General features: G+C 72.2%; 55 protein-coding genes and 1 pseudogene (2 of these 56 running past the window's edge). 26 read left to right on the top strand and 30 right to left on the bottom strand.

Going from position 1 to position 55,280, the window contains the following annotated elements; genetic code table 11:
- The 4 genes in view from ACIA6A_RS02580 to ACIA6A_RS02565 are tightly spaced (at most 10 nt apart) and all read left to right on the top strand, a layout consistent with a single transcriptional unit that may run on beyond the window.
- On the top strand, positions 1–435 hold the end of the coding sequence (locus tag ACIA6A_RS02580) for an NRAMP family divalent metal transporter (RefSeq protein WP_396095623.1). Its footprint begins 798 nt before the window's first position; only the last 435 of its 1,233 coding nucleotides appear in the window; its start codon lies beyond the left edge, outside the window; it ends in the stop codon at positions 433–435.
- Between the two features lie 10 nt (positions 436–445).
- Positions 446–1,207, top strand: coding sequence for a LamB/YcsF family protein (locus ACIA6A_RS02575; protein WP_396095622.1), 762 nt, complete (start codon positions 446–448; stop codon positions 1,205–1,207).
- A complete protein-coding gene (locus ACIA6A_RS02570) occupies positions 1,204–1,821 on the top strand; it encodes an allophanate hydrolase subunit 1 (RefSeq protein ID WP_396095621.1) in 618 nt (205 codons plus the stop codon). Before ACIA6A_RS02575 ends, ACIA6A_RS02570 begins: the two co-directional genes overlap by 4 nt.
- 2 nt (positions 1,822–1,823) lie before the next feature.
- Positions 1,824–2,684 (top strand): biotin-dependent carboxyltransferase family protein, encoded by an 861-nt coding sequence (locus ACIA6A_RS02565; RefSeq protein ID WP_396096428.1) that lies wholly within the window; start codon positions 1,824–1,826, stop codon positions 2,682–2,684.
- On the opposite strand, the gene ACIA6A_RS02560 is transcribed toward ACIA6A_RS02565, so the two are convergent.
- Entirely contained in the window at positions 2,588–3,256 is a 669-nt protein-coding gene (locus ACIA6A_RS02560) for a hypothetical protein (RefSeq protein WP_396095620.1), read from the bottom strand. The genes ACIA6A_RS02565 and ACIA6A_RS02560 overlap by 97 nt on opposite strands.
- Between ACIA6A_RS02560 and ACIA6A_RS02555 the strand changes: the two genes are divergently transcribed.
- Positions 3,240–3,842, top strand: coding sequence for a GntR family transcriptional regulator (locus tag ACIA6A_RS02555; RefSeq protein WP_396095619.1), 603 nt, complete (start codon positions 3,240–3,242; stop codon positions 3,840–3,842). The two genes, ACIA6A_RS02560 and ACIA6A_RS02555, sit on opposite strands and share 17 nt — an antisense overlap.
- 99 nt (positions 3,843–3,941) lie before the next feature.
- Here the strand turns inward: ACIA6A_RS02555 and ACIA6A_RS02550 are convergent, their stop codons facing one another.
- Positions 3,942–5,021, bottom strand: a complete 1,080-nt coding sequence (locus ACIA6A_RS02550) for an NAD-dependent epimerase/dehydratase family protein (RefSeq protein WP_396095618.1) — start codon at positions 5,019–5,021, stop codon at positions 3,942–3,944.
- Between the two features lie 59 nt (positions 5,022–5,080).
- On the opposite strand from ACIA6A_RS02550, the gene ACIA6A_RS02545 reads away from it, so the two are divergent.
- Genes ACIA6A_RS02545 through ACIA6A_RS02535 form a run of 3 tightly spaced genes read left to right on the top strand, consistent with a single transcriptional unit; the run spans position 5,081 to position 8,573 of the window.
- Complete coding sequence (locus ACIA6A_RS02545) at positions 5,081–5,539, top strand: 2Fe-2S iron-sulfur cluster-binding protein (RefSeq protein ID WP_396095617.1); 459 nt, start codon at positions 5,081–5,083, stop codon at positions 5,537–5,539.
- Positions 5,536–6,510 (top strand): FAD binding domain-containing protein, encoded by a 975-nt coding sequence (locus ACIA6A_RS02540; protein WP_396095616.1) that lies wholly within the window; start codon positions 5,536–5,538, stop codon positions 6,508–6,510. Before ACIA6A_RS02545 ends, ACIA6A_RS02540 begins: the two co-directional genes overlap by 4 nt.
- Entirely contained in the window at positions 6,507–8,573 is a 2,067-nt protein-coding gene (locus ACIA6A_RS02535) for a xanthine dehydrogenase family protein molybdopterin-binding subunit (RefSeq protein WP_396095615.1), read from the top strand. Before ACIA6A_RS02540 ends, ACIA6A_RS02535 begins: the two co-directional genes overlap by 4 nt.
- Positions 8,574–8,628: 55 nt before the next feature.
- On the opposite strand, the gene ACIA6A_RS02530 is transcribed toward ACIA6A_RS02535, so the two are convergent.
- The 3 genes from ACIA6A_RS02530 to ACIA6A_RS02520 form a co-directional block, all read right to left on the bottom strand.
- Positions 8,629–8,979 (bottom strand): Lsr2 family protein, encoded by a 351-nt coding sequence (locus tag ACIA6A_RS02530; protein WP_396095614.1) that lies wholly within the window; start codon positions 8,977–8,979, stop codon positions 8,629–8,631.
- A gap of 284 nt (positions 8,980–9,263) precedes the next feature.
- Complete coding sequence (locus ACIA6A_RS02525; protein ID WP_396095613.1) at positions 9,264–10,904, bottom strand: GMC oxidoreductase; 1,641 nt, start codon at positions 10,902–10,904, stop codon at positions 9,264–9,266.
- Positions 10,901–11,194, bottom strand: a complete 294-nt coding sequence (locus ACIA6A_RS02520; protein WP_396095612.1) for a DUF1905 domain-containing protein — start codon at positions 11,192–11,194, stop codon at positions 10,901–10,903. Before ACIA6A_RS02520 ends, ACIA6A_RS02525 begins: the two co-directional genes overlap by 4 nt.
- 295 nt (positions 11,195–11,489) lie before the next feature.
- Between ACIA6A_RS02520 and ACIA6A_RS02515 the strand changes: the two genes are divergently transcribed.
- Positions 11,490–13,904 carry an ATP-binding protein gene (locus tag ACIA6A_RS02515; RefSeq protein WP_396095611.1) on the top strand — a complete coding sequence of 805 codons (2,415 nt, stop codon included), beginning with the start codon at positions 11,490–11,492 and terminating at the stop codon, positions 13,902–13,904.
- Here ACIA6A_RS02515 and ACIA6A_RS02510 read toward each other — a convergent pair.
- Positions 13,893–14,489 (bottom strand): response regulator transcription factor, encoded by a 597-nt coding sequence (locus ACIA6A_RS02510; RefSeq protein ID WP_396095610.1) that lies wholly within the window; start codon positions 14,487–14,489, stop codon positions 13,893–13,895. The two genes, ACIA6A_RS02515 and ACIA6A_RS02510, sit on opposite strands and share 12 nt — an antisense overlap.
- A 72-nt stretch (positions 14,490–14,561) precedes the next feature.
- The gene (locus tag ACIA6A_RS02505; RefSeq protein ID WP_396095609.1) at positions 14,562–15,044 is read right to left on the bottom strand and encodes a response regulator transcription factor; all 483 of its coding nucleotides are present in this window, start codon (positions 15,042–15,044) and stop codon (positions 14,562–14,564) included.
- A gap of 253 nt (positions 15,045–15,297) precedes the next feature.
- Between ACIA6A_RS02505 and ACIA6A_RS02500 the strand changes: the two genes are divergently transcribed.
- Positions 15,298–16,041 carry a BTAD domain-containing putative transcriptional regulator gene (locus ACIA6A_RS02500; protein ID WP_396095608.1) on the top strand — a complete coding sequence of 248 codons (744 nt, stop codon included), beginning with the start codon at positions 15,298–15,300 and terminating at the stop codon, positions 16,039–16,041.
- A gap of 11 nt (positions 16,042–16,052) precedes the next feature.
- On the opposite strand, the gene ACIA6A_RS02495 is transcribed toward ACIA6A_RS02500, so the two are convergent.
- Positions 16,053–16,571 (bottom strand): NADase-type glycan-binding domain-containing protein, encoded by a 519-nt coding sequence (locus ACIA6A_RS02495; protein ID WP_396096427.1) that lies wholly within the window; start codon positions 16,569–16,571, stop codon positions 16,053–16,055.
- A 102-nt stretch (positions 16,572–16,673) separates the two neighbouring features.
- Positions 16,674–16,781, bottom strand: a pseudogene (locus tag ACIA6A_RS02490) (zinc-ribbon domain-containing protein); the annotation flags it as partial.
- Between the two features lie 262 nt (positions 16,782–17,043).
- Here ACIA6A_RS02490 and ACIA6A_RS02485 point away from each other — a divergent pair.
- Positions 17,044–17,328 carry a hypothetical protein gene (locus ACIA6A_RS02485; RefSeq protein ID WP_396095607.1) on the top strand — a complete coding sequence of 95 codons (285 nt, stop codon included), beginning with the start codon at positions 17,044–17,046 and terminating at the stop codon, positions 17,326–17,328.
- A 580-nt stretch (positions 17,329–17,908) separates the two neighbouring features.
- Here ACIA6A_RS02485 and ACIA6A_RS02480 read toward each other — a convergent pair.
- The 8 genes from ACIA6A_RS02480 to ACIA6A_RS02445 form a co-directional block, all read right to left on the bottom strand.
- Complete coding sequence (locus ACIA6A_RS02480) at positions 17,909–18,460, bottom strand: phage tail protein (protein ID WP_396095606.1); 552 nt, start codon at positions 18,458–18,460, stop codon at positions 17,909–17,911.
- Positions 18,457–20,406 (bottom strand): putative baseplate assembly protein, encoded by a 1,950-nt coding sequence (locus ACIA6A_RS02475; protein ID WP_396095605.1) that lies wholly within the window; start codon positions 20,404–20,406, stop codon positions 18,457–18,459. Before ACIA6A_RS02475 ends, ACIA6A_RS02480 begins: the two co-directional genes overlap by 4 nt.
- The gene (locus tag ACIA6A_RS02470) at positions 20,406–20,828 is read right to left on the bottom strand and encodes a GPW/gp25 family protein (protein WP_396095604.1); all 423 of its coding nucleotides are present in this window, start codon (positions 20,826–20,828) and stop codon (positions 20,406–20,408) included. Before ACIA6A_RS02470 ends, ACIA6A_RS02475 begins: the two co-directional genes overlap by 1 nt.
- A 1-nt stretch (position 20,829) precedes the next feature.
- A complete protein-coding gene (locus ACIA6A_RS02465) occupies positions 20,830–21,174 on the bottom strand; it encodes a PAAR domain-containing protein (protein WP_396095603.1) in 345 nt (114 codons plus the stop codon).
- Positions 21,175–21,196: 22 nt separating this feature from the next.
- Positions 21,197–22,972: a VgrG-related protein gene (locus ACIA6A_RS02460; RefSeq protein WP_396095602.1), complete on the bottom strand. Its 1,776-nt coding sequence runs from the start codon at positions 22,970–22,972 to the stop codon at positions 21,197–21,199.
- A complete protein-coding gene (locus ACIA6A_RS02455; RefSeq protein ID WP_396095601.1) occupies positions 22,972–23,691 on the bottom strand; it encodes a peptidase M23 in 720 nt (239 codons plus the stop codon). Before ACIA6A_RS02455 ends, ACIA6A_RS02460 begins: the two co-directional genes overlap by 1 nt.
- Positions 23,691–24,119, bottom strand: a complete 429-nt coding sequence (locus ACIA6A_RS02450; protein ID WP_396095600.1) for a phage tail protein — start codon at positions 24,117–24,119, stop codon at positions 23,691–23,693. The genes ACIA6A_RS02455 and ACIA6A_RS02450 overlap by 1 nt, the downstream gene beginning before the upstream one ends.
- 67 nt (positions 24,120–24,186) lie before the next feature.
- Positions 24,187–24,474, bottom strand: a complete 288-nt coding sequence (locus ACIA6A_RS02445; RefSeq protein WP_396095599.1) for a hypothetical protein — start codon at positions 24,472–24,474, stop codon at positions 24,187–24,189.
- Between the two features lie 1,104 nt (positions 24,475–25,578).
- On the opposite strand from ACIA6A_RS02445, the gene ACIA6A_RS02440 reads away from it, so the two are divergent.
- The 3 genes from ACIA6A_RS02440 (at position 25,579) to ACIA6A_RS02430 (ending at position 26,761) form a co-directional block, all read left to right on the top strand.
- The gene (locus tag ACIA6A_RS02440; RefSeq protein WP_396095598.1) at positions 25,579–26,058 is read left to right on the top strand and encodes a hypothetical protein; all 480 of its coding nucleotides are present in this window, start codon (positions 25,579–25,581) and stop codon (positions 26,056–26,058) included.
- 8 nt (positions 26,059–26,066) lie between these two features.
- Positions 26,067–26,291, top strand: a complete 225-nt coding sequence (locus ACIA6A_RS02435; protein ID WP_396095597.1) for a hypothetical protein — start codon at positions 26,067–26,069, stop codon at positions 26,289–26,291.
- A gap of 113 nt (positions 26,292–26,404) precedes the next feature.
- The gene (locus tag ACIA6A_RS02430; protein ID WP_396095596.1) at positions 26,405–26,761 is read left to right on the top strand and encodes a hypothetical protein; all 357 of its coding nucleotides are present in this window, start codon (positions 26,405–26,407) and stop codon (positions 26,759–26,761) included.
- A 1,641-nt stretch (positions 26,762–28,402) separates the two neighbouring features.
- Here the strand turns inward: ACIA6A_RS02430 and ACIA6A_RS02425 are convergent.
- From ACIA6A_RS02425 to ACIA6A_RS02410, 4 genes are read right to left on the bottom strand one after another with little or no spacing between them, the layout of a single operon-like run.
- The gene (locus ACIA6A_RS02425) at positions 28,403–28,561 is read right to left on the bottom strand and encodes a DUF6760 family protein (RefSeq protein WP_396095595.1); all 159 of its coding nucleotides are present in this window, start codon (positions 28,559–28,561) and stop codon (positions 28,403–28,405) included.
- On the bottom strand, positions 28,558–29,013 hold the full coding sequence (locus tag ACIA6A_RS02420; RefSeq protein ID WP_396095594.1) for a hypothetical protein: 456 nt from the start codon (positions 29,011–29,013) through the stop codon (positions 28,558–28,560). Before ACIA6A_RS02420 ends, ACIA6A_RS02425 begins: the two co-directional genes overlap by 4 nt.
- Positions 29,010–29,450: a phage tail protein gene (locus tag ACIA6A_RS02415; RefSeq protein ID WP_396095593.1), complete on the bottom strand. Its 441-nt coding sequence runs from the start codon at positions 29,448–29,450 to the stop codon at positions 29,010–29,012. Before ACIA6A_RS02415 ends, ACIA6A_RS02420 begins: the two co-directional genes overlap by 4 nt.
- Positions 29,451–29,483: 33 nt before the next feature.
- A complete protein-coding gene (locus tag ACIA6A_RS02410) occupies positions 29,484–31,037 on the bottom strand; it encodes a phage tail sheath family protein (RefSeq protein ID WP_396095592.1) in 1,554 nt (517 codons plus the stop codon).
- A 337-nt stretch (positions 31,038–31,374) separates the two neighbouring features.
- Here ACIA6A_RS02410 and ACIA6A_RS02405 point away from each other — a divergent pair, with 337 nt between their 5' ends.
- On the top strand, positions 31,375–31,884 hold the full coding sequence (locus tag ACIA6A_RS02405; RefSeq protein WP_396095591.1) for a DUF4157 domain-containing protein: 510 nt from the start codon (positions 31,375–31,377) through the stop codon (positions 31,882–31,884).
- A gap of 55 nt (positions 31,885–31,939) precedes the next feature.
- Here the strand turns inward: ACIA6A_RS02405 and ACIA6A_RS02400 are convergent, their stop codons facing one another.
- From ACIA6A_RS02400 to ACIA6A_RS02385, 4 genes are all read right to left on the bottom strand, one after another.
- Positions 31,940–33,979 (bottom strand): ATP-binding protein, encoded by a 2,040-nt coding sequence (locus ACIA6A_RS02400; RefSeq protein ID WP_396095590.1) that lies wholly within the window; start codon positions 33,977–33,979, stop codon positions 31,940–31,942.
- Positions 33,976–34,695: a DUF4255 domain-containing protein gene (locus tag ACIA6A_RS02395; RefSeq protein ID WP_396095589.1), complete on the bottom strand. Its 720-nt coding sequence runs from the start codon at positions 34,693–34,695 to the stop codon at positions 33,976–33,978. Before ACIA6A_RS02395 ends, ACIA6A_RS02400 begins: the two co-directional genes overlap by 4 nt.
- Entirely contained in the window at positions 34,692–37,817 is a 3,126-nt protein-coding gene (locus ACIA6A_RS02390; RefSeq protein WP_396095587.1) for a CARDB domain-containing protein, read from the bottom strand. The genes ACIA6A_RS02395 and ACIA6A_RS02390 overlap by 4 nt, the downstream gene beginning before the upstream one ends.
- A 102-nt stretch (positions 37,818–37,919) precedes the next feature.
- A complete protein-coding gene (locus ACIA6A_RS02385) occupies positions 37,920–38,486 on the bottom strand; it encodes a response regulator transcription factor (RefSeq protein WP_396095586.1) in 567 nt (188 codons plus the stop codon).
- A 222-nt stretch (positions 38,487–38,708) separates the two neighbouring features.
- Between ACIA6A_RS02385 and ACIA6A_RS02380 the strand changes: the two genes are divergently transcribed.
- From ACIA6A_RS02380 to ACIA6A_RS02365, 4 genes are all read left to right on the top strand, one after another.
- Entirely contained in the window at positions 38,709–40,022 is a 1,314-nt protein-coding gene (locus ACIA6A_RS02380) for a hypothetical protein (RefSeq protein ID WP_396095585.1), read from the top strand.
- Positions 40,023–40,170: 148 nt separating this feature from the next.
- Entirely contained in the window at positions 40,171–40,680 is a 510-nt protein-coding gene (locus ACIA6A_RS02375; RefSeq protein WP_396095584.1) for a hypothetical protein, read from the top strand.
- 32 nt (positions 40,681–40,712) lie between these two features.
- Complete coding sequence (locus tag ACIA6A_RS02370; protein ID WP_396095583.1) at positions 40,713–42,002, top strand: sensor histidine kinase; 1,290 nt, start codon at positions 40,713–40,715, stop codon at positions 42,000–42,002.
- The gene (locus ACIA6A_RS02365) at positions 41,999–42,646 is read left to right on the top strand and encodes a response regulator (RefSeq protein WP_396095582.1); all 648 of its coding nucleotides are present in this window, start codon (positions 41,999–42,001) and stop codon (positions 42,644–42,646) included. Before ACIA6A_RS02370 ends, ACIA6A_RS02365 begins: the two co-directional genes overlap by 4 nt.
- Positions 42,647–42,659: 13 nt before the next feature.
- Here the strand turns inward: ACIA6A_RS02365 and ACIA6A_RS02360 are convergent, their stop codons facing one another.
- Positions 42,660–44,402 (bottom strand): pyruvate dehydrogenase, encoded by a 1,743-nt coding sequence (locus ACIA6A_RS02360; protein WP_396095581.1) that lies wholly within the window; start codon positions 44,400–44,402, stop codon positions 42,660–42,662.
- Positions 44,403–44,502: 100 nt separating this feature from the next.
- Between ACIA6A_RS02360 and ACIA6A_RS02355 the strand changes: the two genes are divergently transcribed.
- From ACIA6A_RS02355 to ACIA6A_RS02335, 5 genes are all read left to right on the top strand, one after another.
- Complete coding sequence (locus tag ACIA6A_RS02355) at positions 44,503–46,125, top strand: GDSL-type esterase/lipase family protein (protein ID WP_396095580.1); 1,623 nt, start codon at positions 44,503–44,505, stop codon at positions 46,123–46,125.
- Positions 46,126–46,207: 82 nt separating this feature from the next.
- Positions 46,208–47,092, top strand: a complete 885-nt coding sequence (locus ACIA6A_RS02350; protein ID WP_396095579.1) for a CDP-alcohol phosphatidyltransferase family protein — start codon at positions 46,208–46,210, stop codon at positions 47,090–47,092.
- A 4-nt stretch (positions 47,093–47,096) separates the two neighbouring features.
- On the top strand, positions 47,097–48,776 hold the full coding sequence (locus tag ACIA6A_RS02345) for an AMP-binding protein (protein WP_396095578.1): 1,680 nt from the start codon (positions 47,097–47,099) through the stop codon (positions 48,774–48,776).
- Positions 48,776–50,062 carry a sensor histidine kinase gene (locus tag ACIA6A_RS02340; RefSeq protein ID WP_396095577.1) on the top strand — a complete coding sequence of 429 codons (1,287 nt, stop codon included), beginning with the start codon at positions 48,776–48,778 and terminating at the stop codon, positions 50,060–50,062. The genes ACIA6A_RS02345 and ACIA6A_RS02340 overlap by 1 nt, the downstream gene beginning before the upstream one ends.
- Entirely contained in the window at positions 50,014–50,649 is a 636-nt protein-coding gene (locus ACIA6A_RS02335) for a LuxR C-terminal-related transcriptional regulator (RefSeq protein ID WP_396095575.1), read from the top strand. The genes ACIA6A_RS02340 and ACIA6A_RS02335 overlap by 49 nt, the downstream gene beginning before the upstream one ends.
- Before the next feature lie 10 nt (positions 50,650–50,659).
- Here the strand turns inward: ACIA6A_RS02335 and ACIA6A_RS02330 are convergent, their stop codons facing one another.
- The gene (locus tag ACIA6A_RS02330; RefSeq protein WP_396095574.1) at positions 50,660–51,391 is read right to left on the bottom strand and encodes an SDR family NAD(P)-dependent oxidoreductase; all 732 of its coding nucleotides are present in this window, start codon (positions 51,389–51,391) and stop codon (positions 50,660–50,662) included.
- A gap of 97 nt (positions 51,392–51,488) precedes the next feature.
- Between ACIA6A_RS02330 and ACIA6A_RS02325 the strand changes: the two genes are divergently transcribed.
- The gene (locus tag ACIA6A_RS02325) at positions 51,489–52,091 is read left to right on the top strand and encodes a TetR/AcrR family transcriptional regulator (protein WP_396095573.1); all 603 of its coding nucleotides are present in this window, start codon (positions 51,489–51,491) and stop codon (positions 52,089–52,091) included.
- 16 nt (positions 52,092–52,107) lie between these two features.
- On the opposite strand, the gene ACIA6A_RS02320 is transcribed toward ACIA6A_RS02325, so the two are convergent.
- On the bottom strand, positions 52,108–52,815 hold the full coding sequence (locus ACIA6A_RS02320) for a hypothetical protein (protein WP_396095572.1): 708 nt from the start codon (positions 52,813–52,815) through the stop codon (positions 52,108–52,110).
- Between the two features lie 13 nt (positions 52,816–52,828).
- Positions 52,829–53,851, bottom strand: a complete 1,023-nt coding sequence (locus ACIA6A_RS02315; protein WP_396095571.1) for a WD40/YVTN/BNR-like repeat-containing protein — start codon at positions 53,849–53,851, stop codon at positions 52,829–52,831.
- A gap of 147 nt (positions 53,852–53,998) precedes the next feature.
- Between ACIA6A_RS02315 and ACIA6A_RS02310 the strand changes: the two genes are divergently transcribed.
- Entirely contained in the window at positions 53,999–54,604 is a 606-nt protein-coding gene (locus ACIA6A_RS02310) for an antibiotic biosynthesis monooxygenase (RefSeq protein ID WP_396095570.1), read from the top strand.
- A gap of 50 nt (positions 54,605–54,654) precedes the next feature.
- On the opposite strand, the gene ACIA6A_RS02305 is transcribed toward ACIA6A_RS02310, so the two are convergent.
- Positions 54,655–55,280: the 3' portion of a MerR family transcriptional regulator gene (locus ACIA6A_RS02305; RefSeq protein ID WP_396095569.1), read on the bottom strand. 247 nt of this gene lie beyond the right edge of the window; the window shows 626 of its 873 coding nt (coding positions 248–873); its start codon lies beyond the right edge, outside the window; it ends in the stop codon at positions 54,655–54,657.

Genomic DNA, 55,280 nt, shown 5'->3' with positions numbered 1-55,280 from the left:
GCCCAGGCGTTCGCGTCAGCGGCCGGGGAGTTCGGTCAGCGCGCGTTCGGCGTGGTGCTGTGGGCGGCGGCGATCACGTCGGTCATCGGTGCCGCGTACACCTCGGTGTCGTTCTTCTCGGCCTTCTCGGCCCGCCTGGCCGAGCCCCGCGCCCGATCCTGGGGCACGGTCGCGTTCATCGCCGTCTCGACGGTGATCTACCTGCTGCTCGGCACCGCGCCGTCGGCGCTGCTGGTCTTCGCCGGCGGCTTCAACGGGCTCATCCTGCCGATCGGATTCACCATCCTGTTGTACGCGGCATGGCTCCGGCGAGAGCTGCTGCGCGGTTACCGATACTCGACGTGGCTGCTCGTGCTCGGAGCGCTGGTCGCGGCGTTGACCTGGTACATGGGGGTCGTTTCGGCGCGCACGATCTTCGACTACCTGGCTGGGTAAGGAGAACCCGATGGACCTCAACAGCGATCTCGGCGAGGGTTTCGGCGCGTGGCGGCTCGGTGACGACGACGCGATGCTCGCCATCGTCAGCAGTACCAACATCGCGTGTGGTTTCCACGCGGGTGACCCACGGACGTTGCTGGCCACGTGTGAACAAGCTGTTGAAAACGGCGTGTCGATCGGGGCACAGGTGGGCTATCGCGACCTGGCCGGGTTCGGGCGCCGGTTCATCGACTACGAGACCGACGACTTGATCGCCGACGTGCTGTACCAGCTCGGGGCGCTCGACGGGCTGGCCCGGGCGGCCGGCGACCGGGTGCTGTACCTCAAACCGCACGGCGCGCTCTACAACACGATCGTGCACCACGAGCAGCAGGCGGCGGCCGTGGTCGAGGCGGTCCGGCGCTACGACCCCGACCTGCCGGTGCTCGGTCTGCCCGGCTCGGCGTTCCTGCGCCTCGCCGAGGAGGCCGGGCTGCGGGCCGTGCGCGAGGCGTTCGCCGACCGGGGCTACACCCCGGAGGGCACGCTGGTGTCCCGCCGCGAACCGGGCGCGCTGCTGCACGACCCGGCCGAGGTCGCCGAACGGATGCTGCGCCTGGTCACCGACCGCACCCTGGTCGCCGTCGACGGCTCGGTGATCAAGATCGAGGCGGACTCGATCTGCGTGCACGGCGACTCACCCGGGGCCGTCGCGATGGCTCGCGCCGTGCACGACACCTTGACCGCCGCGGGCGTACCCATCACCGCTTTCGCCGGGGCCGGCGCGTGACCACGTTCCTGCGCTGCGGGCGGGAGGCGGTGCTCGCCGAGGTCGGCGACCTCGACGGGGCGCTCGCGCTGTACGCGGCCCTGAGCTCCGCCGGGCTGCCGGGTGTCACCGACCTGGTGCCGGCGGCCCGGACCGTTCTCATCCGCTTCGACCCGGCGATCACCTCGGCGGCCCAGGTCCGTGCGGCCACCTCGGCATTGCGCTCGGCGGGGCCCGGGCACGCGTACGAGGGAAGCGTCGAGATCCCGGTCGTCTACGACGGCCCGGACCTGTCCGAGGTCGCGGCGCACCTGGGTGTCAGCACCGACGACGTGGTCACCATGCACACGGGTTCGCGGTGGACGGTCGCGTTCGCCGGGTTCGCGCCCGGCTTCGGCTACCTGACCGGGGGAGACCCGAGACTGGACGTGCCCCGGCGCGGCTCCCCGCGCACCCGGATCCCGGCCGGCTCGGTGGGGCTGGCCGGGCGCTTCTCCGGCGTCTACCCCCACGACAGCCCGGGAGGCTGGCAGTTGATCGGCAGCACCACGTCGACGATGTGGGACCTGGACCGGCCCGAACCGGCACTGCTCGTGCCCGGCGCCCGCGTGACGTTCACGGCGGTGCCGGGGTGAGCATGCGGATCGTACGCACCGGCCCGCTCACCGTGCTCAAGGACGGCGGCCGGCCCGGGCACGCCCACCTGGGGGTGCCGGTGTCCGGGGCGGTGGACCGGACGGCGTACGCCCGGGCCAACGCCCTGGCCGGCAACCCGCCGGGGACCGCCGTGCTGGAATGCACCCTCGGTGGCCTGCGGGTCTCGTTCTCGGAACCGGCGGTGGCCGTGCTGACCGGGACCGACGCGGTCCTCGTGGTGGATGGGGTCCCGGCCGGGGTGGAGGAGGTCGTCGCGATCCCGGCCGGGGTCGCGGTCGCGGTTTCCATGCCGAAGCGGGGGCTGCGCAGCTACCTCGCCGTGCGGGGCGGTTTCGACGTGCCACCGGTGCTCGGGTCCCGCTCCACCGACCGGATCGCGGGCGTCGGCCCGGCCCGGCCCGCGGTCGGCGACGTCTTGCCGGTCGGCGACGTCCTGCCGATCGGCCCGCCGGCCGGTCTGCCCGCTGCCCTGGTCTCCTCGCCGGTGGCCGAGGACGGGCCGTTGGAACTCGATCTCGGGCCGCGCGACGACTGGTTCACCGCGGCGGCGATCGCGGCGCTGCTCAACGCCGAGTTCGTGGTGACACCGGCCAGCGACTCGGTCGGGCTGCGGCTCGACGGGCCGGAACTGACCCGGGCGCGCACCGGGGAACTGCCGAGCGAGGGGGTGGTCCGCGGCTCGGTGCAGGTGCCCCCGGACGGCAAGCCGATCATCTTCCAGGCCGACCATCCGGTGACCGGTGGCTACCCGGTCATCGCCGTGCTGACCCCGGCGTCGGCCGACCGGGCGGCCCAGGCCCGGCCCGGCGCCCGGCTGCGCTTCACGATCGCGCCGGCGTGACCGGGTCCGGATGTCCGGGCTGTCGCGTAGGAAGAACGAACGTTCTTTCTGGGTGGAGATGCCCGGAGGCGCGGGGTGGTGCGGCGCGGGGTGGTGCGGCGCGGGGTGGTGCGGCGCGGGGTGGTGCGGCGCGGCGGGGTGGTGCGGTGCGGCGGGGTGGTGCGGTGCGGCGGGGTGGTGCGGTGCGGCGGGGTGCGGGGTGCGGCGGGGTGATGCGGCGCGGCGTGGCGCGGGGTGCGGCGCGGCGTGGCGCGGGGTGCGGTGCGGCGGGGTGCGGTGCGGCGGGGTGCGGTGCGGCGGGGTGCGGGGTGCGGGGTGCTGTGCGGGGTGCGGGGTGCGGGGTGCGGTGCGGCGGGGTGCGGGGTGCGGCGGGGTGCGGTGCGGCGGGGCGTGGCGCGGGGTGCGGCGAGGCGTGGCGCGGGGTGCGGCGAGGTGCGGGGCGCGGCGCGGCGGGGATGGCACGGCGGGGTGCGGGGTGGCGGGTCGGGCGGGGAGCGGGACTGGTTGACTGGGGGCGTGACGACCGTGGAGAAGCCGGGCTCCGCCGCACGGGCCGTGGAACAGCTGCGCAACTCGATGATCAATGGCGAGCTGGCACCGGGCAGCCGGCTGTCCGAGACCTCGTTGACCGGGCCGCTGGGCGTCTCGCGCAACACGTTGCGGGAAGCGTTCTCCACGCTCGTCGAGGAAGGCCTGCTGGTCCGGCAGCCGCACCGGGGCGTCTTCGTCGCCTCGCTGAGCCCGGCTCAGATCGCCGACATCTACCGGGTCCGGGCGTTGCTCGAGTGCACCGCGCTCGGTCAGGCTCCCACCGATCCGCCCCGGGCGGCGGGCCTGCGGGCGGCCGTCGAGGAGGCGGGCCGGGCGGCCGAGGCCGGGGACTGGCGTGCGGTCGGCACCGCCAACATGCATTTTCACGAGCAGATCGTGGCGCTGGCCGGCAGCCCGCGCCTGGACGGCTGGATGCGCCAGCTCACCGCCGAGCTCCGGCTGGCGTTCGTCGCGGCCCCCGACCCGGAGGCCCTGCACCGCCCGTTCGTCCAGCTCAACGACGACATCACCACGCTGTACGAAGCCGGTGACGCCCACCGGGCCGCCGAGACGCTGCGCGACTACCTGCTGACCTCCGAACGGGTCGTCCTGAGCAACCTGCCTTAGGGCGCATCCGGCGGATCGCGGCGGCGTGCGACGAGGCCCAGCTTCCGCGACGTGAAACCTGGACCACGTCTCGGCTCGCCGTGATCCGCCGGATGCGCCTCAGTACGGATCACCCGTGCCGGGCAGACGGCCGCGGAGGACGCCGCCGAGGCGTCCGGGGCGGGTGGGATCGTCGGTGAGCGGGGGGCTCTCCGTGTGGGCGCGGTAGGCCATGCCCGCGACGAGTTCCTTCAGCGCGTGGACCGCGTCGGTCAGGGGACGCCAGCCGAGCTCGGCGGAGACCCGGTCGCAGGACATCAGCGGGGCCTTCAGACCCAGCTTCACCCAGCCCACGTCGACCGGTTGCAGGCGCAGCGTCCAGCTCGCGTCCGCCGCGCCGCGCAGCAGCGCCCCCGGGACGCGGACCTCGTGGCCGTGGAACGTGCGCGCGGCCACCGACGGGTCCAGCACCGGGCCCGCGGCCACGTTGAAGGCGCCCCGGACGTCGGAGTGCAGCATTCGCGCGTACGCGTCGGCGAGGTCGTCCGCGTGCACCGCCTGGACCCGCAGGCCGGGGTGGGAGGGGATCAGCGGGATCCGGCCGTAGCGCAGCAGCCGGGCCGGGAGCAGCGGGCCCGCGAAGTAGCGGGCGATCTCGGTGCCGACGTCGCGCTGGAAGATCAGGCCGGGGCGGACGCGGACCACGCGCAGCATCGGGTGGTCCGATTCGACGCGGTCGAGGAGGTTCTCGACCAGGACCTTGTGCCGGCTGTACGAGGAACCGGGCACCCCCGCGCGCGGGAAGTCCTCGGTCACGTAGGCGTTCTTGGGGCCGGGGGAGTACACGCCGACCGACGAGGCGAACACCAGCGTGGGCACCCCGGCGCGCAGGGTGCCCTCGATGACCGCCCGGCTGCCGAGCACGTTGGTCTCGAACAGGCGGCGCTGGTCGTGGCTGGGCTGGATCTGCCAGGCGAGGTGGACCACCGCGTCCGCACCGTGGAACAGCTCCGTGAGCCGGGTCGCCGCGCCGGGGGCGGCTATGTCGCAGGAATGCCAGTCCACCGTGTCGTAGGGCTGGGTTGTCGCCGGGGGAACTCGCCGGACGACACCGGCGAGCTCGATCCCGGGTTCGTTGCGTAGCCGGCGCAGCAGGGCCGTGCCGGCGTTTCCGGTTGCTCCGACGATCACCACTCGCATGCTTCCCGCGTACCCGTAGGTCCGGGATTGAACCCTTTGGGCCCGGGTACGAAACGGTCATGAACCTCGTCGTCAACGGGGTCGAGCATGCCCTCGACCTGGATCCGCGGACCACTCTGCTGGACGCCCTGCGCGAGCACCTGCATCTCACCGGCGCGAAGAAGGGCTGCGACCACGGCCAGTGCGGCGCCTGCACGGTGCTGCTGGACGGGCGCCGGGTCAACAGCTGCCTGGTGCTGGCGGTCAGTCAGCAGGACGCCGATGTCACCACGATCGAAGGGCTGGCGGAGCATCCGGTCCAGCGGGCGTTCCTGGAGCACGACGGGTTCCAGTGCGGTTACTGCACGCCGGGGCAGATCTGTTCCGCGGTCGGGATGCTCGACGAGATGAAGCAGGGCTGGCCGAGCGCGGTCCCGGACGACGACGTCGACAGGCAGATCCGGGAGCGGATGAGCGGCAACCTGTGCCGCTGCGGTGCCTACGCGAACATCGTCCCGGCCATCGCGGACGCCCGATGAAGACCTTCGAGTACACCCCCGTCACCGATGTCCGGTCCGCGGTCGGCGCCTGCACCGAGGGCGCGGTGTTCCTGGCCGGGGGCACCAATCTGGTCGACCTGATGAAGCTGGGTGTCGCGACACCGGACGTGCTGGTCGACATCAACCGGCTGCCGTTGCGCGACGTCACCGAACTGCCCGGCGGGGGCCTGCGGATCGGTGCCGGTGTGCGCAACAGTGACCTGGCCGCCCATCCGGTCGTGCGCCGGAACTTCCCGGTGCTGAGCGAGGCGCTGCTCAACGGCGCGTCCGGGCAGCTGCGCAACATGGCCACCACGGGCGGCAACCTGCTGCAACGGACGCGGTGCCGGTACTTCACCGACATGACGAAGGCGTGCAACAAGCGCGATCCCGGGTCGGGCTGCCCGGCGCGCGACGGCGACCATCGCAACCTGGCGATCCTCGGGGCCTCCGAGCACTGTGTCGCGACCCATCCGTCGGACATGGCGGTCGCGCTCGCCGCGCTGGACGCGGTCGTGCTGATCACCGGTCCGGACGGGGACCGCGAGGTGCCGGTGACCGAGCTGCACCGGCTGCCCGGCGACACCCCGCATCTGGACACCGTGCTGCGGCAGGGCGAGTTGATCACCGCCGTGGAGGTGCCGTTCGCGGAGATCGCGCGCGTTTCCACGTACCGGAAAGCTCGTGATCGTGCCTCTTATGCCTTTGCCGTCGGCTCGGTGGCGGCGGCGCTCGAGGTCGGGGACGGCGTCGTGCGCGACGTCCGGCTGGCCTTCGGGGCGGTCGCCCACAAACCCTGGCGGGCGTACGACGCCGAGCGCGCCCTGCGTGGCCGCCCGGCCACCCGCGAGTCCTTCCTGGCGGCGGCCGACGTGGAGCTGGCCGCCGCGGTTCCGTTGCGGGACAACGCGTTCAAGGTGACCCTGATCCGCAACATGGTCGCCTCCACCCTGGAAGGACTGGCGTCATGACCAGCATCGTGGAGCGGTCGGTGGGCCGGCCGCTGGGCCGGGTCGAGGGGCCGGCGAAGGTCACCGGCGAGGCGCGCTACGCGGCGGAGTTCCCGGTCGAGGACGTCACGTACGCCTGGGTGGTGCAGTCGCCGGTGGCCCGCGGCACGCTGCGCTCGGTGGTCGTCGATCCGACCACCGAGGACGACGACATGCTCGCGGTGCTGTGGCACGGCAACGCGCCGGAGATCGCGGCGGCCGCGGATCCCGAGCTGGCGGTGCTGCAGTCCGAGCGGATCAGCTATCGCGGCCAGGTGGTGGCGCTGGTGGTGGCCCGCACCCTGGAAGCGGCCCGGCGTGCCGCTCAAGTGATGCAGCTGGACATAGATGTGGAACCGCACGATGCTCAACTCGCCGTTGACCACCCGGACCTGTACACCCCGGAGACCGTCAACCCGGACTTCCCGGCGGTCAGTGAACGCGGAGACTTCAACACCGCGTTCAACAGCGCACCGGTCACCATCGACGTGCGGTATGCGACACCCGCCCTGCACAACAACCCCATGGAACCGCACGCGACGATCGCGCTCTGGGAGGGCGACGACCTCATCCTGTACGACTCCACCCAGCACTCGTCCGGCGTAGCGGCGACCATGGGCCCGATCTTCGGTCTCACCCCGGATCGGGTGCACGTCATCGCCGAGCACGTCGGCGGCGGCTTCGGGTCGAAAGGCAGCGCCCGTCCCAACGCGGTGCTCGCCGCGATGGCCGCGAAGGTCGTCGGCCGCCCGGTCAAGCTGGTCCTGCCCCGCTCGGCGCTGTTCAGCATGGTCGGCTACCGCACCCCGACGCTGCAGCGACTGCGGCTCGGCGCGGAGCCCGACGGCCGGCTGACCGCCATCGGGCACGAGTCGGTGGAGCAGACGTCGCGGATCTACGAGTACGCCGAACAGACCACGGTCGTCACCCGGCACATGTACGCCGCCGCCAACCGGTTCACCTCGCACCGCCTCGTCCGCCTGGACGTGCCCACCCCGCGGTGGATGCGCGCGCCCGGCGAGGCGCCCGGGATGGTCGGGCTGGAATGCGCGATGGACGAACTGGCCGAGAAGCTCGGCATGGACCCGATCGAGCTGCGGGTCCGCAACGAGCCGGACGCCGAACCCGAGTCGGGCAAGCCGTTCAGCAGCCGGCACTACGTCGAGTGCCTGCGCGAGGGTGCGCGGCGGTTCGGCTGGGAAGGCCGGGAGCAGCGGCCCCGGCTACGGCGCGAGGGTGACTGGTGGATCGGCACCGGTGTCGCCGGGGCCACCTATCCGGCGATGGTGCAGCCGTCGGTCGCCCGGGTGCGGACGCTCACGGACGGCTCCGCCGAGGTGGCCATCGCCGCCGCGGACATCGGCACCGGCGCTCGTACCATCCTCACCCAGATCGCCGCCGACGAGCTGGACCTGCCGGTGGACCGGGTCCGGGTCCTGCTCGGCGACAGCACGCTGCCGAGAGCGTCGGTCGCCGGGGGTTCCTCGGGCAGCGCGTCCTGGGGGTGGGCGGTCACCGGAGCCTGCCGTGAACTGCGGCGCACCGGCGGTTCCGAGGTCACGTTCGACAGCACCGAACTCGTGAAGAAACAGGAGACCGACGGCAAGCACGCCTACGGGGCGCATTTCGCCGAGGTCCGCGTCGACGCGGTGACCGGCGAGGTCCGGGTCACCCGGCTGCTCGGGGTGTACGCGGCCGGCCGCATCCTGAACCCGCGGACCGCCCGGAGCCAATTCATCGGCGGCATGACGATGGGCCTGGGAATGGCGCTGCACGAAGAGGGCGTCATGGACCCGGCCACCGGTGACTGGGTCAACCATGATCTGGCCGAATACCACATCCCGGTGCACGCCGATGTGGAATCCGTCGAGGCGCACTGGCTCGACGAGCAGGACGACGATCTCAATCCGATGGGCAGCAAGGGCGTCGGCGAGATCGGCATCGTCGGTTCCCCGGCCGCGATCGTCAACGCGATCTGGCACGCGACCGGGATCCGTGTCCGCGACCTCCCGGTCCGGCTGGACAAAATCCTGCCCCACCTGTGAAAGACAAACGGCGTCGCCCCACGCGGGGCGACGCCGTTTGTCCGAATCCGGGAATTCAGCGCTTGCTGTGGTAAGCCTCGACGATCGAGCTCGGGATGCGACCGCGCTCGGAGACCTCGTAGCCGTTCTTGCCCGCCCACTCGCGAATGGCCTGGTTCTGGTCGCGGGTCGCGCGGCCGGTGCTGACCGTGCCGCCACGGCGCGCCGAGCGGGCCTCGACACCGCTGCTGCGGCCGACGCGGGTCGCCACCGCCAGGTACGGGTCCAGGGCCTTGCGCAGCTTGCCGGAGTTCTTCTCCGACAGGTCGATCGTGTAGTTCACCCCGTCCAGTCCGAACTCGACCGTACGGTCGGCCTCGCCGCCATCGAGGTCGTCGGTGAGAAGGGTGATTACCTGCTTGGCCATGATGAGGTCACTCCTATGGCGGTGCCCTATGGCGGTGCCATTGTCGTCGGGTATTTCAACCCTTTCATTCTGTACGCCGAACCCGGGGGAAGCAAATTGTCGGCCGCGCATGGCGCGTTGGAGATCCGTGTTATTCGTCGCATGGGTGCCCGGCCGCCGAAATGGGCCGCCCTTTGTCGGCGGGCGGCCGGGTGGCCCTTGAGCTGCGATGACTAACACCAGAAACGCTGTGGCAACACTTCATCGCCACCATCAATGTGTTCTACGGCACGTCGATTTCGCGCTCAACCGGTCGCGTTCCGTAGCGCCCCCGGGGCATGTGCGGGAACGGCCGGCGAGCGTGGCGGCACCGGATTGTGCCGGACGTATGCGCCACCGAGGGGCGGCCGGGGATCGGTGTCGCCCTTGTTCGGCCACAGCGCGATCGCGCGTTCGGCCAGCGCGGTGATCGTGAGCGAGGGGTTCACGCCGAGGTTCGCGGGGATCACCGAACCGTCCACCACGTGCAGCCCGGGGTATCCGAAAACGCGCTGATAGGCGTCGACGACCCCGGTCGCGGGCGAAGCACCGATCGTCGCACCGCCGAGGATGTGCGCGGTCATCGGGATGTCGAACACGTCGCCGACGGCACCACCCGGATGACCCCCGATGTGCCGGGCCATCCGCCGGACGGCGTCGTGCCCGACCGGTATCCACGTCGGATTGGCCGGGCCGTGACCGGGGCCGGTGGTGAGGCGGCCGCGCCGGGTCCGGCGTACCGTCAGGGAATTGTCGGTGGACTGCATGACCAGCGCGATGATGGTCCGGTCGCTCCACCGCCGGTTGGACAGCGAACGGGCCAGCAGACCCGGATGCCGCAACGCCTGTCCCAGGAACCGCAGCGGCCGCGGCACGCGGCCGCCACCGTCCACCAGCAGCGTCGTGAGCAGGCCCATCGCATTGCTGCCGGGCCCGTAACGGACCGGCTCGATGTGGGTGTCGGGGTCCGGATGGAACGAGGACGTGATCGCCACTCCCGCCGAGAACGGATCCTGCGGTACGCGTACGGTCTGGGCGCCGAGCAACGCCTCCGAGTTCGTCCTGGTCAGCGAACCGAGGCGGGCGGAGAGCGCGGGCATCCGCCCGGTGTCGCGCATGGCGTGCAGCAGCCGCTGGGTGCCGAGCGCCCCCGCGGCGAGCACCACCTGACCCGCGGTGAGGACCCGTCGCCGCGTCTGCACCCGCCACCCGCCGTGGATCGGCCGCAGCCCGGTCACCTCGGTGTCCGGGTGGATCACCGCGCCGGCCCGCTCGGCCAGATGCAGATAGTTGAGGTCGAGCCGGTTCTTCGCGCCGGTCCGGCAGCCGATCATGCAGTCACCGCACTCGGTGCACCCGGTCCGGTCCGGCCCGGCACCCCCGAAATACGGATCGGGGACGGTCCGGCCGGGCGCGCCGAAGAAGACCCCCACCGGGGTACGGCGGAAAGTGGCCCCGACGCCCATCTCGTCCGCGACGGCCGCGACCACCCGGTCGGACGGGGTCATCGACGGTTGCACGGTCACGCCGAGCATCCGTGACGCCTGGTCGTAGTGTGGCGCCAGCTCACCGGCCCAGTCGGTGATCCCGGACCAGCGCTCGTCGGCGAAGAACCCGGGCGGTGGGTGGTACAACGTGTTCGCGTACACCAGGGAGCCGCCGCCGACGCCCGCGGCCGAGAGCACGACGATGTCCTTGAGCAGCGTGATCCGCTGGATGCCCCGCAGCCCGAACACGGGCGCCCACAGGAATCCGCGCAGGTCCCATGACGTCCGGGGCAGGCTGCCGGCATCCCAGCGCCGGCCCGCCTCGAGCACGCCGACCCGGTACCCCTTCTCGGTCAGCCGCAGGGCCGTGACACTGCCGCCGAACCCGCTGCCCACGACGATGACGTCATAGTCCGTCATGAACCCATCGTGGCACGGCGGGGCAGATTCAGCTCGATATCGATGTCATGATGCCGGCCGGTGGTGATACGGGCCGCGATCCGGCGCCACGGGGTGACCCGGAGCCAGTGTCCGCGAGGCGTGCGGACGATCGTCGTGCGGAAGCTGTAGCCGTTGACGGTGACCACCACACCCGGACGCCCGACACCGAGCTGCACGATGACGTCCAGGGGCACGGCGAACCCGAACGACCCGCCGGCACCTCGCCGCAGCTCGGCCCGGAATCTGGTACCCGCCGTGATGGGGATCATGATCGGATCATGGCCGCCGGCCGCCGTCGGTGGGACGGCCTCGGCGTGCCGCAGTGCGGACATGGCGCGATGTGGACACGGCCCCTCCCGTCATGGCCTCCCGTCATGGTGCGAAGGTCCCGCCCCCACCCCCAAGTAGAGACGGGACCACTCACCGGTATTCCTGTTCCTTTGTTTCCCCCGCAGAGGACAACGTGCGGAATCGGCCCAGGTTCAGGTGACGTACGAGATGTGTGGGATCCCCGACATCGGCGTGTCCAGGATCAGCACAGCGGAGTGTGTCAGTATCCGGAGGGTGACTGTTGTCGATGGATCGGGAGCCCGGCTGAACCATCCCCGGCCGGACAAATCCCCGTCGGGCGCCGGTAACTCGCGGCTGGCCGGTCTGCTCCGGCGCAACCGGCTCGCGGCCGGCCTCACCCAGGAGGAGCTGGCCGACCTCGCCGGGGTGGCCGTGCGCACCGTCCGCAACCTCGAACTGGGCCGGGTCGCCCGGCCCCGGCGCCGCACCCTGGAACAGATCGCCGACCGGCTCGGGCTCACTGAGGCGGACCGGCACCGGCTCCTCGACACCCGCCCGGCCGCCGACGACCCGGCTGACCCGTCCGGCGTCTCGCTGCCGGGCGCCCTCCCCGACTTCGTGGGCCGCCATGGACCGTTGCGGCGCATCACCGCGCTCGCCGGGCCCGGCGGCCCGCGCACGGTGGTGCTCGCCGGCCCGCCCGGGATCGGCAAGACCAGCCTCGCGGTGCGGGCCGCCGGTGCGCTGGCGCCGATGTTCCCCACCGGGGCGTTCTTCGTGAGCCTGCGCGGCATGGACGACGAACCCACCACCACCGCCGACGCGCTCAGCCAGGTGCTGGCCGCGCTCGGTCTCGAGAGTTTCCCGGAGACGGTGGACGGCCGCACCGCCGCCTGGCGCCGGGTCACCGGAGGCGGCCGCGGCCTGCTGGTCCTCGACAACGCCCGCGACGAGGCCCAGGTCCGCCCGCTGCTTCCGGCCGGCTCCGGCTGGCTGACGCTGGTCTCGAGCCGCAACACGCTCGGCGGCCTCTCCGCCGCCGAGCACATCGTCCTCGGCACACTGACCGACCGGGAGGCGTACGGCCTGCTCACCGAAGCCGTCGGCGCGGACCGCATCGAGATGGAGCCGGCCGCGGCGGCCGAGCTGGCCCGGCTGTGCGGTGGCCTGCCCCTGGCCCTGAGAGTCGCCGCCAACCGTCTGGTCATCCGCCCCGAGTGGAGTGTCCAGGCCCTGACCGAACGCCTCCGCGACGAACAGCACCGCCTGGACCGCCTGCACGTCGGCGACCTCGGTGTGCGGAGCGCGTTCGAGCTGTCCTACCGCCTGCTCGACGAACCGGCCCGGCGTACGCTGCGGTCGCTGTCCGCCGCACCCCTGCCGACCTATTCCCCCGAGCTGGTGGCGGCGCTGCTCGACGTCGACGTACCGACGGCCGAGGAAAACCTGGACGCGCTGGTGGACGCCGGCCTGGTCAACCCGTCCCAGGTGACCGGCCGCTTCACCCTGCACGACCTGCTGGCGCTGTTCGCCCGCGCCCGGGCCGGCACCGAGGACGATCCGGCCGACCGCCTCGCGGCCCAGGACCGGCTGGCCACCCACGTACTGACCCGCTGCACCGCGGCCGGCCTCTGGCTCGAACCCGACCAACCCCGCCCGCCGGCTACCCCCGCCGGGGCTTTCGCGGGGCCTGTCGAGGGGCCTGTCGCGGGGCCTGTCGCGGGGGCTTCCGCCGGGCCTGTCGCGGGGGCTTCCGCCGGGGCTTTCGCCGGGGCTTTCGCCGGGGCTGAGGCGGCTCTGGCCTGGCTCGACGCGGAGCAGGCGGCACTGTGGTGGGCGGTCCGGCATGTCGCCGCGCGGAAGCGGCCCGCCGCGGTGCTGGCCGCTGCCCGGGACCTGTACTGGTATTCCGACCGGCGTCACGCGGCCCTGCCCTGGCCGGAGTTCTTCCAGCTCGCGGTGGACGCGGCCACGGCTCTCGGCGATCCGCGGGCGGAGGCGACCCAGGAGAACAACCTCGGCTGGGCGCTGCGGCTCACCCGGGGCAGCCCGGACGCCGCGTACGGGCATCATGTGAAGGCCCTGCGTCTCGGCCGGGCGGCCGGGGACGCGACCGTTGTCGGCTGGGCGCTGCGGTATCTGGCCGCGGTGCTCATCGCGCGCGGTGACACCGGGACGGCCATGTCCCATCTCGTGGAGGCGGAGACGATCTTCGCCGGGCTCCGTGACCGGCTGGCCGGCATCGTCGTGGCGCGGGCGCAGGCCGAGCTGCTCCGCTCCGGCGGTGACCTGCTCGCGGCGCAGGATGTTCTCGAGGCCGCGCTCGCCCGGTGGCAGTCGGAGGTCGCCGACCACCTCGCGGGGTTCGCCGTCCGCGGCTATCTGCGGTCGCAGCTCGGTATGGTCCTGGCCGAGCTGGGCGAGACCACGCGGGCCAGGACGATCCTGACCGAGGCGCTCGCCGATTTCGCGGCCGGCGACGACCCGGCGGAGTCGGGCGCGGCCCACCTCGCCCTGGCGGAGATCGCCATCACCGAGGGCGACCGGGACAGCGCCGCGGAGCACCTGGACCGGGCCGCGGCCGTCTTCGTCGCGGCCGGCGAACGTCACCGTCTCGCCGATGTCAGTCGCGTGCGCCGCCGCACCACCGAGCTCGGCGACACCCCACGCCCCCGTTCACCGTCGTGACGACGCGGGCTGGGTCAGGCGCAGGCCGATGGCGTGCCGGGTCAGGTCGGCCTTGTTGCCGGCGCGGAGCTTGCTCCGGATCCGGTTGAGGTACGTGTTCACCGTCGCCTCGGAAACGCCCAGGTGGCGAGCGGTCTGGGCGTGGGTGAACCCGTGCGCGATGAACGTCAGCGTCTCGGTCTCACGCCGGTTGAGCGCCGACTCCGGCCCCGCGGCGAGCTCGTCGCGCATCCGGGCGGACAGCGATCGTCCGAAGTAGCCGGCCCCGGCCCGGGCCACGTCGATCGCGACCCGCAGCTCGGCGGCGTCGACGGAGGTCCCCACCACCGAACGCACCCCGGCCCGCAGCGCCGCGAACGCCGCCTCGGTGGTCGCCTCCGTGACCAGTGCCACGGTCGGATATCGGCTGCTCAGCACCCGCATCGCCGCCGGTGGTTGACCCACCGTCAGCACCGCGTCCGGCTTGCCGGTCACCGCACCGGCGCTCCCCACCACCACGCATTCCCGGACATCGCCGAGCTCACCGGCCAGCTGGCGCAACCCCCGTTGCGCCAGCGGCTCCGACACCACCGCATAGATATCCATCAGCCCTCCCCGGGTCTGAGTCAACCGCACCGGGCGGGAGGGGACGAGGCAAGAACACCGGCAATTCCTACCTCACATGGGTGCGTAACCCAACTCGGCCGCCCGCCGGGTCAGGTCGGCCTTGTTGGCGGCACCCAGTTTGCGACGGAGCCTCTTCGCGTACGTGTTGACGGTCTGTTCGGTGACACCGAGCTGGCGCGCGACCTGCCGGTGGGTCATCCCGGCCGCGATCAGGCGCAGGGTCTCGACCTCGCGGGGGCCGAGCCGGGCCACGGGCGGGGCCGGCCGGTCCCGGTCCAGTCTGGCCAGGATCAGGGGGGACAGGTACGAACCCCCGGTGCGCACCGCGTCCCACGCCGCGGCCAGCTCCCGGTCCTCATCGGCGATCACGGCGCGGGCCCCCGCGGCGATCAGCGTCAACGGGTCGGCGGTGGCCCCGTCGGGCACCACGACCACCGCACAGTCCACCTGGGACAACTCGACGGACTCCGGGATCGGCCACCGGACAACGGTGGGCTCGGAAGTCCGGTAGTTTCGGTATGACTCAGATGACATCAACGCTCCCGGCCAAGGGTAAGAAGACCTCACTCAGGGCACGAGCATCGCAGACAGATCATGCCGTGATGTCCCTGAAGTGATGACTTTCATTGTCCCCCGGAAAAGCTCAACACTCGGCAGGCCGCCATAGCGGCCGTTCCTCTCCCCCAGAAGACGGCTCCAAATCGTGTGCCGTCCGGCCGCCTTCCCAGAGCGGCCGAGTCCCGGTACAGGGCAACTGTGCCCGCCGACGAGACAGGGAGAAGAGAGCATGCTGCGCTGGTACTGCTTCGGTGGGTTCCGGGTCGAGGCCGACGGACGGGAACTCGACCTCGCCCTGATCCGCCCCCGCAGCCGTGCTCTGCTGCGCTATCTGGCGGCGGCCGGCGGACGGGCCGTACACCGGGAACAGATCCTCGACGCGCTCTGGCCCGAACTCGGCCGGACCAACGCCGTCAACAGCCTGCACGTCGCGGTGTCCACCCTGCGGACGTTCCTCGAACCGGGCGTGGCCCGCGGTGCCTCCCGCTACATCATCCGCGACGGCCCCAGTTACCGCCTGGCGATCGACGACCCGGCGGACTGCGACGTGACCGCGTTCCTCGAGGCGGACCGCGCCGCCCGGCACGCGGCGGCGACCGGCAGCCCCGCCGAGGCGACCCGGCTGCTGCGCTTCGCCCTGCACAGCTACACCGGTGACCTGCTGCCCGAGGAGGGCCCGTCCGAGTGGGCGGTCGCCGACCGCGAGCGTTACCGTTCCCGGGCCGCGGACGCCGCCGGCCTGCTCGCCGAGCTCGAACTCGACTCCGGCCGGCCGGTGGCCGCCACCAACGCGGCCCGCCGCGCCCTGGAACTCGACGACCACCACGACGCGGGCTGGCGCCTGCTCATCGCCGCGCAGCAGCGGGCCGGCGACCACGCCGCCGCGGCGCGTACCCGCAACCGTTACGAGCGCGTGCTGCTCACCCTCGACGTGGCGGCGGCACACGCCGTGCTCGGCGGCCGGGCCGCCTGACCGGTGACGGGTCACGGCCGCCGGAACACCTCGATCTCCGCGATCGCCGGAACCCGCCCCTGAGCCAGGTCGTACCCCGACTCGATCGTCACCCGGATCCGCGTGACATCCCCGACGGCCATCGAGAAGTTCTGCGGCCCGGCATGATCGGACAGGTGCAGCCGCTGGTCGGTCCGCACGTCCGCGGGAGTCCACATCGACACCACCAGATCGGCCGGGCGCCCCGCGCCGAGATACAGATCCTGCTCCGGGGAAACCCCGCCGGTGACGATCATCTCGAGCACCCGGACCGGCTGATCGAACGTCATCTCCACCCACTGACCGGTACTTTTACCCTTCGCGGGAGCCCAGAACCGGTTGCTCAACCCGTCGGTGACCAGCCGCGCCGGATGCCCGGGAGCGGCGCTGGACGCCTTGAGGTCACCCGGAGTGGTCAGCACCGGCTTGGCCAGCTTGTCCCGCACGGCGTCGACCAACCGGGGCCCGTACTGAACGGCGGCCCAGGCGGCGAGCGCCAGCAGAGCGAGCACCAGAATGACGGCGAGCCACCGACGCCACCGGCCACGCCCCTTCGGCCACCGGAACCGGAACCGCCGCTTCTCCTTCTCAGCGGCCACCGCCGGAGCCAGCGAACTCCCACAATGCCGGCAGAACGCCCGCCCGGCGGGATTGGCCGTCCCGCAGACCGGACAGATGACCTGGCCGGCCGTACTCTCGGTCTCGCTGAAATCCCGCAGCACGGGCCGGGGAGCAACCCGCTTACCCGGCTGCACTGCCGCCGGCTGATCGCCGACGCCGGGCGGGGCCGCGGCGGCGGAGGCCGGGCTGGTGCGGACAGCTGCCCGCTTATGAGCCTCAGGCACAGGTACGACGAGAGCGGCCGCCCGATTCCGGACACCCGGAGCCGAGCCCGGCCCCGACCCCGGCGTGTCAGTCGCCCCGGCAGCTCCACCGTGGACTTTCGCCGGATCGGCGGCGGACTCACCGGTCGCATCCACGCCGGTGGCCGGAATCGCCGAGGCTGGCTGCTCTGATGTGCTGTCGACTGCCGCGTTGCCGACGGATGAGGTCGTGGCGCCCGACCGCGCCGGCTCGGACGGCACCGCGGGCGTGACGGTGGGGGTCGACTCCCCGGTGGCTGCCGACTTGTCGGGTTCGCCCGCGCCCTTCGACTCAGCCGGATCGCCAGTGGTGGAGAGTGCCGGCGGCGTGGTCTCCCCAGAGGCCGACGGTTTGCTCACCGTACGTGACCCGGTGGTCGCCGCATCTTCCGCCGGCCTGCGCTGAGCCGGCATGTCGGAGTCCGGGTCGGGCTTGCTGTCCTTTTTGTGTAGTCGGCCGAGGAAGCCCTTGGCCACAGGCCGGTCTTCCCGCTCCGGCGCGACCTCTTCCGCCGAAGCTCTCACCGCCGGTGCCGCTGCCCTGGCCGGTGCTTCCGTAACCTCTGGGCCCGTGCCCGCCGTGCCCGCCGTGCCCGAGGGGGTCTCCGTGCCCGAGGGGGTCTCCGTGCCCGAGAGGGCCGTGCTTGCCGGCGCCGGGTTCGCCGGGGCTGCAACCGCCGGCGCCGTGGTCGGGACCGGGGCAGGCGCGGTGACCGGATTCGGGTCGGGCGTCGAGGCCGGATCCGGGTCGGGCGTGGGAACCGGGACGGAGGTGGGAGTGGGAGTCGGAGCAGGCGCGGTGACCGGGGTCGGAGCCGGAGCCGCGGCGCGGGTCGGCGCGGGGGCTGAGACCGGAGTGGGGGGAGGGTTGACCGGGGGTGGGGGCGTGGCCGGTTCTGCCGTTCCCCAGTCCAGGAAGGATCCGCAGACGCCGCAGAAAGCGTCACCCGGGGTGACCGGGGAGCCGCAGTTGTCGCACAGGTTCATCAGGTGGCCGCCGGGAGGACTTCGATGGTGCACGGGACGTGGGCCGGACGGTTCGCCGCCACGAATTCGCGGAGGCGTTCGGTGAGCAGCGCGGTGGGATCCGGCACGTGGACGCGTACCAGAAGGTCTGCCTGTTCCCGGCCGGGCAGTGGGCTGCCCGGCGTGGCCGACCACGACGTGCCGCCGCTTTCCAGGATTTCCGCGTCGATGCCGAACGTTTCCTTGATCTCGGCCCGCAGACCGGCCGCCGTGCCCCGGATCCGGTGGGCGGCGACCGCGTGGGTGACCGCGGCCCGGCGCTGGTCGAGCGGCCAGTCGCGGCCCGCGTTGGCACCGACCCAGCCGGCCAGCCAGTCGACGAAGTCGCCGGGGGCGAGGTCCGGTGAGAGGTAGGCCCAGAGGTTGTCCAGGGTGGCGTGCACCGGCGCGAGGACCCGGTCGAAGCCGTCGGTCAGGCGCTGGGTGAGGTCGTCGTCGGCGTAGACCGCGGGCAGGCGTTTGCCGAGCGGGTCGGGGGAGAGCAGGTCGGGGACCGCGGCCCGGTCGCTCATCGTTCCTCCACCCGGATCTGGTGCTGATGGGAGAAGACCAGGGCGTGCCGGTCCAGTTCGATGCGGGTGACCTCGTCGCCGCGCCGGCCGGTGAGCGGGTCGGCGGGGAACATCCGGACCTCTTCGACGACCTCGACGCCGGAGAGGCGTTGCAGGACGCCGAAGACCTCGCCGGAGTGGACCGGGCGGCCGAACGGCCAGCCGCGGCCGTCGGGGCCGCCGCGGACCGGGTCGAGGTAGCGGTACAGGGCGGCCTCGGCCTCGGCCCGCAGGCGCACCGCGGATGCGTCCGGGCGGGGCTGGAGCCGGGCGACCACGGTGACACCCTGGTAGAAGGGCGGTTCGACGAGGAGGCGGGCGCCGATCGGGCGGCGGACCTCGAGGTGGTCGGCGATGGTGGACAGCATGCTGTCGCTGGGCACCAGATCCTCGAACTCGATGCGGCCGGCATCGTCCGGCACGACGGCCGGCACCACCAGCAGGCGCACCCCACCGGCGTCGCTGCCGTCACCGGCGGGCAGGCAACGGACCCGGGCCGCGGCGGGTGCCGCCTGCCGGGCCAGCAGTTCGTAGTCGGCGGCGGTCACCGCCCGGTCCTGGGCGCGCAGCTGCACCGGTCCGCGCAGGCGGCCCTCGGCCACCGTCTCACCGTCGACGCCACCGAGGGCGGGCCCACGATTCTCGACCACACTCACGTACGGGATGGAGCTGCGCAGCACCGAGAGCGCGCGCCGGGCCACATTGCCCTCCCGGCCGCCGCCGGTGCGGTAGCGCCGGATCCGGATCCGGGCGCCGACCGTGGGCACCGCGCCGTACTGCCGCAGCGTGCCGTCGGCGAGCCGCACCGCCGGTCCGAACTGGATCTCGCCGCTGGTGCGTTCCACGATGATGTGCCGGTCGAACAGCTCGGAGCTGCCGAAATTCTCGACCTCGTCCCAGCGGACCCAGCCGTCGCCGTCCGACGTCTCGACGACCAGCGGTTCGGCGTCGGCCACGATCGGGGGACGGGCCACGACGAACCGCTGACCGGGTACGCCCTCCGCCTCACCCAGGAGTTCGTCCAGCACCGCCTCGGCGTGCATGGCGGTGACCGTGCCACCGATGGTCGACACGGTCACGGCCCGCACGGTCGGCGACTGGGCGTAGAAAGGCTGGTCCGGCTGCGGTTCGATGAGCCGGCAGCGGATCCACGCGGCCTGCTGACCGGCCTGGACCGAGACGACGTGGCCGGCCGGGACGTGCAGGATCACGTCGCCCGGCTTGTTGAGGCCACCGGTGTCGTCCCGGTCGACCTCGCACGCGGTCCAGCCGTCGCCGGTCCACGCCTCCCAGACGAGCGGGGGCTGACGCGGGTCGACACCGACACCCTCGACGCGGCTGTCGAGTTCGAGGAGCACCGCGTTGGACGGTACCGCCGCGGACAACCCGATCAGCATGCTGTCACCGATCACCGGGGTCTCCTGGAACACCGGGGTGTCCCGGCCCTCCTCGACGCCGTCGAGCAGGTTGACCGGGGGACCTGCGGCCGGGTGGCGGCGCAACCGGGTGAGGTGGCTCGGCACGATGGGCAGGTCGGCGACCGTGGTGAACGCCACGGCCTCCTCGGTGGTGGTGCGCTCGGTCGCGATCTCGGTGCCGGCGGCGATCACCACCTGCTGTTCCTGGGCGCCGGACAGCCAGAACGTGACGTCGCCGCGGGCCGGGGCGGGCGGGAACAACCGCACCCCGATCAGGTCGAGGAACGCCAGGTAGTTCTTCTCCGGCACCCGGTTCAGCCGGTAGATCAGCTGGTCGGCCATGTGCGCGAACGCCTCGATCAGCGTCACGCCCGGGTCGGAGACGTTGTGGTCGCTCCACTCCGGGGCGCGCTGCTGGATGAACCTCTTGGCCTCGTCGACGAGCTGCTGGAATCGCCGGTCGTCGAGGTTGGGGGAGGGGAGCGGCATCAGACGGCACTCTCTTCGACGGTGTCGTCGTGCGACGGGATGACATAGAACGGGAAGACCAGGTTCCGGGGGTCGTTGGTGCCCCGGATCGTGTATTGCACGTCGATGTAGAGCACACCGGCGTCCTCGTCGTCGAAGCCCACCACGACGTCGGTGACGTCGATGCGCGGCTCCCACCGGTCGAGCGATCGTCGTACCTCAAAAGCGATCTTGCCCGCGGTCTCCTCGTCGGCGGGCGCGAACACGTAGTCGTGCACGCCGCAGCCGAACTCGGGACGCATCGGGCGTTCGCCGGGGGCGGTGGCCAGGATCAGCCGGATCGCCTCGACGATCTCGCGTTCCCGGCTGACCAGGGCGATGCCGCCGGTCGCGTCGACGCGCAGCGGGAAGGCCCACCCACTGCCGATGAACTGTTCTGCCATCTCAACCCCCGATCAGGACGTTCGGCGCGCCGGCGATGATGCGGGCGTTGCAGACCACCTGGTCGAACTGGCGGGCGGCGGGGAGCCCGCCGATCAGCACCTGGCCACCGATCCGCGGCGGCACCGGCGGTTTCACGAGGTTCGTCACGAGCAGCTGGTAGTGCGGGGTGCAGACCGCCATCGTGCCGACCACCGCGGCCGGCTTGCCACCGATGAGCACGGTCGGGACGCCGGCCAGCGGGGGCACGCCGGGGCCACCGACGACACCGGTGGGCGGGCCGGGGGTGATCGGGGTGGCCAGATCGCTGATCGGGTCGCCGATGCGGGCGGCGGGAAAATGCGGCATGGTTACGGCTCCTCGTCCCCGGTCAGTTCAGTCTCACGATGGGCGCGCGGACGCTCGCCGTGGCGGTGCCGGTGATGTTGACCGCGCTGCCGCGCATGTTCAGCATCCCGGGACCGGCATCGATGTCGATCCCGTTCCCCTTGATCTTGACCCGGTTCGTGGCCTCGATCGTCACGTTGCCGTCGCTGTGCACGACGATCGTGGTCTTCGCCCGGTCCAGGTGCACGTACAGCTTGTCCTTGGCGGTCGCCAGCCGGACACCCTTCAGCGCGGTGCGGTCGTCGAGCAGCTCGACCCGGTCGTCGGCCCGGTTGCCGAACGACCGCCGGTTCACCTTGCCGGTGGTCGGGTCGATCAAGTTGCCCTTGTGGTCCTTCGAGGGGTCGTCCTTGCCGTTGTAGAGACCGCCGATCACGTACGGCCGGTCGAGCAGCCCCTGCTCGAAACCGACCAGCACCTCGTCGTTGATCTCCGGCGAGAAGACCCCGCCGCCACCGACCCCGCCCAGCTGCACCGTGCGCACCCAGTCGGTCTGATAGTCGGCGTCGTCGGTCAGCCACGGGAACCGCAACCGCACCATGCCCTGGTTCTTACGGGCGGTCGCCTTCCCGCCCCGGCCGGCACCGGCCTTCGTGTCGGTGACGATCCCGATGGCCATCCCCGGGATCCGCAACGGCCGGACCGCCGCGGAGGCACCACCGGCCAGACCGTAGACCGAGCGGTCCTGCCGGCCGCTGACGGTCACCCAGGTCTCGTACGACGTCCCGGTCGCGAACGAGTGCCGGCTGGCGGTGATGGTGTACTTACCGTCGAACTCGGGTCCGACCTTCTTCAGCAGCATCGCCACCCCGGCCCGCAGCTCGGGCCGGCCCCGCACCCCGACCTCGAGCTCGGCCAGCGCCGCGGTCACGTCGGCGGCCACCGCCCGGGCCACCACCCCGGTCTCGGCCTCGGTCTCGTAGGGCACGTCGGTCACGTTCAGCCCGGTCGCACCCTTCAGGAACGGCTGTACGGCTTTCACCGGTGTCGTCTTGATGTCGAGCTCGGTGCTGGTCATCGTCTTGACCTCGGTCTTCAACGACTTCTTGCGCACCGGGTCCCAGCCGCGGACGGTCACCGAGGGGACCTGCCCGACGGACGTGACGGTGGACCGTACGGCCAGTACGTTGTCGCCGCCCGAGATGACCTTCGGGCTCTGCTCGGGCGTCATCCCGGCGGCCGGCGCCGTCGAGGCCCGCTCCGCCTTGCGGAAGTAGAACTTCCCGTCGATCATCAGCGCCTCGGCGTCGTTGTCGACCGCGAGCATCTTGAGGAACTCCCAGTCACTGACGTTCGGCTGGGTGATCATGTCGTAGGACCGGGTGAACGCGTCGATCTTCCCGATCGGGATGCCGCCCTGCGAAGCCAGCCGCCGGGCGATCACCGACGCCGTCTGCTTCACGAAACTGCGCACCCGCTGCCCGCGCATCAACCGGTGCGACACGTCGAGGGCCCGGATCACCGAGAACGTCCCGGCGCCGTCGTACTGCGACTCCAGCGTCACGACCTCGCCCTTGAACAGCAGGATCGCGGCCTGCTGCCCCCGGCGGATCCGGACCTGCAGCTTGCTGCCGATGGCCACCCCGGTCTCGCCGTAGAACAGCCCGTTCTCGTCGCGGAACCGCAGCTCCGCCACGGCGGCGAGGTTGGTGCTGTCCTCGACCGTCGCCGACACCAGCCGGCGCTCCCACTTCTTCGGCAGCTGCCCCGGCACGCCGACGATGACGTTGTTGACGTGATCGGTGCCCCGGCCGGCCATCAGTCCACGGCCATGACGTCGAGGGTGTCGATCGCGGGCAGCAGGATCTGCCGTCCCGGCTTCAACCGCACCGGGTCGTCGATGTCGTTCGCCTCGGCGATGACCCGCCACTGGGTCGGATCGCCGTACTCACGGTAGGCGAGCATCTCCAGTGAGTCTCCGGACACCAGCTGATGCACCCGCTGGGCGGACAGGGCGCCGGACGTCGGGTTCTGGCCCGGCGTCGACCCGCTGATCTCGGTCAGCGACAGCGAACAGGCGGCCCGTAACGGCGTACCGTCCGGGTCGAAAAGCTTGTAGGTCGCATTGATCTGACTGACGTAGGAATAGAACGAAACGGTCTGGAACTGTCCCCACGAGAATTTCACCCACGGTGGGGACGGCGCTTTCGCCGCGATGCTCGCCTTGGTCGGCACGACACAGGTCAAAAGCTTTTCCACCCGGTCCTGCACGGACTTGTCATGCGAGCTGGTCGCATCCAGGAAAACCTCGAGACTGAGGGTACGCGGACCCGAGCCGCTGAATTCGGCGACGCCCACGTCCTCGGCGGACCGGGCCACGTGCGGGATCCAGTTCGCCGACTTGCTCAACGACAGCTGATTCGGGTTGAACATGAACGTGATCGGCCCGCCCAGCGGCCCGCCCGGCTGATCGCCACCGGCCGGCGGCGGCTGGAACAACTGCAGGCTGGCGGAGACCTTCCCGGTTCGCGCCGCCATCAGTCGTCCACCTCCGAGAAGCCGTGATAGGCCAGCTCGATGGACTCCGACGCGACCTGCGACTGACCCGGGTTGAACGTCGGCCCGGACCAGCGGACCAGCACGACATCGGCGAGTCCCCACTGGACCAGCAGATCCCGGTTCGGCTTGAGCGCGGCGATCTCGGCGGTGCCGCGGCTGACCTTGCGGGGCAGCTTCGACAGATACTTGAACACCTTCTCGGTGTCGTCGGTCAGCGGCCGGGTCAACGTCACGTTCGAATACACCAGCCGGGACGGCAGCTGCCAAACGAAATCATTGTTGCCGCCCTCCTGGTGCGCTTCCAGTTCAACCTGGATGCCGAGCCCGTCACAGGTGTTCCACTCGCCGAGATCGATACCATCGATGTTCAGCCGGAAGTGGACGCTGGTCCCCGGGTCGTCGCTCATGTCGTCCTCCGCCGCTTCTTCATTGCCCGCTGCCGCTTCTGATCGCCGTCATACCCGCTGCCGGCTGTCATCGCCAGCCGTCCCGAAGCCGGCCGGCCCGCTCCCGGTTGGTACGCATCTCGGCCCGGATCATCCGCTGCAACGGCTCGGTCAACCGATGCGCCAGCACATCGATGTGCTCCCGCTGGAACAGCTTGATCAGCTTAAGCAGCAGCCGGTCGTCCATCTTCTGCACCAGCCCGTCGACGTGCTGGTCCGTCATCTTCCGGATCAGGGTGTCCACATGCAGGTCGGTCAGCTTCCCCACCAGCTGGGCAAGATGCTTGTCCTGCAGTGCGTTGACCACCGCGTCCACATCGGAGGCCTTGATCGCAGGCCGCCCGGAACTCTCCACCCGTGGCGCTGCCTCAACCGGTGCGGGCGGCGGAACAACCGGTGCCGCCTGCCGCTGCACCACAGCGGCCCGCGCCGACTCGGCCCCGGCCCCGGCCTGCCACGCCGCGGCAACCGCGGCGGCCACCCCGGTGCCGGACCCACCGGCCGCCCGAGTCAGCGGGGTGGCCCCACCGGCGGAACCCCGGCCCGGCGCCCCCGGCGGGTCACTGACGGAAGCAGCCCGCTGCACCACCGACGGCGAACCCGGCGTGCTCCGATGCCCTGCGGGACGCGGCCGGACGACATCCCGCGCGACGACAGCACCGGACCCGGCCCGGTACGTCGGTGCCACCACCGGCACGGCCTCGGCAGACTGGCGCATGACCATCGCCGCCGGCCCGCCCACGGCACTACCGCCAGGGCCTCCGGCATCTTGAACCATTGCCGGACCGCTACCGTCCGCAGGCTGCCCACCCGAGCGCGCCGGCCTTCGCAGCGGCTGTGCGCCGAACCGTGACGCTCTGCTGATGACAGACGGGCCTTGCTGTGCAGTCGCGCCCGGCGCCCGGTTGCCGGCCTGCAGCGCATTCCCGCCATCCGATGAAGCCGGGACGCCGGCACCCTGAGCCGACTGCCCCCCGGCCCGCGGTGACTGTCCAAAAGGCTGCGACGGGTGACCCTCGGCCGGCGGCACCTGGTACACGGCCCGCGCCAGCGGTGCATCGAGCCGGGCCTGCTGCCCGTCTTGAGCTTGTTGCCCGCTCTGAGCTTGTTGGCTGCTCCGGGCTCGTCCGCCGTTTTTTGCTTGTTCGCTGTTTTCCGTATGTGCGCCACCCTGCGCCGGTCCGGTCCCAGCTTGGTGGCCACCCTGAGCCGGCCGGCCCAGCGCCGGCCGGCCCAGTGCCGGCGGAGTGATACCCGCCCGCTGTACCTGCCCGCCCGATCGAGGCGTCTGCCCACTTGATCGCGGGTCCTGTCCACCCGGTCGAGGGGCAGGAACGCTGCCCGATGGCCGCTGAGGACCCAGCTGCACGACCCGGTTGACGGCCGGAGTGCCCGGCGCGATGCTGCCACCCTGCGCGGATTGACCACCAGGCGCGGCTGCCCGGTTGACGACGAGGGGCGACGGACCACCCACCTGCGCCGCCTGCCCCGCGCCCAGCCCGCCGTCCTGCCCTACGCTCCGCCCGCGGCCCGCGCTCTGTCCACGGCCGGCGCTCTGCCCACTGCCGGCACCCTGCCCAGGGCCTGTGCTCTGCGCGCTGCCCGGACCTGCGCTCTGCGTGCCGCCGGGGCCGGCGCTCTGCGTGCCGCTGGGGCCGGCGCCCTGTGTGCCGCCCGGGCCAGTGTTACGCCCGGACTGCCCGGACTGCCCGGACTGCCCGGACTGCCCGGACTGCCCGGGCTGCCCGGGCTGCCCGCCTGTGAGCAGTGGCCGCCCTTCTGCCGCCGACCGCCCTCCCTGGGGTGCCGGTCCACCGATCCGCGGCGCTCGCTGAGCCGGCTGCACCACCCGGCCGACGACCTGAGCCGACTGCCCGCCCACCGGCACGGTCGGGGCTGACTGCCCGCTTGCCTGATCTGACGGCCTGTTTGCCGGGGCTGACTGACGGCCCGATCGGCCTGCCTGACCATCCGCGCGCGCTGTTTGACCATCAGCTCGCGCTGCCGGACCACCTGCTCGCGCTGTTTGACTGCCTGCCGCGGTCAGCTGACCGCCTGCCTGAGCACTGCCTTGCGCTGACCGAGCGCCCGGACCCGTTGCCTGGCCGGCGGCCCGGGGTGCCCCATCGCTAACCCGCGGTGACTGTCCCCCTGCGAAAGGCAACTGTCCGTCCGTACGAGGTATCCCGGCGTCCCGACCTCCCGCCCGTGACGGCTGAACCGCGGCAGAACCGGACCGTGCGCGCATGACCGGATTCGTCATGGGCGCCGGCGTCGCTGATGCCGGCAGGGCGGACAACGGTGCACCCAGACCCAGCCGACCCGAACCTCCGGCTGATACCGACTTCCCGGACGTCGCCGAGCCTTTGGCCGATGCTGAAGATCCGGACGATGCTGAAGATCCGGACGAGGAGGAAGGTCCGGACGAGGAGGAACTCCCGGCCTGGGCGGGAACTGCCGGCGACGCGGTGTTCCCGGATGACGGTGCGGTCCCGGTCGGGGCTGATGATGCCAGCCTCTGCACCGGTAGTGCAGCGGCCGGTCGACCATCGGGTGCCGATCCCGGTCCGCCATTGCGACCCGATCCGGCGGTAGCCGCCTGACCATCCAGCCCGGCCATGCGGGAGGAACCCGGCCCACCCGAGGCGGACGGACCCGAGGCGGACGGACCCGAGGCGGACGGACCCGAGGCGGACGGACCCGGGGCGGACGGACCCGGGGCGCCGGAACCTGGACCGCCCGCACCGGAGAGGTTCGTTCGCCCCGGCCCCGGCCCGCGGGGACCAGCCGATCGGGGCTCGCCGGACCGACCCGCCCCCGAGCCGGCCGCGCCGCCCTGGTTGGCCGGGTTGCCCTGGTTGGCCGCGCCGCCCTGGTTGGCCGCGCCGCCCTGGTTGGCCGCGCCGCCCTGGTTGGCCGCGCCGCCCTGGCTGGCCGCGCCGCCCTGGTTGGCCGGGCTACCTGGACCGGCCGGTCCTGACGGCCGCGGTACGACCGGCCTGGCTGAGCTGGGGCCGGTGGGCTTCGCTGATCCTGGTGTGGTCGTGGCAGGGCTGTTGCCGGTCAGCGGATCCGGGCTGCGCTGAACGGTGCCGGGTCCCGGAGGGCCCGTCTGGCTGTTGGCCGCGGCGTTCATCCGCAGGGGAGCGCTGCCCGCCTGGGTGCGGCTCTCCTGCGCGCGGTCGGGGGGCGTGGGGCGGACGGCGTCGGGACCGGCCTGCTCGGGACGGCCCGGGGTGGCGCCTGGTTCACCGGTCGTGGGGCGCGGTGTCACCGGGGGGCTGCTGCGTTGGATCACCGGAGGCGAGGTGCCGGGCCCGGGTGCGGGTGCGGGCCGGCGGGTGGGGCGGTGCGGGTCGGCCGGGCCGAAGCGTGCGGTCCGCGGTGGGCCGTCCATGGGTTCGCCGAGGCCGGGGGAGCGGGGTCGGCGCACCGTGGGAGGGGTCGTGGACGAGCGCTGGGCGGGGGGTCGCGGGCGTTGCGCTGTCTCCGAGTCGTCGGCGGCTTGGCGCTGCACCGTTTCGGGGGCCGGCGGCGAGCTCTCGCCGGCCGGAGCTGTGGTACCGGAGCTGTCCGCGGGGCTTTTGGCCAGGGGGGTCGGGGCAGTGCTGCGCGCGACCGGGGGCCGGGGGTGGGCGGACAGCCGGCGGGTGGGCTCGGCCGGGCTCGACGTGACCATGGCTCGGGAGCGGCCGGAGGGCCGGGGGGTCACCGTCGGTCGCCCGGCACGTCCCTCCGCCGCCGTGGTGGATCCACCGGAAGCCGCCGCCGGGCCGGAAGCCGCCGCTGGGCCGGAAGCCGCCGCTGGGCCGGAAGCCGCCGCTGGGCCGGAAGCCGCCGCTGGGCCGGAAGCCGCCGCGTCGGCTGTCGGGTGCGGAAGGGCCGGACGCCTGGCTGCGGGGCGGGGTGGGCCGGCGGGGCGGAGGAAGTCGCGCATCACCCCGGAAGGGGCGTCCGGGGTGGGGGCGCGGTCGACCGTGGTACGGAACGACGGGTTCTGGCGGGTGCTGAGCCGGGCCGTGAAGCGGTCGCCGTCGCTTACCAGGTGCGTCGGGCGCTCCATGATGGTGGGTCGCAACGGCGGTAGCGACGACCAGCCCGGATCCGGGGCCTCGCGGGCGGCGTTCCCAGCCGGGGCGGGGGTGCCGGATGAAGGCATGCCGGATGAGGAGCCCTCCGACGATGGTGACGGGGGCTCTGTGGGGGGCCTGCGCCCTCGCAGCCTGTCCCATACCGCCATGGTGCTATCGGTCCTCGTTCATCCGGGTGTTGATACGCGCGATCTCCTCGACGTACTGGAGTCGCTCGGTGTGGGTGAGTCCGAGGATCTCCTCGCGCGGCCAGTGGAAGTGGTAGGCGACGTACGCGACCTCCTCGTGGAGCCGGCCGGCCCCGTACGTCACGATTCCCCCAGGCGACCACCGGCCAGGTCGACGTCGAAGGTCGTCTCGCAGGCCGGGCAGGTCACCTCGGCGAGGGTGTGGCCTTCGGCGTTGATCCGGCGGTAGAGATCCTGCAGGAACGCCAGGTCGGAGGCGAACAGCCGCTCGATCGTCTCCGTGCGGATCGTGGTGATGGTGCCGAGCCGGGTCACGACCAGGCTGAGCAGCACCACCGACAGGTATGCCGGGTTCTGCTTGACCCGCACGTCGATCAGCGGCGCGAGCTCGTCACGGGCGGTGGCGAGGCGCATGCTGCCGTCGTGGTGGACCTGGCCGTTCTCGTCGACGTAGCCGCGCGGGAGCTGGAACGTGAACTCGGTCTGCAGTGGCGGTGGTGCCGGGACGACCGGCACCACCGTCTGCTCCGCCGAGAGCATGTCGAGATCTCCGCCGGCGACACTGCGTCGTCTCATCCCGTCGTGATGTCCTCGTAGACGACGGTGACCTTCTCCGTCGCGGCCGTGGCGTCACCGGCCTTCAGGGAGGGGCCTTCCCACTTGTTGGCCCAGGCGTTGATCAGGTTGAAACGCCGTGTCTCCTGGCGCTCGGAGTTGTTGATGATGATGCTGATGTTCTTACGCGCCGAGTCGACCGCACCGTCGAGGAACGTGGTGTTGATCCACTTGGTGAACTCGCCGCTCTGGTCCATGCCGCGGGTGATCGTGCACTCGCCGGCCTTGCGGGCACCGGGGATCTTGCGGATGACCAGCTCGCCGGTCGGGGTCACCTGCTGCACCTCGATGGCGTCCAGCTCGACGGTCAGACCGCTGACTTCCTGGACGTACTCGACCTGGAGACCGCCCAGTTCGATGGAGAAGCTATGGACGATAAGGGGATCGCCACTGGCCATGTCGGCCACCTTTCCGAGTTAGAAGTGCCGCTGTTACTCGTTGACGAGGCTGGTGCTGTCGGAGAACTGCGAGAGCCGGAAGATCACGAACTCGGCGGGCTTGACCGGGCAGATGCCGATCTCGCACACCACCTGGCCGCGATCGATGACCTCGGGCGGGTTCGTCTCGGCGTCGCACTTGACGTAGAAGGACTCGGCGGCGGTCGCGCCGAACAGCGCACCGCGACGCCACTCCTCGGTCAGGAAGGCCGAGATGTTGCGCCGGATCGTGCCCCAGAGGCGCAGGTCGTTCGGCTCGAAGACGATCCACTGCGTGCCGAGCAGCACCGATTCCTCGATGTAGTTGAACAGCCGGCGCACGTTGACGTAACGCCACTCCGGGTCGGAGGACAGGGTGCGGGCGCCCCACACCCGGACCCCACGGCCCGGGAACGACCGGATGCAGTTGACCCCGATCGGGTTGAGCAGGTCCTGCTCACCCTTGGTGATCTTGATCTGCAGGTCGACGACGCCGCGCAGCACCTCGTTGGCCGGAGCCTTGTGCACACCGCGCTCGTTGTCGGTGCGGGCCCAGAGGCCGGCGACGTGGCCGCTCGGCGGCATGTGGACGGCGCGACCGCCGGCCGGGTCGAAGACCTTGATCCAGGGGTAGTAGAGCGTGGCGAACTTGGAGTCGTAGCCCGCCGTCTCCTGGCGCCACTTGCGCACCTGCTGGGCGGTGAGGTCCGGCGGCGGGTCGAGGATCGCCATCCGGTCACCCATCTGCTCGCAGTGCGAGATGATGGCGAGCTGGGCGGCCTTGACGTCCTCGAGGCTGAGCACACCCTGCTGGTAGGCGCCCATCAGGTCGGGGGCCACCACCATGGTGATCTCGTCGAACGCCTCGAGACCGCCCAGACCCGAGCGGTCGTCGACGTCGCCGGCGAACTCGTCGACCGAGAGGCGCGACGGGACGATGTCGGCCGCGGGTGCCGGCGCGGGCAGCGTGACCGACTGGTTGGCGGGCCGGGCGAGGGCATTGGCCGGGGTGGCCTCCTCGAGCGCGATCAGCTTGGACTTCTCACGGACCTGGGCGACCACGTTGGTGTCGGCGCGCCGGCGGAACGAGCCCTCGTAGGTCTCGACCGGGTTGCCGCCCTGGTGGACGACGAGCTTGAACCGGTCGTCACCGGCGCCCTCGGCGTCCGAGTCGACGACCTCGACGGTGATGTCACCGTTGGCGGCGGCCGCGGCGAGCGCGACGGCCCGGAACGTGCCGATCTGCGCGGGCTCGCCGTTCGGCAGGGCCTTCTGGCCGTTGCCGGACGGGGCGCGACCGGTGTTCGAGGCACCGATGCGCACGATGTAGGCGATGCCACCGCCGTTGGCGAAGTATCCGTAGACGGAGCTGGCCAGGTAGGTGCCCTCGACCATGCCACCGAAGAGCGAGACGTACTGGCTCCAGTTGGTGACGAGCGTCGCCTCGTGGAAGGGGCCTTTTTCGGCGAACCCGACGAACGCCGTCACGGCGGTGCCGACACCCTCGATGGGGCGCGAACCGCTCGGCGCCTCCTCCACGTAAACGCCGGGGGACAGGTAAGTCGGCATGCAGAACCCCTTCAGACCTGAAATGGCGAACCCTTGCAGCCTTGCTCCGGTTTTGCCCGCCGCCAAGGTCTCTGTGGACGTCCGTGGGGGCACAATCGTTGCCCCGCAAGGGCAGCCGCCCTCATCGGAACGCGCTGAGCTGGGAAAACGCTGCATCTCAGGAAAAGCGGGGTGTTGCCCCGCAGCGCGGCGGGCTCTAGCGTCGACGTGTCGAGAGGCGGGCGTGATGCGAACCCATCAGCGGGGATCCTCTGCCGGAGGAGACCGGGAACACAAGTCCGCGCCGAAAAGAGAAGCTACCGGTGCCGGCGCGGATCTGCTTGCCCTGCAACGGCAGGTGGGAAACCAGGCGGTCGAGGCGATGCTGACCGCCCAGCGTTCCGACCATCAGCATGGCGCGGGTTGCGGGCACGGCGGTGGCGAGGAGTTCGCGGACCCCGTCGGGGCTCAGCGCGCGGTCAGCAGTGTGCTCAGCTCGGCCGGCCAGCCCTTGGCGGACAACCACCGGTCCAAGTTGGAGAATTCCTTCCAGACCGACCTCTCCGGGGTCCGGGAGCACCGTGGTGCGCAGGCCCAGCGGGCGGCTGCCATGGTGAACGCGCACGCGTTCACGGTCGGTCAGCACATCGTCTACGGCAAGGAATCCCCGGAGATCCAGGCGCACGAGGTCACCCACACGGTCGCCCCGGTCACCTCAGTCGGCACCGACCTGGGCGGCGGCCTCGGCGTCACCAGCCCCAGCCACGCCGGTGAGCGCCTCGCCGCGGAGAACGGCCGCCGCGTCGCCGCCGGCGGCCCCAGCGCCGTCACCGGCCCAGCCCAGCGCCGTGAGGACGACGCCCACTGAACCGGGCCAGGCAGGTGGCAGGAGCCGGGCCAGGCAGGTGGCAGCAGGAGCCGGGTCAGGAGGGCGACGGCAGGAGCCGGCCGAGCTTGCGGTATTCGCGTTCGGCCGAGGCGATCAGGTGGGCCATGGTGACGGGTCCGTCGGCGGCCGCGGCCAGATAGCCCGCGGTGATCGCGCAGGCACGGATGGCGCCGCCGGACAATTCATAGGTACGCGCGCAGCGCCCCAGATCCACGTCGTCCGCCCGCGGGACCTCAGGGCTGAGGCAGTGGTCCCACAGCGCCAGCCGTTGTGTCTCGTCGGGCACGGGGAAGTCGACGATCACGTCGAGCCGCCGGATGAAGGCCTCGTCCAGGTTGGCCCGCAGGTTCGTCGTCAGGATCGCGACCCCGTCGAAGGACTCCATCCGCTGCAGCAGGTAGGCGCTCTCCATGTTGGCGTAACGGTCGTGCGCGTCGCTGACCTCGGACCGCTTGCCGAAGATGGCGTCGGCCTCGTCGAACAGCAGCACACCGTTGACCCCGGCCGCCTCGGTGAAGATGCGTTCGAGATTCTTCTCGGTCTGCCCCACGTATTTGTCGACCACGGTGGACAGGTCCACGACGTACAGGTCGAGTCCCAGGTCGGCGGCGATCACCTCGGCCGACATGGTCTTGCCGGTGCCGGAGTCACCGGCGAACAGCGCGGCCACCCCGCGCCCGCGCCCGCCACCGGGTCGCAGCCTCCACCGGCCGAGCACCTGTTCCCGGTGCCGCACCCGGGAAGCCAGGTCACGCAGCTGGGTGCCGGTGTCGTCGGGCACCACGAGGTCGTCCCATCCCACGCCGGGTTCCACCCGGCGGGCCAGCTGTTCGAGACCGGCCGCGTTCTGGGTACGGACACCGGTGCGCAGGTGCCGGCTGCCGACCCGGGCGGCGCCGGCGACCAGGGCCTGCTGAGCCGCGGCGACCGCGGCCCGCGACGTCTGTGCGGCAGTCAGTGTGTAGGGCGAGAGCTCGCGGGTGACGTCGACGCCGTCGTCGACCCGGGCGCCGTACCCGTCGAGTGCCGCCTGCCAGAGCCGCACCCGCTGGTCCACGGCGATGCTCGGGGCACTCGCCAGGACCGGGGAGTACTCGGCCCAGAACGGGTCCCAGCGGGCCCGGCCGGTCAGCAGCACCGGGACCGGGGCCTCGATCAGCGCGCGGATGGTGCGCAGGTGCGCCGGGTCCACCGGTCCGGCGATGAGGCCCGCCCGGGCGAGCCGGGCCTCCCGGATCACGGCCGCGACCGCCTCCGTGGGCGCCGGGTCGGCGGCCAGGGCCTCGAGGTCGAGGCGCAGGGCCGGGCGCCCGGCTCCGGCCAGTGCCGCGGCGGCGAGCTCGTCGGCGGCCCCCGCGGCGGGATCGTGCACATAGGCCAGCCGGTTGCCGGCGTGCAGCGCGGCCGTGAGCCCGGCCGTCCCGTCGGGCGCCCAGCCGGGGTCGGGCAACGGCCGTAGCAGTCCGGCCAGCCGGGGGTCCGGACGGTCGTCGCCGAGCAGGTGTCCGATGAGCCGGTCCGGCACCCGCAGCAACCGGGTCAGGAACGGCCGGTCCAGGTCCTCGATCAGCAGCAGCCCACCGTCCACGAGCGGGTTGCCGGCGGTGAGCCGGGCGCGGGCCGGGCCCACCATCGGCGGGATGCCGCACAGCTCCAGGGCCAGCCCCACGGTGGCCCGGGGGCGGGTGACGTCGTCGTTGAGGTATCCGTACAGCTTCTCGTAGCGCCGGTCGAGGTCCGGCAGCATCGAGACCAGCAGGATCTCCACGTCGATCGACAGCAGGCCGAAGTCGCGGGCGAGGCGGTCCAGCGCGGACCCGGCGGCCGCGTGCTGGGCGGCCTCCAGCGCCGCGCCGTCGACGAGGTCGGGCAACGGCCCGGCGTCGGGGTCGTCGAGCAGCCGCTGCACCGCCGCCGCGGACAGGTGCAGGCCGCGCAGCGGATCGTCGGGTTCCGGGTCGGTGGACCGGCGGAACTCGACGGCACGGCGTACCCGTCGCTCGACCAGCGCGAGCCGGGTCCGGAGGTAGTCGGATCCGTCCAGCTCGACCCCCTCCGGCGTGGTCGTGGTCATCGCCGTGATCCGGGGATGGGGCGGCTGTCGCCGCGGAGACGGCGCTCGGTGGGCAGGTCACGGTCGCGCGGCCGGCCCATCGGGACCGCCGGGTCGTCCCCGGGGACCTCCGGCAGCCGCAACCGGCGGGTCTCCTCCACCGTGGTGTCGGCGTCGCGGGTCCGCAGCCGCAGGCCGTCGGTGACCAGCGCGCCGGGCCGCATGACGACACCGCCGAGCGGCGCGAGGATCACCAGGTCGAGCGAGGGCTTGAGATTGCCGCCGAGAGCCGTCCAGATGTCGGCCAGGCCGCGGTCCCGCGCCGGTGGGACCGCGATCGACATGGGTACGGGCAACCCGAGCCGGTCGAGCGTGCCGCTCAGCCGGCCCGGGGGCAGCGCGTTGTGCCGGACCAGGCCGCTCAGCAGGATCGACAGCAGGCGGTGTTCGTCCTGGGGGCGGCTCGTCCAGGCGGTCACCAGGTACGACAGGGAGAAGTACCGTGGTGCGTCGTGCTCGGCGATCATCAGGCCGTTCTCGTCGAGCTCGGCGATGGTGCCTTGCTGGCGCAGAGTCACGTCCTCCTGGATGTCGAAGAGGAACAGGTTGACGGTCGGTGCGGTGCGCCGGGCGGACCAGTCCTTGGTGGGGGCGTCGAACGCCACCTGGATGTCCGTGCCGGCCAGGGTCTCCTCGGTCAGGAGTGCCGACAGCGCGGCGTCCACTTCGTCGATCATTTGCGCAGCACCAGGTCGGGCGGCTGCTGGGCCGGCAGGATCACCTGGAAGTCGGCGGTGACCCGGCTGAAGCCCTGGCCGGTGGCGAGCACCTTGCGGGGGCCGAGTTCGTCGCGCCACACCACGAGCAGCTGGGAGTCGAACCTGCCCTCGCCGTTGGCCACGGACGGGTTGGCCGCGGCGGTGATGCCCCGGTCCCAGGCGAGCCGGACGCGGGTGCCCGGGGGGAAGTCGAAGCCCCGGATGATGGTGACGAAGCCGGGCGGCCCGATCTCGGGGGTGGCCTCGATGCGGGGCTGCAGCACCTTGAACTGCGCGGTGACGTTGCGGGCGGCGATGTTGTCGCTGTCGATCGTGCCGCGCACCGTGGTGGTGGTCTTCTTCGGCGGCACCAGCACGAACGTCAGGGTGCTGACCGAGCCCGGGGTCAGGTCGCCGAGCTGGCAGAGGGCGGTGTCGCAGGCACCGGGCCGGGTGACGACCGGGATGCCGCGGGGCAGCTGGGGCTTGATGGTCACGCCGATGGCGGTGCCGTCGCCGACGTTGCGCACCGTGTAACGGACCGTGGTGCGGTGCCCCACGAACGTGGGTGTCGGGTTGACCACGACGCTGACCCGGATGTCCGGCGCTGTCGGGTCGGCGGGCGGGGTGGTCGGCGGGGTCGTCGGGGGAGTCGTGGCCGGCGGTGACGTCGGGGTCGCGGACGGCGGGACGCTCGGCGGGATGCTGGGTGAGGTGGGCGGTGACGACGGTGGCGTGGTCGGCGGCGTCGTCGGTGGGGTGGTCGGCAGGTCCTCCACCGCGATCGGCACCTCGGCGGTGTTGTCCGCCGGGACGGCGTCGCGGAGCCAGCCGTTGGCGCTCCAGCTCAGCGTCACCGGGCCGGGCGCGGTCGCGGTGAGCCGGGCCCGCACCCCGATGGTCCGGCCGGTTCCGGGTGATCCGAGGTCGCAGCGGGCCTCGACGACGTCACAGGGGCCGAGGTCGGATTCCAGTGCGGTCATCTCGAGACCGGCCGGCACGGTGAACTGCACGGTGAGGTTGAACGCCGGCGTCGGTCCCTTGTCGACCACGGTCAGGGACACGTCGGCGGTGTCGCCGACCGTGACGCGGGCCGGGGCCTCGTCGACCGCGGTGGCGACGTCGCTGGCGCGCTGCCAAGCCGGGTATTTGTGGCGCCCGGGGATCTCCCATGTCAGGCCGTGCCGGTAACTGCCGTCCATCGCGTAGGACTTGACGTATTCCGGCGCGTTGACGTCGGTGTAGCGGCGCGAGGTCAGCGCCAGGTGGCTGCCGTCGCCCGAGAAGTCGTACTCGCGCGGGGTGTGCGGTGCGGCGTCCACCCCGTCGGAGGTCTCGCGCAGGGCACCCGTACACGTGCTGTCGCTCGGGAGAAGGACCTGGCAGCTGCCGCCGGCGGTGTCGGTGAGCAGCATGCCGTCCGGCGCCCGGCCGAAGGCGATGGTGTTGCCGTCGGGCGAGAAGGCGGGGCTGTAGTCGGCCCGGCCGACCCCGCCGGAGAGCAGGCTGATGCCGCGCGGAGCGGCGGTGCCCTTGACCGCCCGGACCCAGATCTGACTGTTCCGGCCCTCGCCGTCCGAGCGGCCACGGGTGAACGCGATCTCGGTGCTGTCCGGGGACCAGGCCGGCTCGGTGTCGCCGACCGCGTCGCCGTCGGTGGGGAACGCCGTGACCTCGTCGCCGGTGGCCGCGTCGATCACCCGGATCTGCGCGGGCTGGCCGGCGATCCGGAGCGAGTAGGCGATCATCAGGCCGTCGGGGGACCAGACGGCCTGGGTCTCGCTGCCGCACGCACAGCGGTTCGTGACCGGCTGCAGCTGCGGGTCGGTGCCGTCCGCGTTGACCACCCAGAGCCGGGACACCCGGGCGGCGCCGGTGCCCTCGAAGCGGCTCACGAGGATCTGCTGGGCATCGGGGGAGTACGACGGCCGGGAGGTCCACGGGTCGCCCGCGGAGGGGTTCCACACCAGGTCGGCGTCGGCCGTCGCACCCGGGTCCTCGCGCAGCACGGTGACGTTCAGGTCGCGCGGGTCGGCCGAGTCGGGCCGGACGTCCTGCAGCCCGGCGGTGTACCGGTCGGCCTGGGTGGTCCGGGTGACCATCAGCTGATCGCCGGCGCCGTACCAGGCCGGATTCGTCAGCGACCGGTCCTCGGCGAGACGCAGGTCGGCGCCACAGGGGCACTGGTCGTCGCGGGGGACTCCGGTGTAGAGCCGGTCGATCCCGTCCCGGGTGGTGGTCTCGTGGGTGTTCTGGCTCAGGAACGCCACGGTCTGCCCGTCGGGCGACCAGGCGGGCTGGCGGCTCTCCCATGTGGAGTTGAGCATCAGCCGGTCGTTGCCGCCGGCGAGATCGGAGATGTGGATCTTCCGCTGATCGGTGGTGCCGTGCGGCATCGCCGTCCAGGCGATGAGGCCCCGGGAGGCGACCGGGTTCCACGAGGGCTCACCGGCGCCGCCCTCGACCTGCGTGACGAACCGGGCGCCGGCGGTGTCGTCGGGGGAGATCGCGATGCACCACACCTGGGTGGTGTCCCCGCGCAGGCCCTCGAACGCCAGCTCGGTGCCGTCGGGCGACCATGAGGGCCAGTAGTTGTCCCCGGTGCCGTCGGTGATCCGGCGCGGTGCGGTGGTGCCCGCGACGTCGGCCACGTACAGGTCGCGCTGGCTGTTCACGCCGTCGCGGGTCATCGCGAACGCGACCAGGTCGCCGTTCGGCGAGATCACCGGGTGGCCGGCCACCTGGTTGTCGTCGCGGGTGATCCGGACGATCGGGCCGTCCCCGGCGCGGACGTACACCTGGGCGTACTCCGCGTCCCGGCGGCTCACCCAGGTCACGGTGTCGCCGCGGGCGGACGCCTCGTCGTCGAAGTGGGTGGGACCGGTGCCGAACAGGGGCTCCGACACCGCGGTGGCGCCGTCGCCGGCGACCACCCCGATGGAGCGGTGTCCGGTGCCGATGTAGGCCACCCGAAGATCGGCGGCGGTCGGGGGCGGGTCGCCGGGGGCGGCGTCCGCCTGCGGGACGACCACCGCCCAGGCCCCGGCCGCCGCAACGAGCACGGCCAGGCTCGCGGCCGCGAACGCCTTGTTAATACGCACTACAGCACCTCAGGGAAGACAGGCGGGAAGGGCCATCCTTGCGTTCGTCACCGGTTTCACGCAGCGGACGGCAGGGCAGTCTTGCGGGCAGGATGTGTGCCCTCAGATCAGGTCGTGGCGCAGCGCGTAAGCGACCGCGTGGGCCCGGTTGCGCAACTGCAGCCGGGTGGTGAGCTCGTGCAGCACGTTCTTGACCGTCCGTTCCGAGTACGACAGCTTCGAGGCGATCTCCCGGGTCTCCAGGCCGTCCGCGACCAGGCGCAGCACGTCGACCTCGCGGGTGGTGAGGCCACGCAGCGTGAGGCCGTGCGGGTGCAGCACCTCGCGCTGCAACCGGCCCATCTGCTCCAGGAGCCGGCCGAGCAGATCGCCCGGCATGTTGCCCTCGCCCTTGGCCGCACCCACGATGACCTGGGTGAGCCGGGCTGTCGACGCCTCCGAGCGACGCACCACACCGACCACACCGCATTCGACGGCCCGGGCGAGCTGGCCGTCGTCCAGCGTGGACGGTACGAGAACCAGACGGCTCTGACCCCGGTTGAGTTCACGCAGTGTGGCGAAGGTCTCCTCGGTCACGGCGTCCGTGACGACCACGGTGACCGCCGCGGCGGCCTTTTCCCCCTCGCCGACCACCCGCACCTCGGGCCGGCCGGCAAGATGGCTGGTCATACCCAGCAAAGTGATCGGATCCGTGGCCTGGACATACACTTGCACCCGCTGCATGGTTCCTCCCCTTGGCGCTCGCGCGGAGATTCTGCCCGCAGGGGCTTAGCGAGGACTTAACGGGCGACGAACACGAGGAGTGGACAGTCCGGACGGGCATCTCCTTTGCCCCCGTCGCTTCCCGGACGACTCCTGTCATGAGGTCCATCGATGCATACGATCGCTGGAATGCGCGCATCGGCCAATCTGGACAGCACCTCCGTGTCCGTTACTCCCGGATCCACGGCGACGGTTCAGGTGACCGTCCGCAACTCGAGTGACACCGTCGAGGCCTACAAGATCGAGGTACTCGGCGAGCCCGCCGAATGGGCCCGCGTCGATCCGGCGGAGATCACGCTCTACCCCGCCGGCAGCATGACCGTCGCGGTCACGTTCGCCCCGCCCCGGTCGGCCCAGGTGCCCGCCGGCGAGCGGCCGTTCGGCGTCCGCGTCGTGCCCTCCGAATACCCCGACGCGACGGTCGTGCAGGAGGGCGTGCTCACCGTCGAGCCCTTCCAGGAGCTCACCGCCCAGCTGCAGCCGGGTTCGCGCTCCGGCCTCAAGCAGGGCCGCTTCCGCATCGACACGGACAACCACGGCAACGTGTCCGAGGCCATGTCGTTCGCCGCCGCGGACGCGACCGACCAGCTCACGTTCGTGCTCAAGCCGCAGGAGGCGGTCGTCGCGAACGGCACCCGGTCGGAGGCCCGGCTCACCGTGCGCTCGCGCCGGTGGCTCTGGTGGGGCGCCCCGCGCGAGCTGCCCTTCACCGCCGAGGTCCGCCCGGACGGCAACCGGGTCATCGCGCTCGAGGGCCGGTTCATCCAGCGGCCGATCATCTCGGCCGGCCTGCTCAAGCTGCTCGCCGCGCTGCTCGCGCTGCTGCTGCTCCTGCTGGCGCTCTGGTTCGGCCTGGTCCGCCCCGCGGTGAACTCGGCCGCGAAGGAAGCGGTCGACGCCGAGGCCGTGCAGGCCCGCGCGGCCGAGCAGGCGGCGCTGGCCACCACGCCGCCCGATCCCACGCCGACCGCGACCCCCAAGCCCACCGGCGCGGGGAACGGCAACCAGCAGGGCGGCAACGGTGAGTCCGGCGCCGGCGACGGGACCGGCACCGGCACCGGCACCGGGGTGGCCGGCGGTCAGCAGTTCTCCGCCGCCATCCAGTTCCGCACCAACACCGGCGGCTCGGCCGAGCGCAGCTTCACCGTCCCCGACGACCAGACGTTCCTGCTCACCGACTTCCTGGTGGACAACGTCCAGGGCGACGAGGGGACGCTGCGGGTGACCGCGAACGAGGTCCCGGTCGTGACCTACGGCCTGGAGAACTTCCGCAATCAGGACTACCACTCGGTCACCCCGATCCGGGTGCCGGCCGGTGCGAAGGTGAGCATGCTGGTGACCTGCCGCCGGCCCGGCACGCCGGCCAACGCCAACCCGGCCAGCCAGTGCCGCGAGTCGCTCTACCTCAACGGCGTCATGATCAAGAACAAGAAGCGGAACTGACCCCTCGGGTACGCCCGGAAAGCCGCCCGTGTCGACGTGACACGGGCGGTTTTCGCTGTTCGGTGACCCGTCTCCACCCGTGGGTGGAGATGCGGGATCAAACCGTGCGCCGATTCGGCCGGCACCGATCCCCGGCAGGGTCATAGCCATGACGACCTACCTGCTCAGCCTCGGCATCCTCGCGCTCGTTCTGTGCACCGGCCTCGGCACCCACGAGCTCTCCGTACGCCGGGCGGTGCGCCCGGTCCTCATCGTCCTCGCCGTGGCAGCGTTCTACCTGCGCTCGTTCCCGACCGCCGGCAACGACGTGCGGCTGGACCTCGTCGGGGTCGCTGCCGGCGTCCTGCTCGGCGTCGCGACCGGCCTGCTGGTCAAAGTGCGCCGCGACGCCACCACCGGCCGGATCGTGACCACCGCGGGGGTGGCGTTCGCGACGCTCTGGATCGCGGTGACCGTGGGCCGGATGCTGTTCGTGTACGGCACCGACCACTGGTTCGCCGCCGGGATCGTGACGTTCTCCCGCGAGCACCTCATCACCGGGGCGGACGCCTGGACGGCCGCTTTCATCCTGCTGTCGCTGACCATGGTGCTGGCCCGGCTGGCCACCACGTTCGCGCTCGCCGCCCGCCGTCCGGCGCCGGTCGCCACGGTCCGCTGACGGCCGGTCCACCGATCGGGGAGGATGGCGCGGTGAACGATCGTCGGGGGTTCGACGTCCTGGTCTGGGCGGGCGCGGTGGTGATCGCGGCGGACGCGGTGCTCGCCGGGCTGCCCGGCTCGCCGGCCGGCCGGATCGCGATGCCGGTGCTCACCGTGCTCGGCCTCGTGCTGTGGCTCGCCGGCACGGTCGGCCGGATCACCGATGCCCGGGTGCTCACCGGCCTGTTCGTGGCCGCCGGGCTGTGCGGGGCGGTGCTCGACCTGGTCCGGCCGTCCGGTCCCGGCTACGTCCTCGGCTTCATGGCGGTGGCCGGACTGGGCATGCGGGTGCCCCGCCGGATCGCGCTGGCCGCCGGCGGGATCGTCGTGGTCTGCGTCGCGCTCGCCGAGGCCTCGACCGCCAGCCAGGGCCTCTCCGCGTTCCTCAACCTGGCCATCGGCGGCTGTTTCCTGTTCCTCGCCTCGGCGTTCGCCCAGGCCAACCGCTCGGCCCGGGACGCCGCGGAGGCCCGCCTGGCCCAGGAGGCCGCCGCCCGCGACGCCCGCGAGGAAGCCGCCCGCCTGGCCGAACGCGGCCGGTTGGCCCGGGAGCTGCACGACGTGCTCGCCCACACCCTGTCCGGGCTGGCGGTCCAGTTGGAGGGAGCCCGGTTGCTCGCCACGAAGACCTCCGCCGACCCCCGCCTCGTCACGCAGCTGACCAGCGCGCACAGCCTGGTTCGCGACGGTCTCGCCGGGGCCCGCCGGGTGGTCGAGACGCTGCGCGGGGACCCGCTCCCCGGCCCCGAGGACCTGCATCGTCTCGTGGCGGAGGCGGTCGGGGTGCGGGCCACCTTGACGGTCACCGGGACCGCGCGGCCGCTGCCGGCGGAGACCGGGCTGGCGCTGTACCGCACGGTCCAGGAGGCGCTGACCAACACGGCCAGACACGCCGGCGAGCAGGCTCGTGCCGAGGTGCGGCTGACCTGGGGTCCGTCGACCGTGGAAGTGACGATCACCGACACCGGGCCGGGCTCCCCGGTGGCCGCGACCCTGCCGTCCGGCGGCTTCGGCCTCGCCGGTCTCGCCGAACGAGCAGCCCTGGCCGGCGGCCACCTGGAAGCCGGCCCCGCCGCACCAGCCGGCCCCACTGCACCAGCCGGCCCCACTGCACCAGCCGGCCCCACTGCACCAGCCGGCCCCACTGCACCAGCCGGCCCCACTGCACCAGCCGGCCCCGCCGCACCAGCCGGCCCCGCCGCAGCCGGGTCCGTGGCAGCCGGGCCTGCCGCGACTGGCTGGCGTGTCAGCTTGACCCTGCCGATCCCCGGAGCGCCATGACCGTCACCGTTCTCATCGCCGACGACCAGAAGGTGGTCCGTGACGGGCTGGCCATGATGCTCGGGCTGCTCGACGACATCGAGGTGGTCGGCACCGCGCTCGACGGCGCGGACGCGCTGCGCCAAGCCGCGGTGGCCGACCCGGACGTCATCCTGATGGACCTCAACATGCCCACGCTCGACGGTGTCGCGGCCACCGCGCAGCTCACCGCTTCCGGTGGCCGGGCCCGGGTGGTGGTCCTGACCACGTACGCCGATGACGGGTCGGTGTTCCGGGCTCTCCAGGCCGGCGCCCGTGGTTATCTCACCAAGGATGCCGGCGCGGAGGAGATCCGCCAGGCGATCGTCACGGTGGCCGCCGGTGAGGCCCAGCTCGATCCTACGGTCCAGCGTCGCCTGCTCGAAGCGCTCGCCTCGGGCGCCTCGTTCGGCGTGGCCACGGCCGGTGGCGACAACCTGACCGCGCGCGAGGAGGACGTGCTGCGCGAGATCGCCGGGGGCCGCACCAACCCGGAGATCGCCGCGCACCTGCACGTCTCGGAGGCGACGGTCAAGACCCACATCAACCATCTGCTGGCCAAGACCGGGCTGCGCGACCGGGCGGCGCTCGTCGCGTACGCGTTCCGCACCGGCCGGATCCGCTGACCGGGGCGGCGGGTCAGAGCGGGATGTTGCGCAGGTTGGTCCGGGCCACGTGCAACATGCTGCCCACGCCGCCACCCAGCACGGTCTTGCCGACCGAGAGCGCAAAGCCCTTGGCCTCCTCGACCGTGACGTGCGGCGGCATGGACAACGCGTCCGGGTCGGTCACCACGTCCAACAGGGCCGGGCCGTCGTGGTCCAGCACCGAGCGCAGCGCGCCGCGGAGCTCGTCCGGCTTCTCCACCCGTACGGCGTGGAAGCCGGCCGCCCGCGCGATGGCGGCGAAGTCGACCGCGTCATGGTCCGTCTCGAACGGCGGCGTGCCGTCCACCATCATCTCCAGGCGGACCATGCCGAGGCTGGAGTTGTTGAAGACGACCACCTTGACCGGCAGGTTGTGGGTACGTGCGGTCAGCAGCTCGCCCAGCAGCATGGCCAGGCCGCCGTCACCGGACATCGAGACGACCTGCCGGGAGCGGTCGGTCAGCTGTGCGCCGATCGCTTGCGGCAGCGCGTTCGCCATCGTGCCGTGGACCCAGGAGCCCATCAGCCGGCGGCGGCCGTTCGGGGTGATGTAGCGGGCGATCCAGGTGCAGCACATGCCGGTGTCCGCGGTGAAGACCGCGTCGTCGGCGGCCTCCTCGTCGAGGACCGTGGCCACGAACTCGGGGTGCAACGGGGTCAGGTCCGCGATGTCATGGGTGTACGCGCCGACGACTTCGTCGAGCTTCTCGCTGTGCTTGCGCAGCATCCGGTCCAGGAAGGACCGGTCGTTGCCGGACGTGATGAGCGGCAGCAACGCCCGGATCGTGGCGCCGACGTCCGCCGCGACGCCCATCTCCAGCGGTGTCCGGCGACCCAGCCGGGACGGGTCGATGTCGACCTGGACGGTGTTCTTCAACGGCAGGAACGCGCGGTACGGGAAGTCCGTACCCAGAAGCAGCAGCAGGTCGGCCTCGTTGCTGGCGTCGAAACACGCGCCATAGCCCAGCAGACCGGACATGCCGACGTCGTACGGGTTGTCGTACTGAAGGATCTCCTTGCCCCGGAGGCTGTGCCCGACGGGCGCGTTCAGCGCGGCGGCGAGCGCGAGCACCTCGTCGCGGGCGCCGGCGCAGCCGATCCCACCGAAGATCGTCACCTTGCGCGCCGCGTTGATCCGTTGCGCGAGTTCGGTCAGCACCTCGGGTGACGGCGCCGGGAGACCGCGCCGGACCGCCGGGGCCGACGTGCCGGTCTCGTTCTCGATGTCGGCCTGCAGCACGTCACCGGGCACGACCAGCACCGCGGCGCCTTCGAGCCCGACCGCGTGCTGGATCGCGACCCGGGCCATCCGGGGCATCTGCGCCGGGCTGGAGAGCAGTTCGGTCCAGTGGGCGGCCTGCTCGAACAGCCGTTTCGGATCGGTCTCCTGGAAGAATCCGGTGCCGATCTCGGTGGACGCGATGTGCGAGGCGATCGCCAGGACCGGGACCCCGGAGCGGTGCGCGTCGAAGACCCCCTGGACCAGGTGGGTGTTGCCCGGCCCGCAGCTGCCCGCGCAGACCGCGAGCTTGCCGGTGAGCTGGGCCTCCGCCGACGCCGCGAACGCCGCGGCCTCCTCGTTGTGCACGTGGACCCACTGGATCTCGCCGTTGCGCCGGATGGCGTCGCTGAGCGCGTTGAGGCTGTCGCCCACGATGCCGTAGATCCGCTGGACGCCGGCCTGGACCAGGATCTCGACGAGCTGGTCGGCCACTGACTGCTTCTTCCCGAACATGACCACCTCTCTACCCGTCGCCACCGCATCCGAACGGAAAGCCGGCAACGTGTCGCGGGGGACAGTCCCCGGGGGCGATTCCGGCTAAAGTCCCGCGTCGATGGAATCGCTGAGATACAGACTCCTTGCCCTCGCGGCCGCCACGTCGATCGCCGTCGTCGTCGCGCCCGTTCCCGCCCACGCCCGCGCCGCCACCCTGCCCGCGCTGCGGGTCCTGCCCCTGGGCGACTCGATCACGTACGGCTCGGGGAGCACGCCGACGGGGTCGGGCTACCGGCCCGGGCTGCTGCAGAAGCTGACCGCCCAGAGCGCCTCCACCGTGGACTTCGTCGGTTCGCAGCGCGACGGCACGGGCCCCGACCCCGCACACGAGGGCCGCCCGGGCTGGACGATCGAGCAGCTCGCCGGGATCGCCGGCGTGGCCGCGCAGCGGTACCGCCCCAACCTGGTGACGCTGCACATCGGCACGAACGACATGGACCGTGACATCGACGTCGCCACCGCGGGGGAGCGGCTGCGGGCGCTGGTGACCACGGTGCTGGCCGCCGCCCCGGAGACCACCGTGCTGGTCGCCGGGCTGGTGCCCGCGAAGGTCGCCACGGTCAACACCCGCGTCGGGGCCTACAACCTCAGGCAGGCCGCGGTCGTCGACGATTTCCGGTCGCAGGGCCGGCACGTCCACTACGTCGACATGGGTGCCGTCGACACGGCGACGGACCTGAGCGACAACCTGCACCCGAACAATCTCGGTTACGCCAAGATGGCGGATGCCTTCCTGGCCGCCACCCAGCAGGTCGACGACCTGGGCTGGCTCGCGGCCCCGGCGACACCGGCCGCACCGGTGCCGGCCCCGGTCGGTGCGGCACCGGCCGCCGGCACGTGGGCCGACGCCGGCGTGATCGCCTCCGGCACCAACCCGCCCGCCGGTGCCCAGATCCAGTTCGCGGACGTCGACCGCGACGGGCGCAAGGACTACCTCGAGGTACGCCCCGGCGGCGAGACGCGGGCCTGGCACAACCCGGGTTCGCTGCACAACGGTTCGCTCTGGCAGTCGCTCGGCCGGATCGCGAGCGGCACCGGCGCGGAACCTGCCGACATCCGCTGGTCCGACGTCAACGGTGACGGCCGCTCCGACTACGTGGTCGTCGACCCGGCCTCCGGCATGATCAAGGCCTGGTTGTGCCCGGGCGTGTTCAAGGGCGACGCCGGTGGCTGGTGGGCGGTCCGCGGCAAGGTCGCCTCCGGCACCGGCGCGGTCACCGCCGCCAACCGGCTCCTGCTCGCCGACCTGAACGCCGACGGCTTCGACGACTACCTGCGCGTCAACGCGGCCGGCGCGGTCACCGCCTGGCTGCATCCCGGCCTGCTGGTCGAGGACGGTTCGGGCTGGCAGGCGCTCGGCCAGATCGCCACCGGCACCGGCGCCCCGGCCGGCTCGGAGATCCAGTTCGGTGACATCAACAACGACGGCTACGACGACTACCTGGTGATCGACGGCACCAACGGCAGCGTCCGGGCCTGGCTCAACAGGGGCGGCACGGCCGGCAACTGGACCTGGGTGGGCCAGGGCCAGATCGCCCCGGGCGACGGTGTCTCCACCGCCACCCACCGGGTGGTCGAGACCGACATCGACGGCGACGGCCGGTCGGATCACCTGACCGTCGGCACCAACGGCGCTGTGCACGCCTGGCTCAACCGGGGCCGGGACACCACGGCCCCCTGATCCGCCGGACGCGGGTGCTACAAAGCTCACAATTCAGACATGGGTCGTGTCCGATGTGTGGACCGGCGCGTTGAGAAGAGTTATGGCTAGACGTTCTTCGCTGCGCGAGATCCGCGAGCAGACCTACAAGCCCCGGGACGCCTGGTGGACGGTTCTGCTCGTGGATCCGGTCGCCGCCCCCCTGGTGCGGCTCATCTCCCCGTACCGATGGATCACGCCGAACGTGCTCACCGGGCTGGCCGCCGTCGTGGGTCTGGGCTCTGCCGCCTGCTTCCTGGCCGGGGGGCGCTGGTGGGTGGTCGCCGGCGCGCTGCTGTTCCACGTCAGCTTCCTGATCGACTGCATGGACGGCAAGATCGCCCGGCTCAACGGCACCGGGACGATGTTCGGGACCTGGCTCGACTTCATGTTCGACCGGCTGCGCGTGTTCCTCTGTGCCCTCGCGCTGTTCGGCGGGCAGTACGCGCGCACGGGTTCCGTCACGTACCTCTGGGTGATGATCGGGGTGATCTTCCTCGACCTGTTCCGGTATCTCGACGGGCAGCAGATGGCGAAGGTCCGCCAGGCCATGCGCGAGCAGCTGGACGAGGCCCGGGGCCCGGTCACGGAGCCCACTCCCGCGCCGGCGCCCGCGGCCACCTCCGGTTTCCGGGGCCGGATGCGTGACGAGCTGGCCCGGCGCCGGATCCGGACCCACCTGTTCAGCGGCATCGAGTACGAGATGACCGTGTTCATCGTCGGCCCGCTGATCGGGTTCGTGCTGCCGGCGGCGGTGCTGGCCGGCGGCCTGATGCTGGTCTTCGAGCTCCGGCTGATCTTCCGGCTGTGGCAGGCGACCCGGGCGTTCCCGGTCGCACTCGCCCGGGCCGGGGCGGCCGCCGCGGTCGATGCCGCGCACCTGCCCGTCCAGGACCCGGGACGCGGCCAGGAAGCGGTGATCTTGCCGGAGGGCGCGGGTCTAGGCTGACCGCATGGCGGCTCAGAGCACCGCGGCGTTCCGGGCCGCACGCGACTTCCTGCTGGCGAATCGGGAGAACTACCCCGACGCGTACGCCGGGTTCGACTGGCCGGAAATGGACGGGTTCAACTGGGCGCTCGACTGGTTCGACGTCATCGCCGAGGGCAACGACGCGCCCGCGCTGTGGATCGTCGAGGAGGACGGCTCCGAGCTGAAGCTGTCCTTCGCCGAGCTGGCCCGGCGCTCGAACCAGGTCGCCACCTGGCTGCGCGAGCGCGGTGTGCGCCGCGGTGACCGGGTCGTGCTCATGCTCGGCAACCAGGTCGAGCTCTGGGAATCCCTGCTCGCGGTGATGAAGCTCGGCGGGATCCTCATCCCGGCCACCCCGCTGCTGGCCGCCGGCGACTCCCGGGAGCGGGTCGCCCGCGGCGGCGCCCGGCACGTCATCGCCACGGCCGCCGCCGCGCCGCGCTTCGCGGGCATCGACGAGCAGGTCAACCGCATCGCGGTGGGCGCGCCGGTCGAAGGATGGCACTCCTACCACGACGCGTACGCCCGGAGCGCGCACTTCGAACCCGACGGCACCACGAACGCGGGCGACACCCTGCTGCTCTACTTCACGTCCGGCACCACGGCCCGGCCCAAGCTCGTCGAACACACCCACGCGTCGTACCCGGTGGGTCACCTCTCGACCATGTACTGGATCGGTCTGCGGCCGGGCGACATCCACCTCAACATCTCGTCGCCGGGCTGGGCCAAGCACGCGTGGAGCAACGTCTTCGCCCCGTGGAACGCCCAGGCCTGCGTCTTCATCCACAACTACACCCGCTTCGACCCCGCGCGCCTGCTCAGCGAGATGCAGCGGTGCGGGGTGACGAGCTTCTGCGCCCCGCCGACCGTCTGGCGGATGCTCATCCAGTCGGACCTCAGCGCGCTCAGCACCCCGCCCCGGGTGGTCGTCGGCGCCGGGGAACCGCTCAACCCGGAGGTCATCGAGCAGGTCCGCAAGGCGTGGGGCGTGACGATCCGCGACGGTTTCGGGCAGACCGAGACCACCGTCCAGATCGCCAACACCCCCGGTCAGGCCGTACGCCCCGGCTCGATGGGCCGCCCGGTCCCCGGCTACCGGGTCGAGCTGATCGATCCGGTGACCGGCGAGCCGGCCCCGGAGGGTGAGATCTGCCTGCGCCTCGACCCGCGGCCGCTCGGCCTGATGGTCGGCTACCACGGCGACGCGGAGCTGACCGCCAAGGCGACGGCCGGCGGTTACTACCACACCGGTGACGTCGGCTCCCGCGACGAGGACGGCTACATCACGTACGTGGGCCGTACCGACGACGTCTTCAAGGCCTCCGACTACCGGATCTCCCCGTTCGAGCTCGAGAGCGTGCTGATCGAGCACGAGGCCGTGGTCGAGGCGGCGGTCGTGCCCTCGCCGGACGCGCTGCGCCTGAACGTCCCCAAGGCCTATGTGGTGCTGGCCGCGGGCTGGGAGCCGGACGAGACGACGGCGCGGGCGATCTTCGACCATGCCCGGGCGCACCTGTCGCCGTACCAGAGAATTCGCCGCCTCCAGTTCGCCGAGCTGCCCAAGACGATCTCCGGCAAGATCCGCCGGGTCGAGCTCCGCGAGGCGGAACAGGCCCGGCACGGCACGGCCGGCGGCATCCCCGACGGCGAGTTCCGCGACTGATGGACACACGTTCGTGGGTACGCGACGGGCTGCGCGCCGTGGCCGTCGGCCTGCTCGGGATCGTGTTGTCGGTGTTCGACGTCGTGCTGCTGGTGCTCTGGCTGGTGGCGCTCGCGCTCACCCCGGTCGCCGGGATCGGCATGGTCGCGTTGCCGTTCATGACGTCGGTGCTGCGGGCGCGGACCGACCTGACCCGCCGGCTCGCCGCCGGGGACGGGGTCATGATCGCCCGGCCGTACGCGCCCCGCCCGCTGAAGTCGGTGCCGGGCGGCTGGCGGCGTTACCGGTGGATCCTCACCGACCCCGCCACCTGGCGTGACCTGGCCTGGCTGCTGCCCGGCGCGATCATCGGGTCCGCGCTGGGGGTGCTGGGTCTGGCGCTTCCCGCGTACGGGCTGCAGGGCATCATCCTGTTGCCGTTGTGGCTCTACCTCGGCGACGTCTGGTACGGCTACGGCGTCTACTGGCCGACGGAGAACGTCAGCGAGGGCGTCATGGCGTTGCCGCAGGGCGCCCTGTTCCTGGGCATCGGGCTGACCGTCGCCCCGCTGCTGCGCCGGGTCGACGGGCTCTTCGCCAAGCTGTTCCTGGCCCCCACCCGGGCCGCCGAGCTGCGCCTGCGGGTGGCCCACCTGACCGAGACCCGCGCCGACACGGTCGACGCGCAGGCGGCCGAGCTGCGCCGCATCGAACGGGACCTGCACGACGGCGCACAGGCCCGGCTGGTGTCGCTGGGCATGACGATCGGGCTCGCCGAGGAGCTGCTGGACCGGGACCCGGGCGCGGCCCGCAAACTGCTCGTCGAGGCCCGCGAGTCCAGTGGCGCCGCCCTGGTCGAGCTGCGCGACCTGGTCCGTGGCATCCACCCGCCGGTGCTCGCCGAGCGGGGCCTCGACGGTGCGGTCCGGGCCCTCGCGATGAGCCTCACCCTGCCGGTCACGGTGGACATCGAGCTGCCGGGCCGCCCGCAGACCCCGGTCGAGTCGGCCGCCTACTTCGCGCTGGCCGAGGCCCTGACGAACGTGGTCCGGCACAGCGGCGCCCGCACGGCCGCGGTCACCATCCGGTACGCCGGCGGTTGGCTCACCATGGTCGTCCTCGACGACGGCCACGGCGGGGCGGATCCGGCCCGGGGCACCGGCCTGCGGGGGATGGAACGCCGGCTCGCCGCGTTCGATGGGACGATGACGCTCGCCTCCCCGCCGGGAGGACCGACCGTCGTCACCCTGGAGCTGCCGTGCGTGTTGTCCTCGCCGAAGACCTCGCCCTCCTCAGGGACGGACTGACCCGCCTGCTCGAGGCCTTCGACTTCGAGGTCGTCGAAGCGGTCGACAACGGCCCGGCCCTGCTGCCGGCCCTGCTCAAGCACCGCCCGGACGTGGCCGTGGTGGACGTGCGCCTGCCGCCGACCTTCACCGACGAGGGACTGCAGGCGGCGCTGGCGGCGCGGACCCAGGTGCCGGGCCTGCCGGTGCTGGTGCTGTCCCAGCACGTCGAGCCGCTGTACGCCCGCGAGCTGCTCACCGGCGCCGGTGGTGGCGTCGGATACCTGCTCAAGGACCGGGTCTCCAACGTGACCCAGTTCGTCGACGCGGTCCGCCGGGTCGCGGCCGGCGGCACGGCGATGGACCCGGAGGTCGTCGCCCAGCTGCTTGCCCGCCGCGAACCCCTGGCGGTGCTGACGGCCCGCGAGCGCGAGGTCCTGGCCGGCATGGCGGAGGGCCGCTCCAACGCCGCGATCGCCGCGAAGCTCTTCGTCACCGACAAGGCCATCAGCAAGCACATCAACAACATCTTCACCAAGCTCGGCATGCCGCCGTCGGACGACGACAACCGCCGGGTCCTGGCCGTGCTGGCCTACCTCAACCCCTGATCCGTACGGGTCAAGCGGCCACCATCGAGGCGAGGTCGAAGGCGCGGGGCGGTCCGCTGAGGGCCGCCTTGGCGTCGGCGCCGAGCTGGTCGAGGATCTCGACGTCCCCGGCCTCGAGCCCGTCGAGCGCGATCCGGGCGAGGTCGGCCGGGTCGTGCATCACGGAGGCGGGCAGCTCGAACCCGGCGTTGCGGGCGTAGTCCTTCAGCGTCTCGGTGGCGATGAGCCCGGGGACGAGGGCGGCGACGAGCGTGCCCTGGCCGGCCAGTTCGACCCGGACCCCGTTGGTCAGGCCCCACTGCGCCGACTTGGCGGCCGCGTAGGCGGTGTTGCCGTCGACGGTCATCCAGGCCGAGGCGGACAGCACGTTGAGGATGGCCCCGCCGCCGTTGCGGGCCAGCACCGGCGCGAACGCCCGGATCGTGGCGAGGGTGCCGAAGTAGTTCGAGTCCATCACCATCCGGATCGCGTCGAGGTCGCCGGTCACGAGGTTGCCGCCGGCGGTGAACGCGGCGTTGTTGATCAGGACGTCGACGTCGGTGGCGACCGCGGCGACCTCGTCCACCGAGGCCTGGTCGGTGATGTCGAGCCGCAGCACCTCGGCACCGGGGATGTCGACGAGCTCGGGCCGGCGGGCGGTGGCGTAGACCTTCGCCCCGCGGCGCAGCAGTTCGACGGCGAGGTGGTGGCCGAGCCCGCGGTTCGTGCCGGTGACGAGGGCGGTGGCGTCGTGCAGCTTCATGGTGTCCTCCCGGGCAATAACTTGACCGGCAGGTCAAGTTGATGGATCGACTGTAGGCACAAGTGAACCGATCGGTCAACTTGCTAGGATCGTGGTCGTGGCCACCCCAGTTCGTCCCCTGCGCGCGGACGCCGCCCGCAACCGAGAGTTACTGCTCACCGCGGCCGAGGAGGAGTTCGCGGAGCGCGGCCTCGACGCCTCGATCGCCGACATCGCCCGCCGGGCCGGCGTGGCGAAGGGCACCGTCTTCCACCACTTCGCCACGAAGGAGGAGCTGATCGCCGCGATCGTCGGGGGTCACTTCACCGCGCTCACGACCGTCGCCCGGCGCCTGCTGGAGGCGGCCGACCCCGGGGCGGCGCTGCTGGAATTCCTGACCGTGGCCGCCGAGGGGCTGCAGCAGCAGGATCTGACGTTCCTGCAGACGGTCACCGAGGGCGACTCGGAGGTGGCCCGGCTCCAGGGCCGGTTGCACGCGGACATCGGAGCGCTGGTCGATCGGGCCCGCGACGCCGGTGCGGTCCGGGCCGACGTCACCGGGACCGACGTCATGCTGCTCATCTGCGCCCCGGTGCACGCCGCCGGGTTCCTGCCGACGCCGGCGCCCGACCTCTGGCGGCGCTACCTGGCGATCATCTTCGACGGCCTGCGCCCCGAGGGTGCCAACCCGTTGCCCCAGCCGGCGCCGATCTGGACCTGACCTTTCCCGTACGCGGTCAGGCGCGCGGCCGCGCGTCCTCCAGCAGGAGCAGTTGTACCACCCAGGCCGCGCGCTGAGCCAGGTCCTGGATGTGCCGGGGGCGCACCGGTTCGGTCAGCCGGGCGAAGGCGAACAGCTCGTCGCCGAGGATCGTCCACGGCGGGATCGTGTTCTCCACGTGGACGATCCGCAGGACGTCGCCGACCAGGTGCCTGCCCGGCCCCTGGACGTTGAAACGGTCGTCGAACGTCTTGCCGGCCGCGACGCTGCGCACGTGGACCGCGGCCGGGGGCAGGCTGCGGGGGAGCCGGACGCACACGAACGCGCCCGTGCCCTCGCTCGTGCCGGTCATCCCGGCCAGCGCGTCGGCCGACCAGGTGAACTCGCCGGCCTTGACCGCGAGGCTGTCGACCCAGCCGGACCACGCCGCGAGCGGGGTGATCAGGCCGGCCTGGGGGAAGTCCGCCGACCAGGGCCAGGGTCCGTCCGTGCCGGCCCGCTCCCAGGCCGTCCAGGCCGCCTTCTCGCGCTGGGCGCGCCAGGACAGGAACGCGCTCCAGGCACCCGCCGCGCCGAGGGCGACGACGACCGCCGCCCCGATCGCCGGCCAGATGTGCGGGGTCGCCGCGAACATGTCGTCGAGCGACCCCATCATGCTGCTCAAACAGCAGATACCGGCGAACAGGGCGACGATCACGCCCGCTGCCTGCAATGTAGCCTTCATGGACGGTACGGCGTCAGCGGCGCCAGGACAGCGTCGCCACCCGGCCCTGCTCGCCCGACGCCCAGCAGGTGGCGCCGGTGCACAGCACCGCGTCGAAACTGCCCGCGTCGAACTCGGTCCACGTGCGACCGCCGTCGAAGCTGATGTCGCTGCCCGTGGGGCCGACCGCGAGCGCCGTGGACCGGCCCAGCCAGGCGGCACCCGAGCGGTACTCACCCGGCTCGGTGCGCGCCGGGCTCCAGGTGCGCCCGCCGTCCCGGGTGGTCGCGGCCGCCGCCGGAGCCGACTCCGGGGTGGCGTAGTCGCCGCCGACCGCGATGCCGTGCCGTGGGTCGCGGAAAGCCAGGCTGTAGACGCCGGCGCTGGGCCCGCTGGGGATGCCGCTGTCGGCGACCCGCCAGCTGCGGCCGCCGTCGCTCGTGGAGAACACCCGGGCGCGCTCGCCGCCGCCGGTCGCGAACCAGGCGTGCCCCGGCGTCGAGACCAGGCAGGTGCCGCTCGCCGCGAACGCGAACTCACCGCTCAGCGCGGCCGGCATGCGCCCGGACGGCTGGACCGCCCACGACCGGCCACCGTCCGACGTGGCGAGGATCCGGAACCTACCGTCGACCGGGTCGGACAGCGCCAGACCGTGCCGCCGGTCCAGGAACGTCACGCAGTCGTAGAACGCCGCCGGATCGGTGTTGCGGAACGTCTCTTTCCAGCTCCGCCCGCCGTCGGCCGTCGCGTACAGGCGCGACTGCTCGCCCTCGCCGATGGTCAGGGCCACCGCGTGCTCGGCGTCGAACGCTTCGATGTCCCGGAACTGCAGGTCGGCCGTGCCCGGCGGGTCGACGCGCTGCCAGGACCGCGCGCCGTCGACCGTACGCAGGATGGTGCCGGCCGAGCCCGCCACCCAGGCCACCTTGTCGCTGACCGGGGCGAGCCCCCGCAAGCGCGCCGTGACCCCCGTGTCGGAGAGCCGCCACGACGGCATGGGGGCCGCCGAGGTGAAGCCACTTGCCGCCGCGAGGGTCACCAGACCGACCGCAGCCATGGATAGCTTTCGAAGCGCCGTCATGGTCGGTGAACCTACCGCAGGCACGGTAGCGTCGCCGGACGGGCGAACGGCAGCCGGTGTCGCGGATGTCTCGGAACCCGAGGTCGGCGCACGTTCGTAACACCGGCGTCGCACTATGTGGGAATGGAGACCGCACCCCACGAGCTCGCCGTCACGGTGGCCATCACCCGCCGCGCCGATCCGTCCCGTAACTCGGAGATGCTCGCCTGGGTCCGGGCCGGCACCACCCTGGCCGAGGACTTCCCCGGATTCCTCGGCGTCGGCTGGGTCCGCCCGGCCACCGGCTCCAAGGACTGGCACATGCTGTACCGCTTCGCCGACGCGGACGCGCTGCACGCCTGGGAGGATTCCCCCCAGCGCCAGTGGTGGCTCTCCTCGGCGCAGGGCATGGTCGAACACACGCGGGTCGAGCGGCGTACCGGTATCGAAGGCTGGTTCGACAAGCCCACCGAGCACTCGATCGACGACCTGACGCCGGTGGCCCCGGCCCCCACCCCGCCGCCGCGCTGGAAACAGGCGGTGACCATCTGGGTCGGCTTCTTCCCGGTGAGCCTGCTGGCCGCGCTGACGATCGGCCACCTGATCGCCGACCTCCACGTGGTGCTGCGCACCTTGATCACCACCCTCTGCCTGACCCCGCTGATGGCCTACCTCGTGCTGCCCCGGGTGACCCAGGCGCTGCAGTGGTGGCTCCACGGCCAGCCGCCCCCGTGGCGCCGCAAGCCCTGACGCCGCAAGCCCTGACGCCGCAAGCCCTGACGCCGGCGTGGTGATCCTGCTCAGCCCACGGACGGTGCGCGCAGTGCGTGGATGAACCGGTCGAGCACCGGGGCCAGGGTCTCGGGCGGCGGCCAGCCGTTGATCACCGCGAGGTGGCGTTCGTAGTCCTCCCGGCGGGGGTCGTTCGCGGCTTCGAGTCTGGTCAGCAGGCGCTGCCGGAGGGCCTCGTCGTCGGGCAGATCGAGCGTCCGGGCGTATTCGATCATGACGGCCGCGACGGTGGCGGCGGAAGCCGCAGGGTCGGCCGCGAGCGGTCCGGCCAGGTCGCGGACCAGGGCGACCGCGTCCCGCCGTGCGACGGGCCGGCCCCGGTGGTCGGCGGCGTGGTGCTCGGCGATGGTTCGCAGGTGGGCGCGGAAGTCCGGGTCCTGGGCGAGTGCGGCGAGGTGGACCCAGGCCTCGACCTGCTCGGGGGTCGGGTCCTCAGGGAGGTGCGGGGTGAGGGAACGGGCGAATCCTTCGTACCCGTCCAGGTCGCCGAAGACGGCCTGGAGGAAGTCGCCGGTCAGGGTGGCGAGTTCGTGCATGAGGTCCATCTCCTCGATGGTGGCGTCGCGGGTGGCGACCGCGGTGAGCACCGCCTGGCGCAGGCGCAGCGTGCGGATCTGCAGCTCGAGGGCCGCGG

This window comes from Actinoplanes sp. NPDC051494 (assembly GCF_044454705.1).
Taxonomy (GTDB): domain Bacteria; phylum Actinomycetota; class Actinomycetes; order Mycobacteriales; family Micromonosporaceae; genus Actinoplanes.
The sequence above is the reverse complement of the archived record's forward strand: the minus strand, read 5'-3'. Positions and strand labels throughout refer to the sequence as shown.

Bases quoted from the DNA above. Each gene is read 5' to 3' on its own strand.
- ACIA6A_RS02400 (WP_396095590.1), bottom strand. From the start codon at position 33,979: ATGACCACGACCACGCCGGAGGGGGTCGAGCTGGACGGATCCGACTAC.
- ACIA6A_RS02525 (WP_396095613.1), bottom strand. From the start codon at position 10,904: ATGACGGACTATGACGTCATCGTCGTGGGCAGCGGGTTCGGCGGCAGT.
- ACIA6A_RS02460 (WP_396095602.1), bottom strand. From the start codon at position 22,972: ATGGCCGGCCGGGGCACCGATCACGTCAACAACGTCATCGTCGGCGTG.
- ACIA6A_RS02500 (WP_396095608.1), top strand. From the start codon at position 15,298: ATGCTGCGCTGGTACTGCTTCGGTGGGTTCCGGGTCGAGGCCGACGGA.
- ACIA6A_RS02480 (WP_396095606.1), bottom strand. From the start codon at position 18,460: ATGAGCGACCGGGCCGCGGTCCCCGACCTGCTCTCCCCCGACCCGCTC.
- ACIA6A_RS02520 (WP_396095612.1), bottom strand. From the start codon at position 11,194: ATGATCCCCATCACGGCGGGTACCAGATTCCGGGCCGAGCTGCGGCGA.
- ACIA6A_RS02505 (WP_396095609.1), bottom strand. From the start codon at position 15,044: ATGTCATCTGAGTCATACCGAAACTACCGGACTTCCGAGCCCACCGTT.
- ACIA6A_RS02310 (WP_396095570.1), top strand. From the start codon at position 53,999: ATGGAGACCGCACCCCACGAGCTCGCCGTCACGGTGGCCATCACCCGC.
- ACIA6A_RS02450 (WP_396095600.1), bottom strand. From the start codon at position 24,119: ATGAGCGACGACCCGGGGACCAGCGTCCACTTCCGGCTGAACATCGAT.
- ACIA6A_RS02540 (WP_396095616.1), top strand. From the start codon at position 5,536: ATGAAGACCTTCGAGTACACCCCCGTCACCGATGTCCGGTCCGCGGTC.
- ACIA6A_RS02410 (WP_396095592.1), bottom strand. From the start codon at position 31,037: ATGCCGACTTACCTGTCCCCCGGCGTTTACGTGGAGGAGGCGCCGAGC.
- ACIA6A_RS02340 (WP_396095577.1), top strand. From the start codon at position 48,776: ATGGACACACGTTCGTGGGTACGCGACGGGCTGCGCGCCGTGGCCGTC.
- ACIA6A_RS02320 (WP_396095572.1), bottom strand. From the start codon at position 52,815: ATGAAGGCTACATTGCAGGCAGCGGGCGTGATCGTCGCCCTGTTCGCC.
- ACIA6A_RS02565 (WP_396096428.1), top strand. From the start codon at position 1,824: ATGCGGATCGTACGCACCGGCCCGCTCACCGTGCTCAAGGACGGCGGC.
- ACIA6A_RS02380 (WP_396095585.1), top strand. From the start codon at position 38,709: ATGCGCGCATCGGCCAATCTGGACAGCACCTCCGTGTCCGTTACTCCC.
- ACIA6A_RS02470 (WP_396095604.1), bottom strand. From the start codon at position 20,828: ATGGCAGAACAGTTCATCGGCAGTGGGTGGGCCTTCCCGCTGCGCGTC.
- ACIA6A_RS02455 (WP_396095601.1), bottom strand. From the start codon at position 23,691: ATGGCGGCGCGAACCGGGAAGGTCTCCGCCAGCCTGCAGTTGTTCCAG.
- ACIA6A_RS02350 (WP_396095579.1), top strand. From the start codon at position 46,208: ATGGCTAGACGTTCTTCGCTGCGCGAGATCCGCGAGCAGACCTACAAG.
- ACIA6A_RS02375 (WP_396095584.1), top strand. From the start codon at position 40,171: ATGACGACCTACCTGCTCAGCCTCGGCATCCTCGCGCTCGTTCTGTGC.
- ACIA6A_RS02355 (WP_396095580.1), top strand. From the start codon at position 44,503: ATGGAATCGCTGAGATACAGACTCCTTGCCCTCGCGGCCGCCACGTCG.
- ACIA6A_RS02430 (WP_396095596.1), top strand. From the start codon at position 26,405: ATGACCGGATTCGTCATGGGCGCCGGCGTCGCTGATGCCGGCAGGGCG.
- ACIA6A_RS02420 (WP_396095594.1), bottom strand. From the start codon at position 29,013: ATGAGACGACGCAGTGTCGCCGGCGGAGATCTCGACATGCTCTCGGCG.
- ACIA6A_RS02550 (WP_396095618.1), bottom strand. From the start codon at position 5,021: ATGCGAGTGGTGATCGTCGGAGCAACCGGAAACGCCGGCACGGCCCTG.
- ACIA6A_RS02510 (WP_396095610.1), bottom strand. From the start codon at position 14,489: ATGGATATCTATGCGGTGGTGTCGGAGCCGCTGGCGCAACGGGGGTTG.
- ACIA6A_RS02395 (WP_396095589.1), bottom strand. From the start codon at position 34,695: ATGATCGACGAAGTGGACGCCGCGCTGTCGGCACTCCTGACCGAGGAG.
- ACIA6A_RS02315 (WP_396095571.1), bottom strand. From the start codon at position 53,851: ATGGCTGCGGTCGGTCTGGTGACCCTCGCGGCGGCAAGTGGCTTCACC.
- ACIA6A_RS02415 (WP_396095593.1), bottom strand. From the start codon at position 29,450: ATGGCCAGTGGCGATCCCCTTATCGTCCATAGCTTCTCCATCGAACTG.
- ACIA6A_RS02360 (WP_396095581.1), bottom strand. From the start codon at position 44,402: ATGTTCGGGAAGAAGCAGTCAGTGGCCGACCAGCTCGTCGAGATCCTG.
- ACIA6A_RS02575 (WP_396095622.1), top strand. From the start codon at position 446: ATGGACCTCAACAGCGATCTCGGCGAGGGTTTCGGCGCGTGGCGGCTC.
- ACIA6A_RS02330 (WP_396095574.1), bottom strand. From the start codon at position 51,391: ATGAAGCTGCACGACGCCACCGCCCTCGTCACCGGCACGAACCGCGGG.
- ACIA6A_RS02385 (WP_396095586.1), bottom strand. From the start codon at position 38,486: ATGACCAGCCATCTTGCCGGCCGGCCCGAGGTGCGGGTGGTCGGCGAG.
- ACIA6A_RS02530 (WP_396095614.1), bottom strand. From the start codon at position 8,979: ATGGCCAAGCAGGTAATCACCCTTCTCACCGACGACCTCGATGGCGGC.
- ACIA6A_RS02465 (WP_396095603.1), bottom strand. From the start codon at position 21,174: ATGCCGCATTTTCCCGCCGCCCGCATCGGCGACCCGATCAGCGATCTG.
- ACIA6A_RS02345 (WP_396095578.1), top strand. From the start codon at position 47,097: ATGGCGGCTCAGAGCACCGCGGCGTTCCGGGCCGCACGCGACTTCCTG.
- ACIA6A_RS02535 (WP_396095615.1), top strand. From the start codon at position 6,507: ATGACCAGCATCGTGGAGCGGTCGGTGGGCCGGCCGCTGGGCCGGGTC.
- ACIA6A_RS02475 (WP_396095605.1), bottom strand. From the start codon at position 20,406: ATGCCGCTCCCCTCCCCCAACCTCGACGACCGGCGATTCCAGCAGCTC.
- ACIA6A_RS02365 (WP_396095582.1), top strand. From the start codon at position 41,999: ATGACCGTCACCGTTCTCATCGCCGACGACCAGAAGGTGGTCCGTGAC.
- ACIA6A_RS02545 (WP_396095617.1), top strand. From the start codon at position 5,081: ATGAACCTCGTCGTCAACGGGGTCGAGCATGCCCTCGACCTGGATCCG.